Origin of the sequence: Pseudolactococcus reticulitermitis, from assembly GCF_002260845.1 — a bacterium.
In the GTDB taxonomy this organism is placed as follows: Bacteria; Bacillota; Bacilli; order Lactobacillales; family Streptococcaceae; genus Pseudolactococcus; species Pseudolactococcus reticulitermitis.
Genome location: NZ_BEDT01000002.1, coordinates 228,295 through 285,965, shown reverse-complemented (window position 1 = coordinate 285,965; position 57,671 = coordinate 228,295). Strand labels below are relative to the sequence as shown.

Below are 57,671 nucleotides of genomic sequence, written 5' to 3'. Positions count from 1 at the left end.
TTTTGTGGTTCAATTTTGTAAGTGACATCATAAGAACCATAGTCACCTGCAGCTTCATCCTTATAATCTTCTTTCACCAGTTCAGGTATTTTGTTATATAAGGCATCAAGTTTACTGATCTCATTCATATCTTTCAGATCTGTAACCTTAACTTTAAAAGTCTTATCAGTCACGGCTTTTCCTTCTGTCAACAATCTGTCGAGATAGCTTTTGGCGAATTCAAATTTTAATTCATCACCATTTGACAAAGTACCTGATTTATCACTTGAGACTAAATCAAATTTACTCTCATCATAATTGACACTACCATTGCCATTATAACCAGAAAATGTGACTTCCCCTTTCGTTAAAGACTCTCCTGAAACTTTCTTCGTTTTCTTAAGACCTTTAACTTCATAAGTTTTATCGATTGCTTTTAAGGGAACGCCTTTTTGTGGTTTGATTTTTAAGGTTACCTTATCACCATTTTTTAAATGTTCATCAGCATCAAAGCTAATTTCTAACTCATCGGTCCACTTCATTAATTTTTCCGCTTTTGACCGATATTTCGCATTTGTTAAATAATCAGAATCAGAAAGAGAATCCATGGCGATGAGTTTGTGTGATTCAGCTTTAGAAAAGCCAGCTTTAACCGCTAATTTTTCTGCAATCACTTCATGGATTTTATCTGAATTATAATTTGCTTTGCCATAGCCGTCATATCCCGAGAAAGTTACCTTGATGTCTTTGGTCACATCAACAGGTCTTGATTTAATCAAGCCAAAGATGCCTGCAGCTACAAGTAAAACAGCCACAACGGCAATCACTAATTTAGTAGGTACTTTTTTCTTAGCTTGGCTTTCAGTATTTTCAGATGTAAATGCTGGCTGGACAGCATTTTCTGCTTTTTGGACAGGAGCTTCAACGGTCTCATCAGCAACTGGCGCAAGCGTTTCAGGCACAGGTTCAGATACTGTCTCAGTCATTAAACCGGCAATTTTTTTAATTTCTTTTGGATCAAACTCACTTTTTTTAGCCTGTAAAAACTCTTGCGGTGTCAAGTCCCGACCCACGATTGCTTTAAACAGTTTGACGTATTTTTCTTTTTCCATTTCCTACTCCCTTAGATAAGCATTCCCTAAAATTTACAGTGTTTACAAAGTAAAGGCTGACTTAAAGATAAGTGTTATAAAAATCAATGTCAGAATAAATGTAATCACGGACATAATCACACCACTTGTAAACAGAGCCAATAATTTCGCATAAAAATCATCTAACTTTAAGTTATTTTTAGCTGTCAAAACGATATAGTAAGTCGCCATACCAACGATCGATAATGCCAGAACAAAAATAATGTAAGAGAGCATATTCAGACGAATCAAAGACAGAAGAGTAGCAAGCACAATCAAAAATGTTGCTGGCACAAATAGACTGGTATATTTATCCACGACATTTGAAAAAGTGAGGGGCGATTTTAAAATTTTCAAACCGACCCAAGTAGAGAAAACCAAAGTCAAAATAAAGAGTGCAACAGCAAATAGCAAGCCAACAAACGTCCCAAAACCAATCGGATTCGCTGGGCTAATCCCGACAAAGCTACTAAAATCGGAAAAAGTCGAACTAATCACACTTTTTTCGTAAAATGCGTGTAAGTTCAAGGTTGTTGACAATGCTGAAAAAATAACAATAATCGCTAATGTTAAATAAGCGTAAAGCGAATTAAAGCCACTTGCCTTCGTCATCGGACGTTTAACAGTCTCGAGTAGCCAAGTGAGATAACTTGAGGCAACCTGTGCTGTATTCGCAATCGTCTGATTTTCCTTTAATTTTTCAATAACTTCTTTTTCTTTTGCCTTAAAGGTCGCCGTTTTTGTTTCTTCGGGTGTTCCTGTGGTAACGTCTGCTCCAATAGGTGCAGCTGTCTCGACTGGCGTAACAGTTTCAGCTGCTGCTGTATCTTCAACGACCTCAGAACCCTCTGTTTCAGAAAACTCCCCTGCTGCAAGTGCTTGTGCGATTTCTTCTTCGCTCGGTGTCCGCGAATTAACCGCCTCAAAGTATTCTATCCAATCTGCTTTGTTCATAAAAAACCTCCATAAAAGTGTATTTGTCGTAACAAAAAATAAATAATAACAACATAAATCATTCGACTATCTTAATGATAGCCATTTTTTAAGGAAAATTCAAATTCTTTCTGAATGCCATTTTTCATTAACCTTATATGATAAAATTATAACATAAAAAGGCATCGAATGCCTTTTAAAAGTCACGATAAAATCAAAAGTAAATCTCGATTATACTTTATACCATTAAGTGAGATAAATCTTCAAAAAATGTGGGGTAAGAAGTCTGAATTGCTTCTGAACGTTCTAGTATCACTTCGCCATTTGCGACTAATAACGCCGCAACGGCTGCCGTCATCCCAATGCGGTGATCTCCGTGTGTATTAATCGTTGCACCATTCAGATGTGATTTCCCTTTGATAATCATCCCGTCTTCAGTCGGCGTAATCTCAGCACCCATGGCATTGAGCATATCCGCGACAACCTGAATGCGATCCGTTTCCTTAACCTTCAACTCTTCAGCATCTTTAATCACTGTCGTACCATTGGCTTGCGTCGCAAGCAAGGCAATAACCGGTAATTCATCAATCAAACGTGGAATAATATCGCCTGAAATTTCAGTCGGTTTCAGCTCTGACGTTTTCACTGTCAGGGTCGCCGACTTGGCAATTTCATCAACATCAGTGATGGTCAAATCGCCACCCATGGCTTGGATGACTTCGATAATCCCTGTCCGAGTTTCATTGATGCCAACATTTTTCAGCGTAATTTCACTATTTGGCACAATCAAGCCTGCCACCAAGAAAAAGGCGGCACTTGAAATATCACCTGGGACTGTCACGTCTGTCGCTGTAAAAGTTTGCCCACCTTTGACACGGATTTCTTTCCCATTGACCGAAATCTCACCACCGAATTGGACAATCATATCTTCTGTGTGATTTCGCGTGATTTCTTTCTCGGTGATGACAGACTCACCATCAGCCTGTAAAGCCGCAAAGATTAAGGCTGACTTAACCTGAGCTGAAGCAACTGGTAACGTATAATGAATCGGTTTCAAGTGATTAGAACCTGTGATTTTAAGCGGTGGTAAATCGCGGTCTGTTTGCCCAGAAATAGTAACACCCATTTGGCGCAAGGGAATGGTCACACGATCCATGGGTCTCTTTGAGAGCGAATCATCGCCGAACATTTCAGCAGTAAAATTTTGGCCTGCCAAAACACCTGAAATCAGTCGGATAGAGGTGCCTGAGTTGCCCATGTCTAACCGTTCTTGAGGGGCACGTAGCCCATCAAAGCCAACACCATGGACCATGACTTCATCGCCATTATCGGCAATGGTCACACCGAGTTCCCGGAAAACGGCCATGGTTGAGAGGACATCCTCACCACGTAAAATATCATGGATTTTGGTCACGCCTTTGGCGAGTGAGCCGAACATAATCGAGCGGTGGCTGATTGATTTATCGCCAGGTACTTTGAGCTTGCCACTAAGTCCCGCCGCATTTGTCTGCAATTTCACTGTTATCTCCTCATTCTTCTTTTACTGATAAACATCATAGCTGGCATTTTCCCGAATCAAACGTTTGGCAGTCGCTTGGTCATTTTCCGTCTTGAAAGTAATCTGTAAAACACCGTTAAGCTCAACGCGCGTCTCATTGATTTTGATATTGATAATGCTGAGATGATGCCCCGCAAAATAGCCCAAAACCTCGTAAATCACGTCCGATTTGTCCGGCACGCTGATAAAAAGGTCGTAGAAATTTTCCATCGCCCCTTTGTGAATGGGCATCTGAGCTCTAAGCTTGCGTGCCTTGTCGAAAAACTCCCAGATTTCAGTACTCTGTTTTTGTCGCACCAGCTGCTTAACCTCTGCTAGTTTCTGGCTAAATTGCTCAATCTGATAGACGATATTGTCGGGGTTGGACATTAAAATTTCTGTCCACATATCAGGCGAGCTTTCCGCAATCCTCGTCATGTCTCGAAACCCACCTGCCGCAAGATTTTCGGTAAAGGGCATGATTTCAGCAAAGTCATGGGCATTATCGACTAAACTCGCAGCCACAACATGGGGGAAATGACTGGTCACAGCCGTCATCGCATCATGCTCTGCTGCTGTGAGTTCGATAAACTTTGCCCGTGTGTTGACAAGGACTCCTTTAAGTTCTTCGAAATCTGCTGGTTGTGATAAAGCCGACGTCGTTAAAATGTAATAGGCATTTTCAAACAGCAGCTCGTCAGATGCGATAACGCCTGACTTATGCGACCCTGCCATGGGATGCCCACCGATAAATCGAACGGCTTTGCCTTTGAAAATTGCCTCAGCAGCTGTCACAATTTCAAGTTTGGTCGAACCTGAGTCTGAAATCAGGACATTTGCTTTCAAAGGTAAGGTCGCTAAAGTTTTCAAAAACTGAATAGATAACTGAACCGGAAAGTTCAAGATAATCACATCTGCTTTGACAGCGAGTGCCTCAAAATCATCGGATACTTCGTCCACAATCCGCTCTTGAATGGCAAAGTCTCGCGGTGCTTGACTGCGATTATAAGCGGCAAGATGATAATCTGGATGACCAGACTTAATCGTCCGCGCAAGCGAGCCACCGATGAGCCCCAAACCTGCAATTAAAATATTTTTTTCTGGCATCTATTTATCTCCACCATGAATTTTCGTCAATACAGTTACGAGTGCTGTTAGTTGTCGCTCAATATTCTTTTTGTAGCGTGTGACATCTGAGATAAAACTCTCCATATCCCCTATAGTATTATATGGACAATTAATTTTAATCGTTTCCGAATTGCTCATCTTAACCTCAATACCGTAGTATGTTGTTGTACTTCCAGAATCATAGCCACTACTACTAACTGTTGAATAAACTCTTTTTTCGGATAATGACATTTTTTTGATGTCACATAATGGCAGTCTAATAAGTTCAGATTTATTTTCATAGTAACACAAATAGCCGCCCTCAATGAAGACTTCTGTCCAGTTTACTATTTTAATTAAGTAAAACATATACAAACAAAATAAAACACCAACTAGAGTCCCAATTATAGGCATTAGCACTAGCAAAATACAACTGAGAATAAATATAGATGCAGCTGTCAAAAAATAATTGATAATCGGTCGTTTTAATTTTGGCACTTTAAACTCCTAGCAAGATTTCCAACTCTACGGCTATCATGATATTTAATCTAGTTTATTTGATTTCACCCAAGCAGACTCATGCTTCTCAAAGCCAATATGCGGATAATAATCTACCGCTTGTGGGGCAGCAAGTAAAACAATTTTAGCCTGTGGTGCAACTGCTTGTATCTGCTCAATCAATTTTTGACCAATACCCTGACGTTGAAAGTCTGTTCTAACCACTAAATCTGACAGATAAGTCGTATAGGAAAAATCTGTCAAAGCACGAGCGATACCGACTATTTGATTTTCAGACCAAGCACTCATGACGAGATTGCTATTTTTAAACATTTGAGTCATTCTTGCCATATCATCAACTGGCCGACGGCTAGCAAAAAAAGGAGTCTCCTTGTAAACATCAATCACATCAGATATTGGTAAATCATTCTATAAATGATCATACTAAAATCCTTTAATATAGGCGTTATGACGTGCGATATTTTCTTTGAGTTCAGCTAGGTTATCAGAGCCAAATTTTTCTAAAATTTCGGTTGCTAAAACGGTCGCAATAACGTGTTCTGCTACAACTGCAGCTGCTGGCACTGCGGTCGGATCTGAACGTTCAACTTGTGCTTGATAGGGTTCGTGATTTTCTGTATCGACTGACATCAAGGGTTTATAAAGGGTCGGGATAGGTTTCATGACACCCCGAACGACGACCAATTCACCGTTGGTCATGCCGCCTTCAAAACCACCGAGGTTATTTGATTGACGGGTATAGCCGTCTGTTTCTGACCAGACGATTTCATCCATAATCTGGCTGCCTGGTTGATAAGCTGCTTGAAAACCAACGCCAAATTCAACGCCTTTAAAAGCATTGATAGAGACAATCGCTTGGGCGATTTTGGCATCTAATTTTCTATCCCATTGGACATATGAGCCTAGACCGACAGGCAGACCACCCGCAACGACTTCAACAACACCACCGATAGTATCGCCATCTTTTTTAGTTTTGTCCACTAAATCTTTAATGTCTTGTTCACGTTCTGGATTGACGATAGCAACTTCAGATTGGCTAGCACGTTGGCGGATTTCAGCAACCGTTAGATTATCTGGGACAGCGACTTCAATGCCACCAAAAACCGTCACATGGCTGGCAACGTCAATATCAAGTTCAGCCAAGAGACGCTTTGCCACAGCACCGATTGCCACGCGCATCGTTGTTTCACGCGCACTCGAGCGTTCTAAAACATTTCGCAAATCACTAAAACGATACTTCATGCCACCAACTAAATCAGCATGACCTGGACGCGGTTTCGTCAGCTTGCGTTGCGATTTGAATTTGTCCTCGACATCATCAGCACCCATGATATTGGTCCAATTTTTGAAATCTTTGTTGGTCACATTGAGCGTGATTGGACTGCCCATAGTCAGACCGTGGCGCACGCCAGAGCTAATGTCGACTTGATCACTCTCAATCAGCATCCGACCACCGCGACCATAACCACCTTGGCGACGTTTTAACTCAAGGTTAATATCTTCAGAACTCAAAGGCAGCCCCGCAGGTACCCCCTCAATAATCGCCGTTAAACGCGGCCCGTGACTTTCTCCAGCTGTGAAATATCTCATCATCGTTCTCCAATTTTCGCAATATTACTACAATTATAACAAAAAAACGGGTTGAGCGCTAGTTCCTGAGTTAAGATGCCTGATTTTGAGGTCTAAAAAAGACAATCCTAGGATTGTCTCACTCGCCTATCTTATCAGCAACCGTCCATCATTTTCATGTGAAACAGTCTTGCCATGACTTACTGACATCGTCTTGATATCCTCTTGGTCATCTAGCTCATCTTCAAGCTGTTCAATCAGCAGTCAAAGACGCTGAAAGCTCATCAGCAAGTGCAGCTAAAGCATCAACCGTCCCTTCACACACAGCAGATGGGATTTCTACGGGGGTGCCGACTTGGGCGAAACGTTTGTCATCTTCAAAATAGCCTTGCATGGTCTTGAGTGCCAGACCGCCCCATGTCGCGTTTGAGATGAAACTTACTTTTTTATTTTTTAGATTTAGGCGGAGTGCTTCTCGAATCAAGGCATCCATCTTATAAAAAAGATCACCATTATAATTGGGTGCGGCAAAAACGAGATGGCTATATTGCCACATTTCAGCAATCAGATATGACGGATCAGTATCCGAAATATCATAGACTTTAATTTCTCTGACACCCTTTTTAGCTAATTGACTTGCTAAAATATCAACCGCATTTTCAGTATTGCCGTACATTGAGGCATAGAGAATCAAAGCGCTCTTTTTATCAAAATCATAACTTGCCCAATTTTGATAGGCCGCTAAGATTTGTCCAATATGCTCAGGGGTTCTGTAGATCGGGCCGTGTAAGGGCAAAATCGTGGTAATATTGAGGTCGCTAAATTTTTTGAGTGCTTTTAAAACATGGCTGCCAAATTTTCCAACGATATTGACATAATAACGACGTGCTTCATCGATAATCCCTTCCGGAAAATAAATCTCATCTGAAAATAGATTCCCATCAATCGTTGCAAAAGAGCCAAATGCATCCGCAGAAAATAGCAAGCCTTCGCTCACTTCATAAGACATCATGACTTCTGGCCAATGCACATTTGGTGTCATGTAAAATCGCAAGGTTCTTTTGCCAATCGTTAATTCTTCGCCTTCTTTAACGGTTATAAAATGATTAAACGCAAAAGCTGGATAAAATTGTGTTAAAAATTTATAGGTGTTGCGATTGCCAATTAATTGAATATCCGGATAGGCTTGAACAATGGCCTCGATATTGGCACAATGATCAGGCTCCATGTGATGGATAACCAGATAATCCAATTGTCTCCCAGCTAAAGCAGCTTTGACATTTTCCATAAACAAGACACTAATCGAGCGGTCAACCGTATCTGTTAGCACCGTCTTCTCATCTAGTATGACATAGGCATTATAAGACATCCCATGCGTTAAAGGAAATAGATTTTCAAACCGATTGACCCGACGGTCATTACCACCCACCCAAATAATATCAGGTTTAACTTGCACCGTATTTTGCATCAAAGCCTCCTTAAATTAATCTCATCAATTCAATCCATAACAGCCTAAGTAACCGTTTTCATTTCCTTCTTTATTATAGCCCATTTATAGCAAAAATAATAGTCAAAGATGTAGAAATGATTTAAATACTTCACCTTAAAACGCTCTCAATTATAGGATAATCGTTCAGCAAAAGATGTCATATGACGCGATTAAGAAATGAGTTGTTTTAAATAAAAAACAACACTTAAGACTCTCAGCGTCTTGCGTGTTGTCGATAACTCTCGTTTCTCTCTCTTTCAGCTCAACCACTCAGGCACATCTGCCATGGCGATTTCATTAATCAAGGCCTCCCCGACTTTTGGGACGAGGACAGTTTTAACCTTTGCGCCACGTGCTTTTTTATCTAGGGTAATGGCTTTGGCGAGACGCGTCACGTCCCAATCTTCAAAAGTTGTTGGCAAATGGAATTTCTCTACCATTTCCCGAATTTTTTCAGTCAGCCCTACTGCAACCAAGCCTTTCGCCTCAGCAATTTTAGTGATTTGGATCATCCCGATGGCAACGCCTTCGCCGTGCATGACCTGACCATAGCCCGCCGTTGCCTCAACAGCGTGTCCAATGGTATGCCCAAAATTCAGGTAAAGGCGTGTGCCGTTATCTAACTCATCTTCCACGACAACTTTTCGCTTGACATCACAGGAATGATAAATCAAGCTTTCAGCGTTTTCTAATAGATTATCAACTGCACCCGTCATGTCTTGTAACATATCCCAAAGCGCAGCATCCGCAATCAAACCGCATTTGATGACTTCGCCCATGCCCTCGTAGAGTTCACGTTTCCCAAGCGTCGTCAAACAATCCGGATCAATCAAAACCCCATCAGGCTGTGTGAAAGTCCCGACCATATTTTTAGCATAGGCGGTATTGACCCCTGTTTTGCCACCGACTGATGAGTCCACCTGCGCCGTCAAGCTGGTCGGAATTTGCAAGAAATGAATGCCCCGCATGTAAGTTGATGCCACAAAACCTGCCAAATCGCCAACAACACCGCCACCCAGCGCCACAACGCCATCTGAGCGCGTCATGCCAAAGTCTGCCAAGAACTGATAAGCTCTGTCAACTGTTGTCAAGTTTTTAGAGGCTTCGCCTTCTAAGAAAGCAAAAACAGCTACCTCAAAACCTGCCGCCTCAAAAGATAGCTTAACCGTCTCACCGTATAATTCGCCGACATGATTATCTGTGATGATGACCACCTTTTGTGGCTGCCAAAGTTCTGCTGCCCACTGGCCAGATTTTGCCAAACTCCCACGGTCAACGATTAAATCATAGGGATTGTCAGGCAAATTCACATGTAATGTTTTCATAAATAGCGTTTCCTTTCAGATTCAACTTTGAGATAAACGATGATTGTGACTTTTGACTTCACCATCTATTTTTTCTTCCAATTTTTTCAGAATCAACTCTGTTGGCATCTCTTGCCCTGTCCAGAGTTTGAAACTTTCAGCAGCCTGATAGAGGAGCATCCCTAAGCCATTGACCGTTGGATTACCTTGAGCCTTGGCAAGTGTCAATAAGGGCGTCTCAATCGGCTGGTAAATCACATCAGCCACTAGCATGTCCCGAGGGAATGTCATATCAGAGGCAATCGGTAGACTAACACCGTCCATGCCAAGGCTGGTTGTATTGACCAGCAAATCGCCGGTCAATTCCGTTAAATCCGTCAAAGGTTTGAACACAATGTTTCCGGGATAGTCAGCGAAAAGTTCTGGTTGATAAGTTCGATTATAAACGGTAATTTGGCGCGCACCTTGCACCGCTGCCTCCGCAATAATCGAGCGGGCTGCACCACCTGCACCAATGACCGTCATCTCACTGTCTTTGACCTTAAAATTTTTCAGGGACTTAAAAAAGCCTGCGCCATCGGTTGACGTACCGAAAAGCTTGCCATCACGATTGACAATGGTGTTGATGGCGCCTGTTAGTTTTGCTACTTGAGATAGCTCATCTATATAAGGCACGGCTGCTTCTTTGTAGGGCATGGATAAATTCACACCGTACATGTTAAGTGTTTTGATGCTCTCAATGACTGAGCCTAAGTCAGCTTCTGGTGTTTCAAAAGCAAGATAAACGCCGTTTTCACCGACAAGGTCAAAAGCCAAATTATGTATAAAGGGCGACAGTGAGTGCTTGATTGGGGTCGCCACCACCGCCGCGAGTTTCGTATAACCGTTAATCTCCATACAGCTATTCTAGCGTAATTTTCGCAATTTTTCAATAATAACTCAGAAATGTGAAACATTGTGTCAAATCTGCCAAAATAGCTCGTCACAAGAGGCATAAAATGATATACTTCTAGGTATAAACATATATAGTTTTTATACAGAAGGAGAAGATATGAGCAGAACCATCACTTTAGCAAATGGCGTTGAAATGCCACGTGTCGGCATGGGTGTTTTTCAAATGACACCTGAGGAAGCGGAAAATGCAACTAAATGGGCGTTGGAAGCCGGTTATCGCTCGATTGATACCGCCCAAGGCTACAATAATGAGGAAGCTGTTGGGCGTGGACTGATTGCGAGTGGCATACCGCGTGAGGCAGTTTTCATCACGACCAAGGTTCGCGCCAGTCAGCTTGGCTATGACGCCACCAAAGCTGCTTTCTACGAGTCACTTGAGAAACTGCAGCTTGACTACATTGACCTGTTTTTAATTCACTGGCCTAAAACTGGGCTTTACAATGACGCTTGGCGCGTCATGGAGGAGCTTTACGAGGCAGGTAAAATCAAAGCTATCGGTGTCAGTAACTTTCTACCCGAGCATTTGGATCAACTCCTGACAACGGCTAAAATCGTGCCGATGATTAATCAGATTGAAGTGCATCCGATGCTCAATCAAGCTGAGGCACGGAAATATAATGAGTCGCTAGGGATTGTGACTGAAGCCTATTGCCCACTTGGGAGCGGTCGCTTGCTGCGTCATCCTGTTCTCATCGAACTTGCCAAGAAATATAGCAAGACCACTGCCCAGCTCATGATTCGTTGGGAAATTCAAAACGACATCGTGACCATTCCAAAATCTGTCAACAAGGACCGCATCACTGCTAATTTTGATGTCTGGGACTTTGAGATTTCATCTGATGACATTGACATCATTAATGGCTTAAATGAAAATAAACGGGTGGGAACGGATCCGCATCACTTTATGGAGATTTTCTACGGGGATATGGTGCAGCCTGAGTATGTGTTGAGTGATTGGGAGAAGGCTTTGGAAAACTAAGTTCAAGACAAATTGACCTATTCTTCTAAGTAAAAAGTAAACGGAGTTCATTAAAATTTGAACGGGTTTACTTTTTTATTTTGTATTTTATATGATGAATAACCTATAGCTAATACAATTTTTTATTACTGCTCGTACAAAAACTTTTTACTGCTCGTGTAGCTGAGCCAAGTAAAAGTCACAAAAATAAAAAAGGCAGAAATTCGTTTCTTTCAAAACATTTTCTGCGCTTCTCTTTTCCTAGCTACAAGACCAAAATCACAACGGCACTCATCAGTATAAGTGACACAATAATACTCAGTGAGCTTGCTAAACCGCTCACGCCTTCATCGGCCCCAAATTCGGTTGCTTGAATGACGGTTAAATTTGAAATTGGTGCAAACATAATCAGGACTAACACACTTTTAATTAAGTGAGATAGCGGTAAAAAGAAATAGATGAGGACAGCTAAAATCGTTGCCATCGTGTATCTGCCGAGCAACAACTTACGGACATTTCGAATGCCTTCTTTGTGCAGATTGATTTTCATGTAAAGCCCAATCATAAACATCGAAAGAAATGAATTGGCACTGGCTAATAACTTAAACGGTGCCATCCAATCATCAGCAATCTTAAAGCCGATAATGGCTAGCGTAAACATGACAATATAAACCATAAAGGTTGGGGATTTTGATAATTTCTTAATGATGTCTAAAAAGCTGGGCGCATCTTCTTTACTCGCTAGTAAGCGATCCGTTACCGCTGATGTGCCCCCTGCCACCATGAAGGAATTGCCCATATCAAACATGCCTAAATAAGGAATGGAACTAGGGAAAAAGGCCATGACAAAGGGAATGGCGAAGTTGCCAATATTATAACCACCCGTGGTAAACAGGAGCAAGCCCCTGAAATTTCTATCCTTCTCCCTTAGCCCATAAAAGTAAGCAAAGATCATCATCATCCCGTTAGATACGAGGCCTATCCCTGCTAAAATCAAGAACAGTGGCGTGAGTTTAGTCCCATTGACTCCATTGATAATAGTTGCAGGCAATGTGATGTAGACGATCATTTTGGATAGGACTTGACCATCTTCCTGCTTGAAAATACCGACGTGTTTTAAGCCATAAGCAAGGAAAATCGTCGCTAAAAAGCTGAGTGAATTTAAGAGTATGATTCCCATAGTACTGCTAACCCTCTTTTTCTAGGCTATCCTTTAATCATCTACTCCTAAAAATCGGTTACGTTTTCGAGATTGAAAGGCGTAGTCACTTAATAATTTGACGTTTTCATCATAATTTCTTGAGAAAACATATTCGTATAAGACATCTGTCACGTATAGAAAAGCAGTTCGTGAAGCAAATGACCCCATTTTATTTAAGGTTTCATTATTCTCAACATAGATACCAATCTGAGCGCTCTGCCAAGCTTTATTGTTCTGGTTGGAGGTGATGTAAATGGAAGGGATATTGTGCCTGGCCAGTTCCCTCAAATTCACGAGCATCTCGCGACTATCACCGAATTGCGAAATGATAATCCCTATCGGTTGCTTAGCTCGGATTGGCTTAACCAACTGAAAGCCATGTAAAGCTTCTAAATGTGAGTTAAAGCCGATTCTCAAAAGTTTTTGATGCAAGGCTTCAGCCGCAAGGATACTTTCACCTTTGGCGAAAATCGTAATCCAATCAGAATGAAGAATCAAATCACCCGCCATGGTAATATTTTTCAAATCTAAATCCAAATAAACATCAAGCAAGGTCTGTGAATGGAGATTCATCATTGTTTTGGCAATGTCTCTCACCGTCTGCTTGGAAGCGACAGGTAAATCTAATGCAACCAAGGTCGTATCATCTTTCGAAAAATAGGTCAGCTCACTTGCGACTTTCATTTTAAAATCTGAATAGCCGCTCAAGCCGATTTTTTTAGTGAAACGAACGATAGCCGAAGGCGAAATAAACAGTTGGCTGGCGAATTCTCTAACCGAAAGATTGATCACACTTTGCGGATTGTCTAAAACAAACTTAGCAATATCTGCTTCAACTTGATTAAAATTTTCCCGATGTTGTAAAATTTCAACTAGTTTCATACTTTACCTTCCTCTCACTACCTCATGCTACCTCATTTTAAACTTATCATATGTCTATTAAAGCAATAATTTGGACTTTTGACAATGTCTCTGACAGATTGTTAAGCACGAAAAGGGAAATGATTCCCTTTTCTGATGCCGGTATCAAGAGCTTAAAGACTGAAGGATTCTTCATGTGCTTGTTGATTAGCAGCGATAACAAAGGGTGCATAAATCAAAACCGTAACAACGATACAAATTAATTGCACGATAACTGTTTTAAAACTACCCGTTGACACAAAAGCATTGACCAGTGGTGGCAGGGTAAAAGGAACGGTGATAAAGGCACTAGCCGCGAAGCCAACATAGGTCAGGAAGTAGCCAATAATTGAAGAGATAACCGGCGCAAAGATAAAGGGAATGGCTATAATCGGGTTCAGAACCAAGGGCAGACCAAAAATCAAAGGTTCATTGATATTAAAGAGAGCAGGAATGGCTGAGAAACCACCAATCGTGCGATAATCAGCCCGTTTACTAAAGAAGAAAATAGCAATCAAGAGACCAATCGTACAGCCAGAACCCCCAATCGTTGCATAGATATTCCAGAAAGTATAGGTAAAGATATTTGGTAAGGCTTTGCCTGCTTCATGTGCTTCAAGGTTAATAGCAATCGCAGCTAGTCCAATCGGATCTTTAACAATCCCGATTACTTGCGCACCATGAATCCCAATCAGCCAGAAAACTTGACAGAGTAAGGCGAGAACAATGACACCAGCCGGATGTTGCATGATAGCTTCCAAAGGAATTTGGAGAACTTTATAAATGACATCAGAAATATTCATTTCAGTCACTTTTTGGAAGGCAAAGCCAAAGATACCAAAGACGCCTGCGACTGTAATGGATGGAAACAGGACTTCAAATGCCGTTGCGACATTTGGTGGTACACTGTCAGGCATATGAATATTCATTTTCCCGCCATTAAGGAGTTTCGCTAAAAATTCTGTCGCAATAATCCCGACAATCATAGCCAGAAACATCCCGCGTGTATTGGTATAATTCACTGCTAAGGCATTTGGAATGACAAGTTCACCGACGGCTTTACCTGTTAATTTGTAGCTTTCAGTAGCCACATCAAATACTCTCGTGATGGCTGTTGGGACTAAAGAAATGTAGCAAATCAAGCCAACAATTCCTGCAAAAGTCTCATCAATCTTGCGTTCTTTCCCCATGGCCTGTGCAACGAGGAAGACGACGAAGATAGATAAGAAATTCATGGTCGCATAGTTAATCGCTGAAAAAATAGGTGAAAAATCAGTTAGGAACATTAAATTAGGAAACAGGGCAGGCAAGCCATTTGTGGCACTACAAAGTACATTATTCAGTAGTGTCGCAAACGAGCCCAGGATAATAATGGGCATTAATTTGACAAATGCTACTCGGATAACGCTAACATAGGTAAAAGTCGATACTTTCCCACCAATGTACTCCAATTTATTGATAAATTTAGCAAACATTTTGATAACCTCCTTTAAGTTGTGCTACTTTTTATTAAAAGGACTGGTTTCAGTCTCTAATCGTTCAATTTTGCGACGAGGTCATCAAGCGTTGTCCCATTTGTAGCGATAATGTTCTTGTAGGTTTCTAATGAGTCTTTCTTGATCCGTTTCAGGCTACCATTACCCTCGTTATCTTTGTCAACATAGACGAAGCCGTAACGTTTAGACATTTCGCCTGTGCCAACTGAGACGAGGTCAATCGGCCCCCACCACGTATAGCCCATGATATCAACGCCGTCTTTAATCGCTTCCTTCATGGCAGCCACGTGCTGAATGAGATAAGATGAGCGATAATCATCATGAATTTTACCGTCTTCAGTCACCTCGTCAAATTGCCCAAGACCATTTTCCACGCAGAATAATGGAATTTGATAACGATCGTAGAGTTCATTAAAGGTATAGCGGAAGCCGACAGGGTCAATCTGCCAGCCCCAAGGTGTGGTCCCAATATAAGGATTAGGTGTGCCTTGGTCACCGCCTGTATGTCCAGCAAACGGTTCGCCGAAAACGTGCGTTGTCGTCCGATAGTAACTAAAGCCAAGATAATCGCTCAGATAAGTACTGATGATTTCTTCATCACCTGGTTCAAATGTGACCTGGACATTGGCTTTTTCCCAGATGCGGTTGATATAGCTTGGATATTTGCCACGAATCATGACATCTGAGTAGAACAATGACGCACGACGTAATTCCAGTGTTTCAAAGACATCATTCGGGTTACAAGTATTGGGATAGACATTTGACAAGCTCATCATACAGCCGATTTTAGCATCTGGCATGAGTTCCCGCCCAACTTTAATAGCAAGGCTATGGGCGACAAACATATGATGGGTGGTTTGATACATGACTTCAAGTTCATTTTCGCCTGCTTCAAAGAAAATACCACCTGCAGTTGCTGGCATGCGACGCATATTATTAATTTCATTAAAGGTCATCCAATATTTGACACGATCGCCATAACGTTTGAAAATCGTTTCACAGAAATGAACAAAATAATCAATCAGTTTGCGGTTGCGCCAGCTGCCATATTTATCGACCAAATTCAAGGGTGTTTCATAGTGGCTAATCGTAATCACAGGTGCCATATCACGCGCAATAATGGCATCAATCAAGTCATCATAAAATTTCAAACCCGCTTCATTTGGCTCTGTTTCGTCACCATCTGGAAAAATACGGCTCCAGTTGATCGATGTTCTGAAACACTTGAAACCCATTTCTTGAAAGTAATCCAAATCTGCTTCATAGTGATGATAGAAATCGATCGCTTCATGATTGGGGTAGTATTTGCCTTCGATAATCTTACGATCCGCTGGCATGTGGGCGCCATTAGGAAAAATATCAGATAAGTCAGCTTTTTTCCCATCAATGTTCCAAGCACCCTCAACTTGATTGGCGGCGACTGCGCCACCCCAGAGAAAATCCTTAGGAAATTCAGTTTTCAATTTTTCCATTTTAATGCTCCTTATTTTTGAATGATGATTGTGTTCAATCAATCTACCCTGTAAGAATAACATGTCCCGATAGCGCTTACAACATATTTTAAGAAACCGATTACATTGTATCGCATTTTCTTGATAATTTATCTGTTTTTTAGAAACATTGTGTCAAAAAATCAAGCAAAAAAGCCTTCTGCCAAACAAACGGCACAAGGCTTTTAACTATATCTTGCTTTAAAACAAGGATGTCGAATGGGCGTGGCTTAGCTTACCACTATGAATTTTCATCATGATTTGATTGACAGCGTGCGGCCCTTCCTTAAAACCTTCGACAATCAGACCAAGCTTACCGTCATAATTAGCCGTATCACCAATGGCGTAAATATTGTCACAGCTGGTTTGATAATGGCGGTCAACCATAAAATGCTGCCGCTTCATCTCAAGATTCACCGACCAAGCGCGGATATCCTTATTATTGCTGAGGAAACCGTGCTGCACGATTAGGTGGTCGACCTCCAACTCACGGTCGTCAGAAAGCGCGAGACGCAAGCCCTCTTGATGATCAGAAATACTGCGAATGGTCACAGGCGTCACGACGTGGACACTTGATGCCTGCAGTTTATCGACAGATGATTCATGCGCTCTAAAGGCTTCTCGTCTGTGGATGAGGCTCACGGATGCTGCGACTTCGGCGAGCATCAAAGCCAAGTCAATGGCTGAGTCACCACCACCTGCAACAGCAACGGTTTGACCAGCATACTGCTGCTTATCGGTGACACTATAGCTTAGTTTAGTGTCATCAAAATCTGACGGTTCATCAGTTTTCAACGGCTTTGGCGCAAAGGAACCATTGCCCGTCGCAATGATGACAGATTTGGTCAAGTAGCTAGACTTGGTCGTGGTCACTTGGTAAATGCCGTGTTCAGCTGTCGGCGTGATGTCCGTGACTTTCTCAGATAGGCGAATGGGCACACCAAACTGCGCAGTTTGCTTGACGAGGTCAGCCACCAGCGTTTCAGCCTTGACTGCGAAATAGCCCGGCACATCGTGAATCGTCTTTTCTGGATAGAGGGCAGTGAGTTGCCCACCGGGTATTTCAAGCGAATCAATAATTTGAACTTTATTTTTACGCATACCAGCGTAGAAGCCTGCGAATAAGCCGCTCGGTCCTGCCCCGATAATCGTGATGTCATATATATTTTCTGTCATTTTGACCCCTTCAAACTATAATGTCAAATATATTTTACTTTATCATTTTACCACATCACGTAAAAAACTGCCTTGACGACAGCTTAAATTTGCAATTATTATATAGTTTGGCGCGAGCAAATACTATCTCATTTGACTGATCTGATAACGGAAAAGCTTAGTCAGCAGATATTATCCGTAACTGAGGCCACTTCTCCTGCCAATTTTTCTTAGCTTGGCGGTCACGATAGATCGCTAGTTTGTCCGCATTTTCAGCAAAAAAAGGGGTCGGACGCACGACAAAATCCGTGATGTCCGCAAGACCGTAAGGGAGAAAAAGGTCTATCTCGCCAATCGGTGTTAGCCGTGCCCCAATGGCGGTGCATCTTTCTGGAAACCTAGCCATAGCATCACGCGCACTGAGATAGGGGGCAGTATCGGGATTGTGCAGGTGCATATGCGCCTGATTTTTGACTTCCCAAGCATAGGTAGGATGCGCTAATTTTAGTGATTTTTCAATCTCCTGCGTTGCTTCATCAGATATATCGGGGTCAAAAAAGACAACATCAACATCCGTTTTCTCGTCAAAAAGGGGCTGTTCTGACAAATAATTCCAGATAAAATTTCGGATAATACCTGCACACAACCACGTATCGGGCAAGTTGAGCTGATTAATAATCTGCAAAATATCCACGATTTCAGGCGTGTTTGATAACAATGTTTTTAAAGCTTCTTCGTTCATGTTACTCCCTTTATCTAAACGTTTTAATATCAGTATAATCTTAAAAAAATACCCTGTCAAACGAAAAAAACATCTCTTGATAGCGCTAACAATATTACTCAGCTACCAAAAGATGACAAATTATCAACGCGCAAGATGTAGGATTGGAAAAGGTCTGCCTTGCGCATCAACCTCAGACCGACTGACAATGTGAAAGCCCATATGTTGATAAAAGCCTAGACCTTGTTCGTTTTGTTCGTTGACATCGACAGAATTGACCTGCCATTTTTCGATTGCTTCGCTCACAAGACATCTCCCGATTCCATGTTCTCTAGCATTTTCAGCAACAAATAAAAGCGCAATTTTTTGCTTGTCAATGCCGATAAATCCTTGTGGCACGCCATGTTCATCTTCGTAACAGCATAAAATAGCTATCGTTTGCAAGGCCTGATACACTTCTGGTTTGATGTCAGAAATCTCTTTGTCAGAGAGAAAAGTGTGCGTTGCCTTGACACTGCCTTCCCATATCATCAGTAAAGCTGATACCGTCGCAGAATCACGACTGACCAGATGATTGATATTAGTCATGCTTTAATTCCTTTCAAATTAAACTCAATCTGCCTCCTTTATCGGATGTCGAATAATCGTTTTCAATTTTTCAGATGCTGTCCGTCTCGGGTCACTGAGATAAATTTCATGATGCTTTCTTGTGCTAGATATATCGACTGTATAGCCTGACGCCTTGATGAACGCATCTAGGCGCAATATGGTTTCAGGTTCATCATCATAGCTACCGATATGCAGCACCTGCCCACATAAGCCCTCTGAAAATGTTGCCAAATGGGCTTGCGAAGTGTCTAAGTTAGATTTCTTTTGACTCACAACCGAAAGCGCACGTTCAAAAACTTCTGATGTGACAAAATCAGGCTGACGCATCATGGCAGTCCAGTTAAATTGATTCTTATTTATGACATTATCCGTTATTTTTTCGTCATTTTCTAACCACCACAAGCCTTCAAGCGGTGCTACAACGTAATCAAAATACCCCTCTGGCACGTCATCGCGCTTGGGGCTCATCTTAATCGCATAAGACAAGGCATACAGGAGTTCGACCGCCTGTTGGTAGGCAAGGCTTGTATTCGGATTGCCCTTGCCGTCTACCATGATAAAGCGACTAGCCGATAGCTCAATGATTGCCGGTTTCACGGTCGCACGATAGCCTACTTTAGGGTCTTTTTTAAAGTCTATTTTTTGATTTGACATCTCATTTTTCCTCTGAATTTTAACTTTATCGATTTGCCTTAATTTGCTTTCTCAATTTCTTCATCGCCCAATCATAGTGGCTTGAAGTTGCCGACACAAAATAAGCGCCTAGTGAACTTGAGCCAGTCCACGGAAAATATCGCTTGCTGAACAGGGCATCGTTTGAAAAGGTTTCTGCTAAAGCCATCACTTCTGAATGGCTGGTATTTAGCCTCTTTTTCGCGTCATCACGTGATGTTGTTTGATGCTTTTTCCAAAACGCTTGATTCATTTGACCGTAGGTTTTCCAGTTATAGGGCGCGGGTAGAAATGGTTGTGTTTCGCCGTTTTGATTGGCATTGACCCAGTTCAAAAGTAGTTGATGCCATTCATACAGATGAATCAAGACATCTCTTAGATTTTGATCACGTTGCCAGTGCGCCTCTGTCATTTTTTCCGTAACTTCAAAATTAAAGGCTTGATTTTCATCTGGCAAAGCCTGCATCACTTGCGCTAATTTCACATAGCCTGTCTTTCCTGCCTCGATTAAATCTATTTTAACTGTTGGTCTACTCATGATAATTTTCCTCCATTTTTTTGATGATGGTGCTCAATTCCTGTTTCAAGTCAATCGGTGCTAAAATTTTGACCGCTGACCCTAGTGATAAGATGTAGCTGTAGAGCCAGTCTGTTTTGGGGAAGTCACCTTCGACTAATAACTCTTTGTCCGAATCCTTTTGAATGGCATCTATCGGAAAGTCGTCATAAATTCGATAGCCTAGCTGAGATGACACAAGCATTTTCAAATGAATCATCTCGGGCGCTTGCGGTTGATGACTTTTATCAGCTTGAACCTCAGGCTGGCGTTTAGTAAAATGCTGCGCCGTGATGTCGAGTTGACTTATCCGACTGAGCTTAAACATCCGACTGGCTTGTTTGCCTAAACAATGCGCTTTGAGGTACCAACTCATGCCTTTAAAAACGAGCTGCGTCGGCTCTACCTCTCTAAAACTTGTCTCCCCTTTGGCATTATGGTAGTTAAAAGTCACCACTTTTCTGGATAAGATGGCGGTTTTTAGGTGTTCGTAATCAGGCACACTCGGACCATACCACGTGCTAAAATCAATCGCCAACCACGGCTCATCTTGAATGCCAAATAATGCACTCAGTTTGGCTAATATCTCCTCATTGGTAGGGTCTACATTAACGGCATGTATCGTCTGCAAGGCCTGCAAGATATTTTTGCGTTCTTCGGTGTTGAGCAGGGCTTTACTCAGGACAAAATCAGATAAAAGGCTGATGCCACCGCCTTTTCCTCGCTCAGTATAAACGGGAATCCCAGCCTGGCTCATTCGGTCAATATCACGATAAATCGTGCGGACTGACACATTGAATTTCTCGCTCAGCACCTTAGCGGTCACATGTTCGTGGTTTAGGAGCATGTAAGTGATGTCAAATATACGATTGATTGGCATAGATTACGCTTTCAAGCCGATATATACTCATTTAACTATAAAGATGGACTTCGGCATTCTTTTTTCTTATATCATCATCTTATCATAGAATAAGTGACAAGGGATGTCATATTTAAAGATATTTTTGTGTAATCTATGAAAATTGAAATAAAAAAATCAAAGCATGGAGTTTACTTTGATTTTCTAACTTACACCGTCTGGGATTAATGATATTGTTCTATCTAATTTTTTCTAGAATCTTATCAAATAATTGTTCCAATTTTTTAATATCACTATAAACAATACCATCCCTATTCAGTAAACAGCTCAACTTCAGCTTAGTTGCCATCATGAACATGCTACAGTGAAAATTATTTTTATAGCATACAATCAATTCAATTTTCTAAATATTATCTGATACCATAAAGAAAAAATCATCTCTCGACAGTTTTTAACTGGCTTAAACGCTAACTTCCATATCTTTTTTCAACTGTTTCTTAGCCGTCGCCATCATCAGACGAATGCGATTGAGCTGGTTGACAACAGAAACAGACGGATCGTAGTCAATCGGTGCGATATTGGCACGCGGATATTGACGACGGAGTTCTTTGGTCATGCCTTTCCCAACGATATGGTTCGGCAGACAACCAAAGGGTTGGAGACACACGATATTGTCAACACCATCTTGCAGGAGCTCAATCATTTCGCCAGTCAAGAACCAACCTTCGCCGGTATGATTGCCAATCGAAATAATTTTCTCCGTATCAGCCGCTAGTGCATCAATCGAATGAATCCCGTCAAAGCGTTTCGACACTTTCAGCGCTTTATTCATCGGCTTTTCAACCATTTGAATGATATTAATAAAAGCACGCGAGAAATATTTGGCTTTTTTCCCCATGCCCAGATGATCTGACTTCCAAATCTGGTTATAGAGAGAATAGTTCATGAAGCCAATAATATCCAGCACAACAGCCTCTGCACCTTCCGCTTCGATGATACTCACGATATCATTATTAGCCGTTTTCGAGTATTTCACAAGAATTTCACCCACAACCCCGACACGTGGTTTTTGAATGTTCAGTAAAGGCGTTTCGTCAAAGTCACGAATAATCTGCTTCATGTTGCGATTAAACTCGAAAATCGAGCCAGTCTTCATATTATGCTTGGCCTTAGCCAACCACTTAGCGTGTAAGGCATCAACCTGCCCCTTGGTCATTTCGTAAGGTCGCGTCCGATAGACAACACGCTCAAACAAATCGCCATAAAGCGCCCCAATGACAATCCGCACCATCAATGGTACCGTCAACTTGAAACCATCCGACTGTTCAGTTCCCTTATTCCCCATCGACAAGGACACAACAGGCACCTGACCAAAACCAGCGTCCTTCAGCGCCTTGCGCAACAAAGGAATGTAGTTGGTCGCCCGACAGCCGCCACCCGTCTGCGTCATCAAAACTGACGTATTATCGATATCATAGTCGCCAGATTCCAACGCATGCACTAGCTGACCGATGGAAATGATGGCAGGATAACAAGAGTCGTTGTTGACAAACTTGAGACCGGAGCTGATAGATGCCTTGTCTTCTGGCAAGAGCACCACATTGTAGCCAGACTGTCTGAAAGCCTCGTCGATTAGCCCTTCCTGATGAATTGGCGACAACATGGGCATCAAAAGCGTATGGGTCTTTTTCATCTCTTTGGTAAAAGTAGGATGACTGGCCACAATTTCCGTCATCTGGTCTTCAGATACCTCAGGTAATTGACCACGTTTATCGCGTTCATTGACCGCCGCTTTGAGCGAACGCAGGCGGATTCTAACCGCCCCCATATTGGAACCTTCGTCAATTTTTAAAACGGTATAGAGTTTATGGTGGTGCTGCATGATTTCTTCGACTTGGTCAGTCGTGACCGCATCGAGACCACAACCAAAACTATTGAGCTGAACGAGTTCGAGATTTTTATTTTTAGCCACAACACGCGCTGCACCATACAAGCGTGAATGGTAAACCCATTGATTGACCACACGCAAGCCGCCGACATCTGCCAAATGGGCAATGGCATCCTCAGTCAAGACATGAAAGCCTTCTTGCGTAATAATATCAGCAATCCCATGATTAATCTCGGGATCCAAATGGTAAGGCCGACCAGAAAGGACAATCGCTTTCTCATGGTTAAGATTAATCCGCATCATCAAGTCTTCAGCTTGCTGTTGAAGATCTGTTTTAAAGTCGTCCATGACCTCAAAACCATGTTTGACCGCTTTTTGAACAGCTTCTAAAGTCATGTCAAATGCTGATAGGGCTTGATAGAGATTTTTCGCCATATTATCAGGGTCAGCAAGGTTGATAAAGGGATGGATATAGCCCACCTCACCGTTACGAATCTCATCAATATTATTTTTAATGACTTCTGGATAGGACTGGACAATCGGACAGTTATAGTGATTTTGCGCCGTCGCATCTTCCTGACGCTCATATAAAACAGACGGATAGAAAATCGTTGGCACATCTTTTTGGATCAAAGTCATGATGTGACCATGACTGAGCTTAGCCGGGTAACAAACCGTATCAGAGGGGATGGTTTCGATTCCTTTTTCATAGAGTTCTTTATCAGATTTGGGCGATAAAACGACTCGGAACCCTAAATCTGTCAGCATGGTATGCCACAGCGGATAATTTTCATACATGTTTAAAACGCGCGGAATACCGATTTCGCCATGAACCGCTTTTTTCTTGCTGAGTGACTTGAACTTGAAGAGTTTTTTATATTTATAGTCAACGAGATTGACTTTTTTCTCTGCCTTATCAAGTTTAACCTGTGTGGCTTTTTCAGCACCACGTTCACAGCGATTGCCTGAGACAAATTTCGACCCGTCATTAAAGACCGTCAGGGTCATTTGACACATATTTTCGCAGAGCCCGCACGACGTAAACTCTTTTCTCGTACGGAATTTTTCCAAGTCTAACAGGCTTAAAATCGTCGACGGTGTCGCATCATCTGACGCATTTTCCATGGCAATCAGGGCACAACCATAGGCGCCCATCAAGCCTGCGATAGAGGGCCGGACGACCTCGCGACCTGAGATTTTCTCAAAGGCACGCAAGACAGCCTCGTTATAGAAAGTGCCACCTTGGACGACGATTTTTTCGCCGAGATCCTCAGGGCGTTTGACCTTAATCACTTTATAAAGGGCATTTTTGATGACGGAATAAGACAGCCCAGCTGAAATATCGCCGACTGTCGCGCCCTCTTTTTGAACCTGCTTAACCTTCGAGTTCATGAAGACGGTACATTTCGAGCCGAGGTCGACAGGATACTCCGTCAAAAGCGCTGCTTGCGCAAAATCTTTCACATCATAGCGTAGCGATTTAGCAAAGGTTTCGATAAACGAGCCACAGCCTGAACTGCAAGCTTCATTAAGCTGGATACTCGACAGTGCCCCCTCACGAATCGTCATGGCTTTCATGTCCTGTCCGCCAATGTCAATGATGAAATCAACGCCAGGTTGGAAAAACTCAGCTGCCTTGTAATGCGCCATCGTCTCCACTTCGCCGAGGTCAACTTTTAGCGCCGCTTTAATCAGCTGCTCACCGTAGCCCGTCACAGCCGATTTGGCAATATAAACAGCTCTTGGAAGCTCTGCATAAAGCGCCGTCATGACGGCAATCACCGATTCCAGCGGATCGCCATTGTTTGAGCCATAATGCTCGAATAAAATGTTGCCCTCATCGTCAATCAAAACGACTTTTGTCGTCGTTGAGCCCGCATCTATCCCTAAGTAGGCTGCGCCATGGTGGTCAGCTAGCGGTTTATGGTCTGCTGATGCTTGGGCGTGCCGACGGCGAAACTCAGCCAAAGCTGTTTCATCTTCGAAAAGGACTTCTAGCGTATCCTGGGGGATGAGGTTTTCAGATGCATCTTCTTCCAGTTTAGCGATGATTTCTGACGCTGAAAATTCTGTGGCATTTTCTTCATCAAGGGCAGCACCCATGGCGACAAAAAGTTGCGGATGTTCCGGAAACACAACATTTTCAGGCTTAATATCAAGCGTTTCAATAAAGCGTTTGCGGAGTTCGCTCATAAAATAGAGTGGCCCCCCTAGAAAGGCAATGTTCCCCGTGATTTTTCGCCCCGCTGCAAGTCCTGCAACCGTTTGATTGACCACAGCTTGGAAAATACTCGCTGCGATGTCTTCTTTTCGGACACCTTCGTTTAATAAAGGCTGGACATCCGTTTTGGCAAAAACACCGCAACGACTAGCGATTGGATAGAGATTGTCATAGTTCTTGGCTAAGTCATTGACACCCGCTGCGTCCACTTTGAGCAGCTCAGCCATCTGATCGATAAAAGCACCCGTGCCACCCGCACAGGAACCATTCATCCGCTGCTCCATGGCGCCGTCAAAGAAAGTCATCTTGGCATCTTCGCCACCCAATTCAATCATCACATCCGTTTGCGGGATAAATTTCTCAATCGTCAAAGTCGAAGCAATCACTTCTTGGATAAAAGTCGCACCGATGACATCAGACAGCCCCATGCCGCCTGAACCTGTAATCGAAAAAGTAAAGCACACATCGCCCAACTCAGCCATCATCTCGTTTAAAACTTTAATCATCGCTGTTTTCACATCAGAAAAATGTCGCTCATAACGTGAGAAAATCATCTCATAATTGTCATCAAAAACGACCATTTTAACGGTTGTAGACCCAACATCAATACCTGCTTTATACATTTCTTCTTCTTTCTTATCTCGCACATTCGAAAACAACAGACTGTTGCTTATCATATATAATCTCATTTTACAAGGAATTTGACTTGCGCGCAACCGTTAAAATATGCTAAACTGTTGGTAAAGCAACACTAAACAACAAAATGTCGGATAACCTTGAAATCTTTCAGAAAGTAAGAAAAAATAATGAAAAAAGTAGATTTACGTGTCAAACGTACCAATAAGCTCATCACTCAAGCCTTCATCAAATTACTGCGCACCAAAACCTTTGATAAAATTACCATCAACGACATTTCCGATGAAGCCATGATTAACCGTGCGACCTTTTACAGCCACTTTAAAGATAAATTTGATTTATTTGAACAGATTATCGACAAATTTTTAGGCGAATTTGCTGCAGTCCTTGACGAAGAAAATCTCATCGAGAAAAACTCTGTTAATGTCAAAAAAATAGAGGGCTCCCTCACTAAATTTTATGAATTTATTCGAGAAAATCCTGCCTTAGCACAGATTATCGTCACCCATAGCAATGAAGAAATGCTGTCAAAACGCCTACTCACGATCCTTTCCGAACGTTATTCTGATATTTTTAATAGTTTAGAGGTCCGAAATGACAATTTGAAAATTCCGACTGATTTTGTCGTCTCTTACATTACCAGCATTTTCGTTGGCACACTGAAATGGTGGATTGCGCAAAAAAATAACGAGATAACCGCAAGTGAATTTGCTGCCCTCGTCATTAAATTGATTTCAAATGGTCATCTAACCGTGCTTGGGGTTAATATTAATCGAGATTAAAGGGCGTAAAAAGTCACCTCCATTCTAATAAGGGAGGTGACTTTTTGAATATAAGTTTAATCAATCATCAAATCTTTTACTAATTGGACAAAGACTGCTGTCCCAACAGGCAAGCTATTGTCATCAACTTTAAATTGTGGCGAATGGTTGATATGACCATAACCATCTTTGGCCTCACCGCCACCTAGCGCAAAGAAACAACCCGGTTTGACATCTGTATAGGCAGAGAAATCTTCCCCACCCATCATATCAGGCACTTCAAAGACGCCAACTTCACCCACAACCTTGACAGCACTCTGACGCAGCGCGTCCATTTCAGCCGTCGAATTCATGACAGAGCTGTAACCATACAAGAAATCAAAATCATAAGTCGCACCGTACGCGTCACAGATGCCCTTAACCGTCTGCTCAATCATATCACGCATTTGTGTGCGAATCTCAGGATTACGCGTCCGAACGCTGGCTTTAATCAGTGCTGTATCTGGGATGACGTTATTCGCATGACCTGCTGAAAATTGTCCCCAAGAAATCAGGCCTGCAGCCAATGGTGAAATCCGTCTAGCAATAATGTTATTACAGTTTGAAATGATTTCAGCACCGATGGTAATAACATCGACTGACGTTTCAGGTGCCATCGCGTGCGCGCCAACGCCATGAATGGTTAAATTCAGGTCATCAGAAGAAGCAGTCAAGGCACCATATTTATAACCGATTGCGCCCGTTGGAATCATTGGGAAAATGTGTAAACCAAAGACTTGATCCACATCTGCCATCACGCCTGCTTTGACAAATTCAACAGCACCACCGGGTGGTAATTCTTCTGCAGGTTGGAACAAGAATTTAATCGTCCCTGCAATCTCTGCTTGCATTGGCGCAATCATTTTCACGGCGCCCAAGAGAATTGACATATGCGTATCATGGCCACAGGCGTGCATGACGCCATCATTTTGTGACATAAACTCAACATCTGTTTCTTCTTGGATTGGCAAGGCATCAATATCCGCACGTAGGGCGATTGTTTTACCCGGCTTGCCACCTTTCAAAATCGCAACAACACCTGTTTCAGTCGGACGTTGCAATTCCAAATTCGGGAAAGTTTCTAAAATAGAGATAAGATACTCTGTTGTTTTAAATTCTTTGAATGATAATTCTGGGTGCGCATGCAGATAGTGACGCCAAGTCAGGATGTCTTTTACAGGAACTTGCGAGAGTAAAGATTCGGTTGTCATTAAAATTTCTCCTTTATAGTTAGACTGTCAGCCTTTTAAAGCCTTCTGTCATAATTTAAATAGTTGATGCTAAGTGTCCTTAGTCAACACAAGTTTACAGCTCCTGCTGCAATAATTCTTCAGCTTCAGTCATGGCAGGTGCGGCGTCAATCGGCGTATAGTTTTTAGGCACGAAACGAATGGCGACCGCAAAAAGTAAGCCGACAACTAAAAATGAGGTGAAGACACTAGCATAGCCACCCGTTTTTTCAACCAAAAAGCCAATCGAGTAAGGCGCAATGAAGCCACCTAAAATACCCCCCATGGCCACACAGGCATAACTTGGGGCAAACTCAGCAGGTTTGAAACGTTTCAAAGGCAGGCTCAATAATGTCGTAAAAGCGATGGCATAAGATAAATCACCAATCGCAAAACAAATCGTCATTGGCACCATATTAATCGCACCACCATGGGGGATATGGTAGGCAGTAAACAGCGCAACCGAGCCCAAAATGGCAAAAACAGTGATCACATCACGCTCTTTATCTGCGAAATATTTGCCGACAAGATAGCTCCCGCCAAGCGCCCCAATTAAAAAGAAAGCACCCGCAACCGAAGTCATTTTGCCTTGCTGGGTCAAAGTGAAGCCAACTTCATCACTCGTTAGAAACGACGGTGCCCAGTTAATCACGCCATACATGACTGAGTTTACAAACAAGTCACAGATGAGTAAGAGCCAGACAAGTTTGTTAAACAATATCTTACCGAGTGATACCTTATTGGCATTGGCGATTTTTTGGCTTGAAGGATTCGCTTGACCATTTCCGGAATTCGGGATAACCGCCACTAGAATCAAACAAATGATAAGCGCTATAACTGTTAAGATTATATAAGTCTGTTTATAGCCAAGATTTTGAACGGCCGGTGATATAAAAATCGGTCCTAAAATACTGGCAATCCCAGAAGATGACAATAAAATACCATTGGCAAATGTTCTCTGAGAAACAGGTACATTCGCTTGAACTTCTTTACTGACACTCTGAGCATAACCCGAATGGGCAAGCGCACCGGATAAAAAGCGAATCAGGACAAAATAAATCACTGATGTGCCAAAACTAAAGAGCGCTGCAAAGATACCCAAGGCAAAAATACTGGCTGTTAAGATTTTTTTCGACCCAATTTTAGTATTGAGAAAGCCAATCGGCACTTGCATAATCGCATAACCCAAGAAAAAGGCACTCATAATCATCCCTTTTTGAGAGGGAGTAATACCTAAATCTTTTGCCATTGGCACTAAACTGATACTGATGGATAACTTATCAATATAAATCATCGTGTAGCCCAAAAACATCGAGGCAATGAGGACGACTGTTTGTAACGTCGATTGGTTACCAGATGAGGTCGTAACTGAACTTTTTTTGAACATATTTAATATTTCCTTCTATAAGAACAATCGTTTGTTATATTTTGAAGATTTAACATAACTATTATTGTAACATTTTTTATTAGAATTGGAAATATTTATCTTGAAACAAGTGGCAAAACTAATCATTAAATACTTGGGATTTTTACAGACTGCAAAATAAAATAACCTTTTTCCTTGGTGATGATGTCGCAATTACCGAAAACTTCTGTCATTTTATTTTTAGCGCTTGGGGCGCCTTGTTTTTTCTGGATGACGATGGTCAGCGTGCCTTGATCGTTCAAATGGTCATAAGCGCCTGAAATGACACCATGCACCACCTCTTTCCCTGCACGAATTGGCGGATTTGAGACGATATGGTCAAACCTATTCTCGACATTGGCATAGAGATTAGACTGGAAAATGTCTGCTGTCACACCATTTTTCAGGGCATTTTTCTCTGCCAATGCTAGGGCTCGCAAGTTCACATCGATTAAGGTGGCGGTCACGCCCTGTACTTTTGCCAAAGTCAACCCCATTGGCCCGTAGCCGCAGCCAACATCTAAAAGGCTCGAATTTTCTGGAAAATGAACGGCATTCAAGAGGACTTGGCTACCAAAATCAATGGCTTTTTTGCTGAAAACGCCGGCATCTGTCGTGAAAATCATTTTTTCCCCGAGCAAGACGGTATCTAGCTCGTGAAAATCGTGTGCAGCATCAGGATTTTCAGCATAATACATTTTTTGAAATTTTTCAGGCATGAGATTTGGCAAGCTCCCGTGATTTGACGTCAACCGCGATGAGTGATGTGACGAGTTCGTAACCATCTTGTGACAAGTGAACGCCATCTGCACCGACGAATTCATCAGAACCCGGATAGACGATCATGGCATGGTTGAGGTCGACGATTTTAGCGCCTGTTTGCTCGGCGACCGCTTTAGCTGCTGCAACATACTGCGCGACATTGGCGTTGCTGCGACCGGGCATTTCATGCGTTGCGGCAATGGCCACTTCATTCACGTAAGACGGTGTTAAAATCGAGGTTTTGTCAGCACCCAAGGCTGTGACAAATGTGGCTAGGTTAGCGGAAAAATCTGCTACAGAAACAGCATGGTGATCAGCCGCATCGTTGGCGCCAAAGAAAATGTAGTTATAATCTGCTTGAGCTGCGACGACTCGATCCAAACGTTTCAGAGCGTCAGAAGTATCCTCACCAGGCACTGCAAACAGGGCAACTTCTCCTGGAAATCCCATCCGTTTCAAGAAGTTCTCTGTCCAGTTTTTCATCTCAATTTTCGCTGAAATGGAATCGCCAAACACTGCTACTTTCATTTTTTGTCCTCTTTTCATCTGCATTTCTATCCTCTATTTTAACATAGGACGGAGATTTTATGTTTTTTGGATGTCGTGTGTCCATCATGAGAATGAAAAAATCCTAAAAATAGGACTTTTTAAATTGATTATAGACCACCCTAAAAAAGTATTTCAGCTATAAAAGCAAATACCAAAATTAAAGCAGCTTGTTTTCTAGTCCTATCATTTCTCCTTGACTTCTCAACGCTTTTTAATATTTCGTTGTATCTCTCACACGGAGATATATTTGAAATTTAGACGGGTAATCTCTTTCTGCCAGAATTGATTTTCTGACTTCAAACGTTGGCTCATTTAACCAGTCGATAAGTGACGGTACAACACTCTTAGGTAATGTACCGAGTAAAGTCCCATCTTTTAAGACAATATCATATTTTGTTTCATCAGTTGTAGCATCAAACTCTAACCTATCATTTCTGATTAACTGTCTTATCCTTCTATCGGCATCCTCTATTTCGCTATCTAAATAAAGAATACCCTCAAATACTGTCGCCACCAATGATTTTCTCTTTTCCTCTGCAATCTCCTCATTCCATTTTCTGATAAACTCGTGAGTTTCCTGCATTGCTGTGGTCATTTCTCTTTCTGACCTTTTTAACTCTTCTCGCTGCTTTCTCTCCTCTGGCATCTGAGATTTTATCAAGGAGAATATCGCATACACTATCAAATAGATTAGAATACCAATTATTGCAACTAATGTTATCTTAAACGCATACATTAGCCCCAATAAAATGAATAAAAGATATATCATAAATAATAATGCCACGACACTACCCGCTTTCTACTTCTCAAAAATGACAGCATGGCGATATTTTTATCATTTTATTGTTACTAAAGAAACCAAATTCATTTTATATGCTCATTATAACACTTACAAATCTATGTCTCAAGAATATATCAACTTTTCCCACCAAACTCCCTAAATCAAAACATTTGTAAGCGTATTCTGGCAAATCAAATCTTATTGTGGTAAAATGATTTTTATGGAAACTGAACTGATTAATTATGAAAAAATCACACGCCATATTTGGCAAAATCTCTATAAAAAAACACTACCGACATTGACCGAAGCTGAGCTTGAGAATATCAAATCTATCAATGACGAAATCAGCGTTCAGGACGTGAATGACGTCTATCTACCGCTGGTTCAGCTCATTCGCATCTACAAGAAAACGATGAGCGATCTCAGCTTTTCTAAAGGGCTATTTCTTCAGAAAATCGCTGAAAATCAACCCTTTATCATCGGTATTTCTGGCTCGGTTGCCGTCGGCAAATCGACAACTGCTCGCTTGTTGCAGCTGCTTTTGTCGCGGTCGTTTAAGACGTCAACTGTGGCACTTGTGACCACGGATGGTTTTTTATATCCCAATCAAACCTTAACTGAGCAGAACATTCTCGACCGAAAAGGGTTTCCTGAATCCTATGATATGGAAAGCCTCATCAGTTTTCTGTCAGAGATTAAGTCCGGCAAGGACGTTGAAATTCCAGTTTACTCGCATGAAATCTACGACATTTTACCCGAAAAAACCCTGGTTAAATCGCCGGATATCTTGATTGTTGAGGGGATTAACGTCTTTCAAAGTACCCTCAACAAACGCTTGTATATCAATGATTTTTTCGATTTTTCGATCTATGTGGATGCAACGGAAAGCAACATTGAGCGCTGGTATCTGGAACGCTTTAAGACGCTGTTAGAGCTTGCCAAAAAAGACAGCACCAACTACTACCACCAATTTACAAGGCTTTCCGCTGACGAAGTGCTGAAAATGGCGCGCGATACTTGGAAAAAAGTCAACTTGGTCAATCTACGTGAATTTATCGAGCCCACACGGAATCGCGCCGAAGTTATTTTGCACAAGGATAAACGCCATAAAGTCGATAAAATTTATTTGAAGAAATACTAAAAGGTCTGATACAGCGTATCAAACCTTTTTTCTATCTATTCAAAGTAACTCGCGGAACTTGACCATTTCTTCAAGAGTCAGCTGACCCGGCGCACTAGCGCCTGCCACCGAAGCAAAAGTCCAGCTACTCCCAAAACTATCGCTCGCTACGCGTGTGATTTTCCCAAGTTCTCCCATGGCCATGCTCACTAGCGTCACATCTGGATGTGCTTCTGAAAAACGTAAGGTTTCAGTCATCAGCCTTAGGACATCCGATTGCTTTTGGGGCATGGCAGCAAATTTGACAGTTGTTGCCCTTGACTCTACCATTTTTGATAAAATCTCTGGGAGATTTTGCGGGATTTGCGTGAAATCATGGTAGGACACGACAGCATTTTCAGGTAAAATAATGGATGGAAACTTCAAAATTTCAACATCTATATAAGCAAATTCAGTCGAAAATTGCTGGACTAAGGCTGCATAATCGTCTGCTGAAATAAGGGTCTCAGCCTTATCCTCTGTCCGATAGGTGAAGAGAATCTCATGATTTGGAAACTGAGCCTTGATCTCTTGCGCTGCTTGGTTTAAATCAGCCACAGGCATGAAGTCTACCCGCCATTCGATTAAATCAGCAGCAGCGTATTGTGCGACATCAAATTCAACGATTTCTGCCAGACTTTTAGGCATGATTGGCACAACGATTTTCATCTGTTATTTGACCTCCAAAACAAAGACTTTGAGATAATCAGACTGCGGGTCAGCGGGATTGGTCGCAAAGTCTGCTGGTAAATGAAATTCTGCGATAACATCAAATTTCTGAGTGCCGAAGCCTTTTGTCAATTCATCCAGAAAGTCTGCACGGCTAAGTCTGGCATGATTGGTCGAAGCGATGATTTTTCCGTGACGGTTTAAAATCGGGAGCGCATCAGCAATGAGCTGGTGATAATCTTTGGCGACCGAGAAAGTCATTTTTTTATTGCGGGCAAAACTTGGCGGGTCGATGACAATCAGGTCGAAACCGAGTTTTTTTCTAGCCGCATACTTGGCATACTCGAAAACATCCATGACGTGGCATTTATGGGTATCAAGCGCTAGACCATTGGCTTTGAAATGCGCCTCAGATAACGCTCGTGAGCGTTTAGCTAAATCAACTGAAGTGGTTGATTTGGCGCCGCCCATGGCTGCAGCAACTGAAAAAGCTGCTGTATAAGAAAATAAGTTTAAGATGTCTTTCCCGGCTGCCAAGTCTTCGAGTAAAGCACCGCGAACTTCATGCTGATCTAGGAAAATGCCTGTCATCAAGCCGTCATTTAGGAAAACTTGATACTTGACGCCATTTTCTAAAATGATAAATTTATCTGGCGCGGTTTGACCATAGATATGACTCGAAATCGGCAATTTACTGTCAAACCGAACCTTTTCATAGGCACCCAAAATTTCTGGAAAAACGGCTTTAAAAGCAGCCAGAATCTCATCCTTCAGCGTGTAAATAAAAGCATTATACCAGCTAAAAAGGGCATAATCACCATAAATGTCAAGGGTCATACCGCCAAAGCCATCACCATCTTGATTAAAGACACGATAAGCCGTCGTTGCCGTATCTTGCGCATAGGACTGGCGTTTGTTTTTGGCATCAGTCAACAACTGTCTAAAATCAGTTGATGTCACCGTCCAACCAATCCCTTTATTTTGACGTGAAAAATAAGCCTGACTGACCAATTGGTGGTCAAAATAGAGGTCAGCAAAACCTTCAGTGTAAGTATTTCCCGGAAAATCACGCGCATCTAGCACAGCAATCCCTTGGGCAATTTTTTTAGCAGCATATTTGTTTATCGTTAGTTTAGTCATTACTCTAAATTATACACAAAAAACGCTTTTATTGCTATGGTCTGAGGGATAGGTTGCCACATTTCTGGCAATCGACGGCTTATTTTTCAACGGACACGCTTCAATATTTGCGAAAAAGACTAAAAAAGCGTAAAATGAAAGGAGATATTTTAGGGAAAATTTTGTCAGCTACTCAAGTTTTGACTTCTGCGGCTGACTATTAAAAGGAAACTATTAACTTGTTAAAGAAATTTTCAAACATTGTTTCGACACGGCTTGGATTTACAGTCTTTTTAGTCATTTTATTTTGGCTCAAAACACTCTATGCCTACTTCTTCAAATTTGATTTGGACTTTGATAATTCCTTTCAAATCTTGTTAGCGATTATCAATCCGATTTCGAGTGCGCTTTTATTGATTGGCTTGGCGCTTTACGTCAAAAATACCAAGCTTTACTATATCCTGTCCATGGGTATCTACATTGCCTTGACAGTTTTATTATTTGCCAACTCGACTTACTTTGGCGAATTTACTGATTTTATTACCATCAATACGATGATGGCAACCGGTAAAGTCTCTGCTGGACTAGGTGAATCTGCCCTTAATCTCTTTAATCTTGGGGATCTCATTTTCATCATTGACTTTGTCCTAATCGGCATCCTGATGTGGCGGAAAATCATTCGTTTTGACCAAAGAGCCTTTAACAAGCGCGCCAGCTTTGCGATTACCTCACTTTCGATTTTAGCTTTTACAGTCAATCTTTTTATGGCTGAAATCGATCGTCCTGAGCTTTTAAGTCGTGGGTTTTCGAATACTTATGTCGTGCGTTATCTTGGACTTGTACCATTTACAGTTTACGATGGGATTAATACTTACAAAACGAATCAAGTTCGTAAGGAAGCCAAACCGACGGATGTTGATGAAGTCAAAACATACATCACGGCTAATTATGCTAAACCTGACCCTGAAACTTTCGGCATTGCTAAAGGTCGAAATGTCATCTACATTCATCTGGAAAGTTTCCAGCAGTTTTTAATCAACTATAAATTGAAAGTCACAGACCCCGATACTAAGGTCGAGAAAGACTACGAAGTCACACCATTTCTTAATTCACTTTTCAGCTCGAAAGAAACTTTTGCTTTTGATAATTTCTTCCACCAAGTCAAGGCAGGCAAGACTTCAGACGCTGAAACCCTCATGGAAAATTCCTATTTTGGTTCAAGTCAGGGCTCCTTTTTCGTCAGCAATGGTGGTAAAAATACCTTCCAAGCAGCACCGGATATTTTAGGACAGGTTGGCGGCTATACTTCTGCCGTCTTCCATGGCAATGTCGGTTCATTCTGGAATCGAAATGAAACTTATAAACACTTAGGCTATGATTACTTCTTCGATCAAACCTACTTTGACGTTGATAAATCGAATTCTTTCCAGTATGGCCTGCATGACAAATATATGTTTGGTGATTCCATCAATTACCTAGAACATTTACAACAGCCTTTCTATACGAAATTTATCACCGTGTCCAATCACTACCCTTACGTCCAATTTGACGGTGGTGAATCTGGTTTCCCATTAGCTGATACCAAAGATGATACGATTAATGGCTACTTTGCAACAGCCAACTATCTCGACACTTCTGTCAAAGAATTCTTTGATTATCTCAAATCATCTGGTGTCTATAAAAACTCGGTCATTGTCCTTTATGGTGATCACTATGGCATTTCAAACTCTCGTAACCCCGACTTGGCTGAATTGTTAGGCAAAGAAAAAGAAACCTGGTCTAATTATGACAATGCCATGCTCCAACGTGTGCCTTACATGATTGTCGTGCCAGGTATGGATAAAGGGCATGTCGATCACACTTATGGTGGTGAAATTGATAACTTACCAACACTGCTCCATCTTTTAGGCATTGACAACAGCAAGTATCCTGAACTGGGACAAGATTTACTCAGCCCTGATCACCGTAACTTGCTTGCGATGAGATCAACCGATAACTGGGTGTCTCCGACATTGACCAGCTATTCTGGTCGAATCTATAGAACAGATACTGGTGAAGAAATCACTAATCCGGATCCGGCTACCAAAAATGAAATTGATAGTAACAATAAGGCGTCTGAAGCGCAACTCAAAATTTCAGATGCCATCACAACAGGAGATTTGATTCGTTTCTGGCCAAATGATGGCTTAAAAACGATTGATCCCAATGACTATTCCTATGTCAAAGGCTTGAAGAAAGCCAAAGCCATTGAGAAAAAACTGGGAGATAAATCGACCTCTATCTATTCTCAACATGGTAATAAATCGACCAAAGACCTCTGGAAAACGGAGACCTATCAAGAACTACATCCTGAGCTTGAAACCGATAAATCAAGTGAAGCCTCTAGTAGTTCAGGTAAAAAATAACTCAAAAAACAGATTCGCTCAGGAGTGAGCTAATCTGTTTTTTATTGTCCGTAAATCCTATTGTAAGAGCCAGCCACCATCGACTGAAATCAATTGACCTGTGATGTATTTTGCCTCAGAACTAGCCAAAAAGACTGCCTGATGAGCGATGTCATCACCTGTGCCACGTTTTGACAAAGGCAAGCGGTCAACCAAGGCTTGATAAACAGCCGGATCACGATACTTTTCTCGTGTCATATCGGTATCGATGCTACCGGGTAAAATCGCATTGACACGGATGCCTTGTTTGCCTAGACTTTTAGCTAGATTTTTCGTGGCTTTATTAAGGCCTGCCTTACTGACACCATAGATGAGGTTCCGGTCTTCATCAAACTTTGAGGCAATGGAGCTGATATTGATGATACTGCCAAATTCATCCTGTTTTGCTGTAAATTGAGCAGCGAAAGCCTGTGCTAACAAAATAGGCGCAACCAAATTAACCTGAAAGACACGGTGAATATCAGTCAAGTCAATCTCTGACAGACTAGCTGCCACTGAGATGCCAGCGTTATTGACCAATATATCGACTGGCTCATCATCTAATAAGACCCTGACTTGATTAAAAACTGCTGTGGCATCTAGCAGGTCAGCCAAATCTAAAATCAAGCCTTTGACTGTCTGGATACCATCAGCCTGAAACTGTGACAATGCCTGAGCCAATGTTGCCTCACGCGTTGCTGTTATGACAACTCTTGCGCCTTTGCTTGCAAAATGTCTAGCAATGGCAAAACCAATCCCACGCGAACCACCTGTAACGAGAACATTTTTACCTTGAAACGCTTGACTCATGACACTCCTCCTAATATTCTAGCCAAAAATTGTTGCGTGCGTTCTTCCTTTGGAAACTCGAAAATGTCCTCAGGTCGTCCTTGCTCGACAATCACGCCACCGTCCATAAAGACGACTTCGCTTGCCACTTCTTTGGCAAAACCCATTTCGTGTGTGACAACCACCATGGTCTTACCAGCTTTTGCCAGCGACTTCATAATCGCTAAAATATCACCGACAAGCTCTGGGTCTAACGCACTCGTTGGTTCATCAAACAAGAGGACTTTAGGCTCGGCTGCGATAGCGCGTGCAATCCCGACACGTTGTTGCTGACCTCCCGAAAGCTGGCTGGGATAATGGTAGGCAAACTCACGCAAGCCCACCTTTTCCAAAACGTTCTGGGCAATCGTTTTAGCTTCCGTTTTAGAAAGACCAAGCCCATAAATCAGACCTTCCGTGATATTTTGCTCAGCCGTTTTATTGGCAAAGAGGTTATAATTTTGAAAGACAAAGCCAGTTTGCTTGCGAATCGACCGAATCTCTGACTTTGAGGCGGTAGCAATCTCAATTAGCTCACTGTCTAGCTCAATTGTGCCGGTATCCGCTGGCTCTAAAAAATTAATACTGCGCAAAAGGGTCGTCTTGCCCGATCCCGAAGGTCCCAAAATCACGACGACATCCCCTTGGTTGACCGTCAAATCAATCCCTCGCAAAACCTCATGACTGCCAAATTGCTTGCGCAAGCTACGAATGTTCAGCATATAAAACTCCTTTCTTAAGCGCGACTGCTTCAACGCTCGAACTTGCCAACTTTTTTGGGGGCATGCGTCTGTCGAGGGCGACAGCGACGGCTAGCTTTTTGAAAATGACCTGAATCCCAGTACACACCAAAATGTAGATGGCGAAAATCACCAGATAGCTTTCTGCATAGTTATAGCCATAGCTGGCCTGAATTTTGGCAATGGCGGTGATGTCTTTCACGGTCATGACAAACACAAGCGATGTCCCTTTGACAAGCGTAATCGCGAGATTACACAAGTTAGGCAGACTCGAAACCAAGGCCTGCGGTAAAATAATCCGCGCATAAATATGAAAACTTGACAGATTTGCCACCTTTCCCGCTTCGAACTGTCCACCATCAACAGCGAGCAAGGCTGACCGAAAAATTTCAGCGACTGCTGCAATGGCAACCAGTAAAAAGACGGTGCAGGCGTAAAAGAGTGGATTGACCTTAAAAATATCAATGGCAATATCATGCGATTTGAAAAAAGCATTGAGAAAACTTGGGACAAAGCTGTAAAAGAGTAAAATCAGAAGAATCAGCGGCGTCCCTCGAATCACCAAGGTATACAGTCGCGCGAGTTGGCTGAGGACTGGGATTTTTTTGAGCCGTGCGATGGCTAAAAATAAGCCCAAGGGTAGCGCCACAATCAAGGCAAAGAAGGTGATAAACAGTGTCGTTGGGACGCCTTTTAAACTTTCGATAAAGGTTGCGATTAAATACTCTATTGCCATTATGCTTGTCCCTCCATTCTTTTTCCTTTATGTCGACTCAATCCTTTTTCAAGCTGAAGACTGCCGCCTTCTATGATTAGGGCGACTGCCCAATAAACCAAGGTCACTGCTACATAAGTCTCTAAGCCAAAATTGCCCAAATTTCTGGAAATGATGTTCTGCGCCTGCCCCATAATGTCAACATAGCCAATCATATAAGCCAATGAGCCTTCTTTAAGCAAGGTCAATAAATTATTGGCAATATTGGGCAGCGCCACGACTAGAGCCTGAGGTAGTATGATTCTAAAAAACGTTCTGGTCTCAGATAAACCACTCACCAAACCTGCCTCCGTCTGTCCTTTAGGAATCGCCAAGTAGGCTGCTTCAAAAGTCACGGCGATATTGGCAGAAAACAAGAGGACGAGCGCACTCATCACAAACACAGACTTGGGCCAGCCATTGATGTCCACCAAAAAGATGTGCTCAATCAATTTCGGAAAGGCATAGAAGACCAAAAAAATGAGGACAATCGGTGGGGTACAGCGCATGGCCGAAATATAGGACTGCGCTATTTTGCTCTTGACACTACCTGTTTGCAAGTGCCATTTTGCCAAAATAAGCCCTAAAAGTGACCCTAAAATCGCAGTCAAAACAACGATTTCTAGCGTTTTAGGCATTTTTGCGAGAATATCTGGTAAAACTGACCAGACACGTTCTAAATGAAATGGAATCATAGGGTTTACCTCACGGGCAAGCTAGTCCTTTATGTAGGAAAAGACATCCTCACCGAAATACTTATTGGACAGTTTCGTCAACGTCCCATCAGCCTCGAGTTCTTTTATCGCTTTGTCATAAGCTTTGGCAAAAGCCTCATTTGTCGCATTTTTATGGATAATCGGATACGTCGGAATCCCTTTATAAGGCACATAAGACAACTTGTTGGCATAGTCATGATAAGGCCCGTCAGCTGCAAGGACTGAATTATCAAAGCTCAGTTTAATGTCGAAGAACCCATCGTAACGGCCTTCTAACAGCCAAGCGTAGGCATCACTAATCGTAAATTGATCGGCTGCATCTAACTTAATCGGCGTCTTAGGATTGGCAGCGTTGAAATCTTCAATAACCTTATATTGGGCGTTTTGCGGGCTGATTGGAATCAGTTTACCGTTTGCTTTGGCAAAGTCTTCCAGATTGCTATATTTGGCTTTGTCTGCTGTCCGGAAGGTCAGACCGATGACGGATGCTGCGATTTTTTCCTCTGGAATGATGAATTTCTGCTCACGTTCTGGCGTTTTCCAAGCACCTTTGGTGCCGATGTCATACTTGCCAGACTCCAAGCCAATCAGCAAATCTTCATCACTTGTCGGGTTATAGTTGAATTGATAATCCGGCAATTTTTTGTCTACTGCTTTTAAAACTTGGACTTCAAAGCCATCTGATTCGCCTTTGTCATTGACAAAATCGTAAGGCTTGTAACTTTGCGTGTGGGCGACTTGAAGAACTTTCTCAACTTTTGCCTTGGCACCTATGGTGGGTAATTTTTTGCTTTGCACCGTTCTCACGGCGACAATCGCACCGGCGACGATGACGACTGCTGCGCCGATTAGGACTTTTTTATTTTGATAGAATTGGCTCATGGTCTTACTCCTTTTGATAAAACTTACCGTCTCATTAAACGGTAATCGGTTGTCTGACTGCGGCTTTTCTCGCAGCTTCCAGATGTTTTAGGTCAATATCGCGTGGCACGGTGCAATCCGCACCGATTAAGAAACGGGTATCATCACCGAAATCAGTGATAATTGCTTGGGTTGCTGCTGCAATATCAGCTGTTGTGCCGCGATAAAGGACATCTTTTGTCGTGTTACCAAAACCACCAAGCAGAACTTGTGTTGGGAAAATCGCTCGGCCTTGCGCTAAGCTAACGCCTTCAACAGCAGTCGCCCAATTGACAATGTCTGCAGGATAGTCTGAGAAATCCGTCAGGCGATTGCTGGCGCCCTCATAGCCACAAATATGTAAAATGTTAGTCCCACCCGCTGCTTTGGCTGCTTTTAAGACGGTAACATCACTCGGTTTGATCAAGTGATTGAAGATTATTTCCTCGCTTGTGCTTTGGATGTTTTGTGTACTATAATAAATCCCGTCAGCACCCCCCTGTTTGATAATCGCTGCTGCTAAAGTTGCGATGTCATGGCTGACGATGTCAAAAATATGTCCGACCGCTTGTTCACTGTGACCATTGACAAAATGAACCAACTGATCATCTCCGCCCAAGGCAATTTTGAGGTAGGTCGCGGGTGCAAAGAGATTATAAAAAGAGAAAATAGCTTCACTAAATTGCGCGTGCTGGGCTTTGACGAGGGCGACTTGCTCTGTTAGCCAGACATGGTCCTGACCGATCGTGGTGACTGCTAGCAACTCTGTATCGCTTGCCGTGCGCCAGTTTGAGGCATTCGGATAGCGAAAATAGCCATCGCTCATGAGTTTGATAAAATCTGGCGCAAAGGCTGAGATGAACTTTTGATGCCCGCTGACATTATCAGCGATTAAATCAGCTTGACCGGTCGCCTCAACCAGCTCATCTTTGAAAAAATGGTACCAAAAACCGGTTGGTATGCGATCAACTGCTTGACCGTCTAAAACGGCTTGAAATCTTGCTCTCTTTTCTGACATTGTCAAATCCTCCTAAAAATTGATGTTGTTAGCTATTGCTTGTTATTATTTTAACCGCCAAATCACATCTCAGACTTTCTTTTTTTTAATTTCGGTATTCAGTTTTTTTAATGCCCTTTATTTTCTTGACCATCGCTTATCCTAAATTTGGCTACTGCTAATACAAAAATTTGCTATCGCTAATCCAAAAAATTGCTATCGCTAATACAAAAAATCGCTATCGCTAATACAAAAATTTGCTATCGCTAATACAAAAATTTGCTATCGCTAATACAACAATTTGCTATCGCTAGTACAACAATTTGCTACTGCTAATACAACAATTTGCTACTGCTCGTGCAAATCACCAAAAAACGCCCGACCTAAGTCAGACGCCGAGATGATGTATCAATAGACCGCAAACGATTAATTAATTCAGCAAGCCAAAAGCCAATCACAATAGCGCCAGCAATAATCACCAGCAGTTCAAAATTTTGTCTGGCGACTTCACGATTGCCAGCCACTAAATTTCTAACCACCTGATAGGCTTGCGCCCCGGGTACTAAAGGAAAAATCCCCGGAATATTATAAATCAAAACAGGCACTTTTTGCGCACGGCTCATGGTTAAACTCATGACACCAATCACAAGGCTGGCGAGCAAAGTCCCTAGCACAATCCGCCAATTCTTATCCAGAAGCTTCTGGGTCAAGACAAGGACAAGCTCATAAACCAGCCAAGCGCTCCCGCCGACAAGTCCTGCACGATTTAAGGTTCTTCTAGGGATATTAAGCATGATGCCAAAAGCAAACACACTGATATAAGCCAAAATCGTTTGACCGATCAGATTAAGAAAAATGACCATGACGCCCCCTCTTTAATAGAAAAATGACAGCAGGGCAATGCCTAGCCCAACTGATGCTGCGGACAAAAGCGCTTCAATCATCCGCCCCTGTCCTGAAATCAAATTTCCAGCCATGATTTCTCGGACAGCATTGGTCAAGGCAACGCCCGGCACAAACGGCATGACAGCCCCGACAATGACAATATCTGGATTAAAAGGTGCTTTAAGAAGGTGCGAACAGACGAGCATCATCAAAGAAATCATCACGCTCGCGACAAATAAAGCAAAATACCGCATATTAAAGCGAGTTCGAATTCCCAGATAAATCGTGTAGGCGATACAAGAAGTCACAGCAGTCAAAAAGAGATTAATCGGCGCTGCCGTTTTCGTCAGCATCACCATCAAAGGCACTGACACCGACGTTGCTGCTAAAATTTGTAGCCAAACTGGAAAGGTCGGAATGGTCTCATCAATCTTTTCAAGACAAGCATGCAAATCAGCTAAGGCGATTTTTTCAGCGGTGAACTGACGGGTCAAGTCATTCACCGCGACAATTTTCTCCATGTCCATGGTCTGAATTCTAGGTGGAATGGCACGCATTTGCGTCAAGCCTTGGTCTGGAAAACTAACCGTAATGGCATTCAAAAGGGCGTAAACCTGTATTTTTTCAATACCAGCTGCACGACCAAGCCGCAAAATGACATCTTCCACTCGCGTGATTTCAGAACCATTAGCCATGAGAATTTCTCCTGCTAAAAGACAAGCATCCATGAGCAGATGGGCTTCCGACATCTGTGGTGCTAGCGCTGTATCCGCTAGTTTCGTTCTTACAATATCCATAATAGGCAGTCTATCCTCAGTCAAATTTCAAGAAAAAACACGTTAAAAACGTGCTCGAGTCACGACCTAGATATGTCGTTGACAGTTAAATCGCTAAATCAAATGTTAATTGTGGTTTGACGGGTTCATAATCGACCAATTCAAAATCTTCAGGCTTGATGTCAAAGAAATCCGTCCCGTCTGGTACATTCAGTTTGAGGATTGGATTTTTCTCAGACGGTGTCCGCGATAAGAGTTCTCTTGCATTATCAAATTGATTATCATAAATGTGTAAATTATTGACAAAGTAGAAAAACTTGCCGATTTTCCAGCCGAAGTGTTTGGCAATCATCATTTGTAGCGCCACATATTGCATGGCATTGATATGATGAGCCACCAACATATCGTTACTACGCTGTGTCAAGGTCGCGTCCAAAAAGAGATCGTCACCAACACGACGGACATCGAACATGGTCATGAAGGCACACGGCAACAGACCTTCCGATGCTTCAAAGTCAGCATATTGCCACAAATTGATGATGTTGCGACGGTTCCAGGGATTTTTAGCCAGACCGTCTAGCAATTTACCCATAATATCGTGTTTTTTCACCGTTGCGCCATAGCGCAAACCGATATTCCCAGAATCGCCAACTTCCCACTCGCTCCAGTACTTGACACCATACTTGTTTTCGAGAACATCGAGGTCGCTCGTCTGCTCCTGATAAATCCAGAGTAGCTCCTTGATGGCTGATTTGATGGCAATGGGGCGGAGCGTCGTAATCGGAAACTCGCCCTTGCTCAAATCATACTCGGCAAAAGCACCCGTGATATACTTGGAATTCGCGGTCACGCCACTCTTATATTTGGGACGCGCATTCTCGCTCCAGACACCATGTTCAAGAATGTTGTTGATGTTGTCAATAAAAATCTTATCTGCTTTTCTCATAGACTTATTTTATCATTTCTGACTGCTGATTGCGAATTTCTAGTTTCTTATCCTTTAATGCAAAGGTTAGGATAAATAGGATGGACTGGGTCAAGTTTAACAAATTTCCCAATAAAACAAGCCATTCTCCCCACCTAATAAAAGAAATTAGCAAACCAAATGCTGCGCCACATGCCCAAATAATCCCCATGACAAGCAAAAATATTTTCCAGCCTTTTTCAGATGGCTTGCCAATTTTAACATAGGCTATCCAAGTGAAGACATGCGCCACAATCAAAATGGCACCACCTATCAATTGCCCAATGACAAAAGGTGTGCTAATATAAGCTCCTTCATAAATCATTTCCGTCAAAATAATATCTTGTAAGGCAATCAACAGCGTGATGATGGCAGCAATCGTGCCCAAAATATTGCCCCATAGTGCTAATTGTTTCGTTCTCATTTCTCTCTCCTAATTTTTAGTTACGTGCGACATTTTTATCCTTCAAAGCAAAAGTCAGGATAAAGAAAATAGACTGAATAATGTGTAATAGATTCCCTAATAGAGCAGACAAAAAACCAGCCGTCAGCACAGTTAGCATCAAGCCAAATAGTGCCTCTATGATTAGAAGAATACCGATAATCAACAAAAAAAGTTGCCAACGTCTTTCAGTTGACTTGCCAATCTTAGTATACGCTATCCAAGTCAGCACCTGAACAACAGTCAAAACCAGCATCCCTATGATAAGCCCTGTCATATAAATCAGCAAAAAAGATTTTTCTGTATAGCCTTCAGCAACAAGACTCTTGGCTGCGATTAAGTTAGCAATACTATCCCTTAGTAAAAATATCCCACCTATCGTGCCGAAGATATTCCCCCTTAAAGCCAGTTGTTTCGCTGTCATTTCTCTCTCCTAATTTTTGCTAGCGACCAACCTCGCGCCAGCTCATCGACGACCTTATCCAGCAGCCGAATCTGCTTCATAAGCGGATCCTGAATCTCTTGAACCTTAACCCCACAGATATTGCCGGTAATGGTGTCAGACTTAGGATTCATCGTGCAGGCTTGAAAAAACTCCGGGAATGTTGCCTCTGACACGATGAATTTTGCCAAGGCTTCTTGGTCAAGCCCCGTCAACCATAAAATGACTTGGTCAAGCTCAGTTTTCGTGCGATTTTTCTTCTCAACTTTCGCTAAATACAAGGGATAGACCGAAGAAAATGTCATTTTTAAAATTCTAGGATTAGGTGTCATTTAAAACTCCGATAAATACTCATAACGTTCATACTTAGCTAATAAGTCAGCGTTTTGCTCATCTAGGCTTGCTTGCAATTCACCTAGTTTTGTGAAGTCTGCACCATTTTCAGCCATTTCGGTTTCGATGCTTGCGATAGTCTCTTCTAGCTCAGAGATATCGTCTTCAATGGTCGCCCATTCTTGCTTTTCAGCATAGGACATCCGGCGTTTTTCGACGACTTTTTCTCTGACGACTGGTTTCGTTTCAGCCTTGGCAACAACTTTTTCATCGCTTAGCTTATCGGCCAAATAATCCGAGTAAAGTTTGTGAACTTCCGTAATCGCGCCCTGATCGAAAACCAGTAATTTCTTAGCCACTTTATCTAGAAAATAGCGGTCATGGCTGACCGTAATCACAACGCCCTGATAATGCTGGATGAAATTTTCAAGGACTGTCAAGGTCGCGATATCGAGGTCATTTGTCGGCTCATCTAAGAGCAAAACGTTAGGCTGTTGGAGCAAAATCTTCAAGAGATAAAGGCGTTTCTTCTCCCCACCCGATAATTTTTCAATCAGCGTCCCATGCGTCGTCCTTGGGAAAAGAAATTGTTCCAGTAGATTGACGACTGAAATCGACTCCCCAGAAGCGGTTTGGGCATTATCTGCGACTTCCTGTAAGAAATTAATGACCCGTTTCGATTCATCAAGACCTCGAATTTGTTGAGAAAAGTAACCAATTTTAATCGTTTCACCAATCTCAACGACACCTAAATCAGGTGTCAAATTACCACTGATGAGATTGAGCAAGGTTGATTTACCTGTGCCGTTATTGCCGACAATGCCGATTCTATCTGTGTTTTGAACGATAAGATTAAAGTCATTCAAAATCTGTTTTTCCGCATCATAAGCAAAAGTAACATGATCAAAATTAATCACTTTTTTACCGATGCGTGAGGTAGCGACATTGATCGACAAATCATCTGATGTCGTGATGCTCTGAACGTCTTTTTTAATATCTTCAAAGCGGTCAATTCTCGCTTGTTGCTTGGTAGCACGCGCTTGTGGTGACTTACGAATCCAAGCCAACTCTTGCTTGTAGAGCTGTTTATTTTTATGCTGTTGGGCGCTTTCACGTTCATCATTTTCAGCTTTTTGCTGCAAATAATCCTGATAATTCCCTTGATACTCAATCAAATTGCCATTATCCAGCTCAAAAATACGCGTCGCCAGATTATCCAAGAAATAACGGTCATGGGTAATGAACAAGACGGTTTGCCGTGAATTTTTGATATAGTTTTCCAGCCAAGCAATGGTAGCAACATCCAGATGGTTAGTCGGCTCATCTAGCAATAATAAATCTGCTGGATTGAGTAAGGCCTGCGCCAACTGCACCCGACGTTTTTGACCACCCGACAGATTTTTAATCTGCGCTGTCAAATCAGGCAACTTCAATTTTGACAAAACGGTTTTGACTTGATTTTCAACTTCCCAAGCCTCAATCGCAGTCATCTGCGCTTCGATTTGGCTGAGCTGTTCTTGCAGTTTAGCATTAGTCGCATCTTGTGTCAGATTAAGCAAAGCCTGTTCATAACGCTTAATGGCTTGCATTTGTGGCAGGTCATCAGACAGAATGGCATCCATGATAGATAACTCACCATCAAATTGCGGATCCTGTGTCAGATACTCAATTTTAAAATCATTGCGACCAAAAAAGGGCGAGTTATCGCCGTCAAAGCCGAGTTTTCCTGAAATGACATCCAGTAAGGTTGTCTTACCTGTGCCATTGACACCAATCAGACCAATCCGATCTAAGGGGTGAATGATAAAATTCAGCTGTGAGAAAACTGTCTTATCACCAACAGATTTAGTTAAATTTTCGACACGAAAATCAGTCATTGTCGCCATGTTTAGTCCTTTCATCGATTTCACTTCGTGAAATCTTGAAACTTGACCTACGCTAGCGCTCTGGCCAAGCAGGGTCATTCGCGAACTATGTCCGCTCAAAGTTCCTTTTTACGTAATTGAAAATCTCTTGAGGGGTATTTTTCAGCTGTCCTTTAACGATTTCTAGCTCGATCTGATGGTAGAGTTGTCCGATTTGTGGGCCTGGTTGAATACCAAATGCTGTCATGATTTGACCTGCTGATACGGCAATCGCTTGTCTACTTCTGATTTGTAGCTGGCTATCAAGTACTGAGATATGCTCAAAATTCGTCTCTAAGTTTTGCGCAGCAAACAGCTCCTCGACCAAAGTCAGACTTGATTTCCCAAGTTTGTAGAGGTCTTCGGGGCTGAAATCGCCTTGCTGGCGTTTGTGGTAGGCTGTCAGGAAATCGCTCACGGCTGATGAAAACTCTCGTGAAACTTTCCATTTTTTGAGTAAAAATTTACCGTCGGTAGCCCCAAGTTGGTGTGCTAGGTAGCCCCAAGCTTGAACTGAATTGGTAAATTTGAAGTCTGAGGGTAGGGCTAATAAACGAGCTAAGGCAGTTTGATCGGAAAAATCAGGGAGATAGGGATAGGCCTCTATGGCTAATAGGTCACGAAAGCCTTTATGCCAATAATCTGCGGTCAATAACTTATCGAGTTCGATGAAAATACGCTCAATCGAAATTTTAGCCAGCAAATGCGCATGGTCTTTCATCGAGGCAAAAGTCTTGCTTTCCAAATCGAAATTCAAAACTGCGGCAAATCTCAAGCCACGCATGATTCGTAAGGCATCCTCGTTAAAACGTTCAGCAGGATTGCCGACTGCACGCAAAATCTCAGCCTCTAAATCGGCTATCCCGCCATGAAGATCAATGACTTGACCATCATCAGCGAGGGCAAAGGCGTTAATCGTGAAGTCACGGCGCAATAAATCCTCAGATAATTGGCGCACAAAATTCACGTGTGAGGGTCTGCGGTAATCGACATAGACGTCTTCCGTCCGAAACGTCGTGACTTCATATTCGTCACCATCTGCCAGCACCAAAACAGTCCCATGCGCAATCCCAATATCAATCGTATGCTCAAAAATTTGTTTGGTTTCAGCCGGATAGGCGCTGGTCGCAATATCGACATCGTGAATTTGACGGTGCAACAAAACGTCTCGCACGCTCCCCCCAACAAAGTAAGCCTCATAGCCAGAATTTCTGATTTTTTGCAAAATCGGCAGAGCTTTGACAAACTCCGCCGGCATTTTTTCTACTCTCATAAAAGATGTTCTAATCCATAAACTAAGGTATCAAGGTTGATAACTTTCTTGATACCGAGCTTGACGCCGCCCATAAAGGAGACACGGTCATAAGAATCATGACGCAGCGTCAAGCCTTCACCATTGGCACCAAAAATCACTTCTTGGTGCGCCACAAGACCCGGCAAGCGCACTGAGTGAATGCGCATACCGTCAAATTCAGCACCGCGTGCCCCTGGCATAGTCTCAACTTCATCAGCTGCCCCTTGTTTCTTGTAAGTTCGAGTTGTTTTGATGAGTTCAGCCGTTTTCACAGCTGTCCCTGATGGGGCATCTTTTTTCTGATCATGGTGCAACTCGATAATTTCAACATCTGGGAAATATTGCGCTGCTTTTTGGGCAAATTCCATGACTAAAATCGCACCAATCGCAAAGTTAGGGGCGATTAAACCGCCAACTTTTTTTACTTTTGACAGCGCGATGAGTTCTGTAATTTGCGCTTCCGTAAAGCCCGTTGTCCCAACAACTGGGCAGAGATTGTTTTCAATCGCAAACTTCGTATTGTCATAGGCGACATCAGGAATGGTAAAATCCACCCAAACATCTGCTGCTACACTTAAAACATCTGCTTTATCATTGAAAACAGGGATACCAGCGACTTCTTTTTCCGTTGCAAATGGATCAATCAGAGCTGCTAGTTCAAGTTCTGGGTCATTGTTGACCATCTCGACAGCGGTTGACCCCATGCGACCTTTAAAACCAGAAATGATGACTTTAATCATTATTTTAACTTCGGACTCATACCAAATCCGAGTGCTCCTTCCCCTAGATGCGTGCCAATGACAGCACCGAACGTCGCAACAGAAACATCAAACCCTTTACTGGTCAGCTCTTCTGCGATTTCGTGTGCCTTTTCAGGTATATTTGAATGGATCACGTAAACTTTGTAAGCTCTATCTTTGGTGTTTTCAGCCAAGATTTTATAGAGCCGTTTGAAGGCTTTTTTACTCGTCCGAATTTTCTCGTAGACAACGATTTTTCCTGCTTCATCAAAGCGTAGAATCGGTTTAATATTTAAGAGATTACCTATCATGGCAGCACCATTTGACAAGCGCCCGCCTTTAACCAAATGATCCAAATCATCGACGATAATAAAGGCTCTTGTTTGGGCAATGATGTCGGTTAATTCAGAGGTGATAAACTCAAACGGTGCGTTGGTTTTGATCATGTTATAGGTCATCTCGACCATGTAGCCTAATGGTGCAGAGGTGATTTTAGTGTCTGGAAAAAACAGTATCAAATCCGGAAATTCGTCTTTCAGATACTGAATGTTTTGCCAAAAACCTGAGATGCCTGATGATAAAAAGAGGCCAATGACATGTGTATAACCGTCAGCCTGTAATTTTTCAAGCAACTCTACTAAATCACTGATACTGGGCTGACTCGTTTTTGGGAGTTCTTCAGTTGCTGCCATTTTGTCGTAAAAGGCTTGGACAGTCAAATTCTTGCCCTCAATGTACGTCTCTCCAGCGATAAAAACCGGAATATCCAACACAAAAATGTTGGCTTTCTCCTTGATTTTATCACTAAGATAAGCTGAACTATCTGTAATAATTGCGGTTTTCATAGGACCTCAAAATTCCAAATTAATGCCCGGTTGATCCAAGGCAATTTCTGTTACCTCATAAGTCAAGCGTTTGAGCAAATCAAACAAAGGTGCTGCCAATTCTTGCATCTTTTCTTGATCGAGTTGCTCTCTATTTTCAATGACTAAATCACGAATATAGTTGAGCTGACTGATATGACCTGAAATCACGAGATTTTCAAGTACGATGATAAATGTCAAAGCACCAGTAATCGCCGTATCAGTTTCACTAACGCCTTCAATCTGCTCAACTAACTGAAACTGAACATTCAAGTTCGTTTCAGGTGTGCCATTTTCTTTTTCCCACTCCAAGTTTCTCGCATCATAGTGAAACTGGTGGACTACTTCTTGTTCGCGTTCAATTTTCATTTTTTCTTCCTTTCTGCGATTTCACTTTGTGAAATCTTGAAGCCTGACCTGCGCTATCGTGCCAGCCAAGCAGAGTCATTTGCGAACTTTCGTCCGCTCAAAGTCTTCCCATGTGTGGATCAATACATCTGCTTTGACTGCATTGTCCCCAAAAATGCCTGCTTCATCAAACAAAATCGTTTTAACACCTGCATTTTGACCAGCCAGTATATCCAAGGGTCGGTCGCCAACCATTGCTGTTTGACTTGGCTCGAGGTAATATTTGTCAATCAGATAGGTTAAGGCTTCCGGATCAGGTTTTCTGGCGAAGTGGTTATCACTTGTAATAATTTCAGTAAATAAAGGTGCTAAGTCCCCCAAATACGTATAAGTCTGATCATCTCGATGGCTGACAACAAAATTCTGACCACCTTGTGCCACAATACCAGCTAAAATAGCAGGAATTTGAGGATAAAACTTGACATCCGTCTGGAGCTTGGCTTCAAGCACATGATAGTCATCAATAAAGTCTGGTGTGGCATAATCCGATGCGAATTTGCGAATCGAATACTTTTTGATAAAATAAGCCAAATCGCCCTCATAGTCAATGCCATGCTTAGCAATAATTTGCTCTAGCGCCTCTAGCATAACAGGGTAGGTATCAAACAAAGTGCCATCAAAATCCCAGATATAATTTTTAATCTTCATTTTTCAACCCTTTGAGTAGCTCAGTCTCCTCAGCGTTCAGCTCATATTTTTCAAGCAAATCAGGTCGTAGACGCTGGGTTTTCGCTAGACTTTCGCGCAAGCGCCATTTTCGAATGTTTTCATGATGACCACTCATGAGCACCTCTGGCACTTTGAGCCCTCGAAAATCCTCGGGTCGCGTGTACTGGGGATATTCTAGGAGCCCTGATGAAAAGCTGTCATCTTCATGGCTCGCTTTTTTGCCAAGGACGTTTGGCATTAAGCGAACGGTGGCATCAATCATGACAGCAGCAGCAACCTCACCCCCTGTTAAGACATAATCGCCAAGGGAAACTTCATCTGTTACCAAGGTTTTTATCCGCTCGTCAAAGCCCTCATAATGTCCACATAGAAAGACAACTTGGTCTTCTGTCGCCAACTCTTCTGCAAAGGCTTGGTCAAATTTGCAACCCGCAGGATCCATCATCAGAACACGCGCATTTTCATGGGGAAATGACGCCATGGTGTCAAAAATCGGTTGTGGCATGAGGAGCATGCCCTGACCACCACCATAGGGCATATCGTCGACATGTTTTTGTGTGTTGGTTGCGAAATCTCTAAAATTATGGAAATTAACCTCAATTTTCTCAGATTTCCGCGCACGTCCAACAATTGAATGTTCCAGACTGGAAAACATCTCTGGAAAGAGTGTTAAAATATCAATTCGCATCTTTTAATCGTCCAATCCTTCTGGTACTTCGACCATGACTTGGTTTTCAGCAAGATTGACAGACAAAATCACGTCTTCGATAAAGGGCAGTAACAAGTCTTTTTTACCCTGACGCTTAATGACCCAGACGTCGTTCGCCCCTGGTTGCAGAATTTCTGACACAGTACCAATTTTTGTTTCCTGTTCAAAAACATCCAAACCGATGATATCATCATAGTAAAACTCATCGTCACTATCAAGCGCCGCACGATTTTCTGCCGCTACTTTGAGTGAAAAATCGCGAAACTTCTCGACATCATTGATGCTATAAAGTCCGTCAAATTTGACAATATCAAAATTCTTTTGTTTACGGTGCGTTTTAACTTTTAAGGTTCTAACGAAGTTGTCAGCCTTATCAAATAGAGCCAACTCAGCATTCTTTTGATAACGTTCCTCAGTGAAATCCGTCACCGAAATAATGCGTACTTCGCCTTGCAACCCCTGTGTATTGACAATCGTTCCTACTTTGTAATAATCCATTCTTATATTATACCACAGACCGCCTAGCAGTCCAAGGATCGAGCATGTAAAAACGTAGGCAATTCATCAAAAATGATGATTTCAGCAATAGCTAGAAGAAAATAACAAGTATGTGAAATCAAAGAACAAAATAATTCGAAACTGCTTTCTTTTTGGGCATTTAAAAATGTTGTATAATAGAGTTAGAAATAAGACGCCTGAATATAAAAAATAGTTAGCAATGCGCTAGCTATTTTTATTCATTTGCTCACTTATTTTAAAACCTAACATCAACATTTCTAAATAAATGTTGATAGAATGAACTGCTACCACTAATAGACATATTAAGGATTCCAGATCCTCCCACACCAACACTTCCACCACCTGATACTGTTATAGTACCATTATGATGTAAATCTCCATTTAACGTATAGTGTATACGATTAGGGTCTGGTAAAGCATATTGTAACGTTCCTACAAATGATTTATCGCCAGCATTAAAACCGGCATAGACTATTTGTTCTATTCCTCTAAAACCACCACTTTCACTAGTTCTACAATAAAAGTAAACTTGTCTTCCATCGCCAAAGTTATCGTATAGTGTACGATCTTGCCATGAAAAACTAACCACCGCGTAATTATCCTCTTCTGTTTGTCTTTTCAACCTTGTACTCATGGAGTGAGGAAAAAGTATATCTTCTGCCTCTTTCTTTGTAATACTAGAATTAGAAGATAACTCCAGTGTTAATTCTTCCTTGGTTAGATTCTCACTAATTGTCACCCCATTTCCAATATCGTATCCCGTTTTTGATTATTCAGCACTGGCTCTTTGTCCAAAATTCGTAAAAGAAGTTACACCTAGAATTAATGATGCAACAAACAAAATAATTTTACTTTTTTTCATCATGATTATTCCCCCCCTTGAAAATTCAGAATTAAATCACTTTACCAATTACATTACATCATGAAACCGCTTACTTTTCAATGGTATGATATTTAAAAATGGTGTATAATAAAGTTAGAAAGACCCATCTTTAAATCCTTATCTTATAGGCAATTTAAACATCATATTACTTAACAAATGGGGGTGTTTGTCATGCGAATAAAAAGAATGATATTCTTTGGTTTCTCTTTACTATTTTTATCTTTATTGTATGCTTGTAAAAAAAATGATTTTGAGGTGATAAACAATCAAACAATTGACAAAATTGAAATATCTGTAGTCAATAGAAAATTTAAGGATGAAAATGAACGATTTTCTAAAATCAATGATCCACTAGAGCAAGAAAAAATCATATCAGATTTAAATGTGCTACTAAATCATGAAAAAGTAAAAGTTTTAGATGCAAACAAACTTACGCCTGACAATGACTATGTCATTAAATTATACAAAAATGATAAATTAGTTCAGAAATATACTATTTCGAAGAATGTATTATCTGAAGGAATTAATACTATAAAAAAATATGAAGTACCCAAAAAGGATAAAGATAAGTTGAATAATTTAAAAAAACATTTAGAAAAAATAACTAATTGATTTTTGATTATTAAACGAACATAATAAATACTATATTTGATGTATAAAATAAAGCCCTCCCATTCTGAATCCAAAACGGGAGGGCTTTTGATTTTTTCTAATCTAGATTTGAATCTGAAACGCTGATTTCAGCGCTTGATTATTTTTCGACGAGTAGACGAATTTTTTTACCTGCAACAGGTACAGAATAAACAATCGTTCTGATGGCTTGAATAATCCGACCTTGCTTGCCGATAATCCGACCCATATCGTGTTCTGCAACATGGAGGTGAAATTCGACAAATTCATCGCCGTCTACAACATCAATATGAACAAGGTCAGGTTCAGTCGTCAGTGGCTTAACAATTGTCAATACCAACTCTTGTACTTCTAAATCCATAGTAGTCTCTTTCGTTTAGTCAAAAATTTCAAAAAAGCGACCAAAAATAGTCGCTTCTCACAAATAGAATACTTGCTTATTTTGAAGCGTATTTTGCTTCGTGGAATTTTTTCATAACGCCAGCTTTTGACAAGATATTTTTAACCGTGTCAGAAGGTTGTGCGCCATTGCCAAGCCACTCAAGAATGCGTTCTTCTTTTAAAGTTACTTGATTTTCATCAGCGATTAATGGGTTGTATGTCCCAACTGTCTCGATGAAACGACCATCACGTGGTGCACGTGAATCAGCAACGTTAATACGGTAGTAAGGTTTTTTCTTTGAACCCATGCGAGTCAAACGAATTTTTACAGACATGATATTTCTCTTTTCTTTTTTGTTTACATTTATTATTATAGCAGATTATTTTGGCGTGTCAAGTTTTTTTCTTGACAGATATTTTTCCACATCAAATCGACGACAACAACTATAGCAGCCTATTTCAAACGTTTCATGATAGATTTGATTAATAGACATAACAACACTGCTGATATGAGTATGATAAAAATATTGATATTAACAGAAAACATATAATCAAGGAAGACTAGCAGTAAGAAAATAGCAATCATAAAGAAATAGTTAGCGTTCATTATTTAGCTCCTTGTTCAATATTTCGTTTACATTTTCAGTCTATCACAATTTTAGCGCCTAAAAATCAAAGTATCATAAACGACCTAAAATATGCCAAATACGACCTAAAATCAGAGCAAAAAAGACCCCGAATCAATTTTTTGAGGTCTCTCTCGTTATCTCGTCGCAATAATTTGCTTAATCTTTTACCTTAAATACTATCGCCATTCCAAATAGAATTTTTAACAATCACGTAATCGACTTTGGTCAGGCTTGCTAAATCACGACCGCCGGCATAAGAAATTGAGCTTTGCAAGTCTTGCTGCATTTCAGTCAAAGTATCTTGAAGCGCCCCTTTATGCGGCACGAGAATTTTCTTGCCTTCAACATTTTTCTTTTCGCCTTTTTGGTATTCAGAAGCTGATCCGAAATATTCTTTATAAAGTTCACCATCTTTGGTAATCGTTTGACCTGGACTTTCTTCGTGTCCGGCAAATAATGACCCAATCATGACAAAACTTGCGCCAAAACGGATTGATTTGGCAATATCACCGTGCGTCCGAATGCCACCATCCGCAATAATCGGTTTACGCGCAGCTTTAGCACACCAACGGAGGGCAGCCAGTTGCCAGCCGCCTGTACCAAATCCTGTTTTAACTTTGGTAATGCAAACTTTCCCCGGCCCAATGCCAACCTTTGTCGCATCAGCTCCAGCATTTTCAAGCTCACGAACCGCTTCAGGTGTGCCGACATTACCTGCGATGAGAAAGGTTTCTGGAATGACCTCTTTGATGTAGCGAATCATGCGAATGACGCTGTCAGAATGCCCATGGGCGATGTCAATCGTGATGAATTCTGGCACAGCGTTTTCTGCTTTTAAGGCATCAATAAAGGCATATTCATAGTCTTTAACACCGACTGAAATCGATGCAATCAAGCCTTGCGCCTGCATTTTTTTCACGAATGGCATGCGAGCAGCTTCATCAAAACGATGCATGACATAGAAATAGCCATTTTTAGCCAGATATTCCGCAACCTCTTCATCAATAATCGTCTGCATATTAGCAGGAACGACAGGAATTTTAAAGGTGTGTTGTCCAAGTTTAACAGATGTGTCAGCTTCGCTTCGGCTATTGATGATACATTTGTTAGGGATAAGTTGGATGTCTTCATAGTCGAAAACGGGTAAATTATTCATTTTAAGTTCTCCAAATAGGGTTAGTATTTGCAGATACCGACCGAGTTGATCAGATAATCTGCTCAACTTCGCTATTGTGACAGAAGATATTGGGATATCTAATCCTCAAAACATATCTCTCTGCTCGTCACAACTTCCATTCTTCATTATAAAACACTTTGGAAAACTCTTCCAAAGTGTTGGTGTGTTTTGAGAAATATTCTGCTGTAATGTTCGGATTTTATAACATTGGCCCGATGAGTCTGGCAATGCCTTCTTTAAATCTGATGAAGAATGACCGTTCTTCATAACGCTCTAAAGTCAGTTGTTGACTGACTTTCAAATCTTCAAAAAAGTCATGACGGAGGCGTTGTGAAAAATCATAATCATAGATAATCATATTGCCTTCAAAATCTAGGCTAAAGCTGCGATAGTCAAAGTTAGCAGAGCCTACTGAGGCAAAATTGCCATCAATAATAATCGTTTTCGCATGCACAAAACCATTTTCATAAGTATAGACTTCTGCACCGTAACGCACAAGACTAGCACTATAATAGTAAGTCGCCCAGTAAACAAAGGGGTGGTCAGGTTTATTTGGAATCAGCAGTTTAACCTTGACACCACTTAATAGGGCAAGCTTCAGGGCGTCATGAATGGCGTCATCCGGGATATAGTAAGGCGTTTGGATGATGATTTCATCTTCTGCGCCATTAATCATCTTCAGATAAGCCATCTTAATCTGCTCACGTTTGGTATCTGGGCCACTGGAGACAAACTGGGCTGTGATATGACCAGAAGCAGCAGTTTCTGGAAAATAAGGCACAGAATTTTTTATTTCGTGCTGGTGTTGGCTATTCCAGTCCATGATAAAGCGATTTTGCAAAGAATAGACGACATCGCCTGTCAGACGCAAGTGGTTATCCCGCCAGTAACCAAATTTTTTAGTGATACTGACATATTCATCTCCGACATTAAAGCCACCAGTATAGCCGATTTTGCCATCAATAACGACAATCTTGCGGTGCAAGCGGTAATTCGTCCGCGGATTAATCATAGGCAAAATCAGTGGGAAGAAATAAACGACTTCTCCGCCTACAGCTGTCAACTCTTTAAAATGCCGCATTTTCGTGCCGTTTGAGCCCCAAGCATCAATCAGCACCCGGACTTCAACCCCTCGCTTTCTCGCTGCGATGAGGGCCTGTGTCAATTCCTTGCCTAAGTTATCCATGCGGAAAATGTAGTATTCGACATGGACATGATGCTGAGCTTTTTCAATGTCAGCAATCAGGGCATCAAATTTTTTACGACCATCCGTGAAAAGCTGGACGTCTGTATTCATGGAAACAATCGA

At 41.8% G+C, this 57,671-nt stretch carries 58 protein-coding genes (2 of these 58 only partly in view); 5 read left to right on the top strand and 53 right to left on the bottom strand.

The window, feature by feature from the left end; genetic code table 11:
• The 10 genes from RsY01_RS05285 to aroE form a co-directional block, all read right to left on the bottom strand.
• Positions 1 to 1,091 carry the 5' portion of a hypothetical protein gene (locus RsY01_RS05285; protein ID WP_094784508.1) on the bottom strand. The gene continues 316 nt to the left of window position 1, outside the view, so only the first 1,091 of its 1,407 coding nucleotides appear in the window; it begins with the start codon at positions 1,089 to 1,091; its stop codon lies off the left edge, out of view.
• A 42-nt stretch (positions 1,092 to 1,133) separates the two neighbouring features.
• Positions 1,134 to 2,063, bottom strand: a complete 930-nt coding sequence (locus tag RsY01_RS05280) for a DUF6574 domain-containing protein (protein WP_094784507.1) — start codon at positions 2,061 to 2,063, stop codon at positions 1,134 to 1,136.
• Between the two features lie 217 nt (positions 2,064 to 2,280).
• Positions 2,281 to 3,561: a 3-phosphoshikimate 1-carboxyvinyltransferase gene (gene aroA, locus RsY01_RS05275; RefSeq protein ID WP_094784506.1), complete on the bottom strand. Its 1,281-nt coding sequence runs from the start codon at positions 3,559 to 3,561 to the stop codon at positions 2,281 to 2,283.
• Positions 3,562 to 3,582: 21 nt separating this feature from the next.
• The gene (locus RsY01_RS05270) at positions 3,583 to 4,686 is read right to left on the bottom strand and encodes a prephenate dehydrogenase (RefSeq protein ID WP_094784505.1); all 1,104 of its coding nucleotides are present in this window, start codon (positions 4,684 to 4,686) and stop codon (positions 3,583 to 3,585) included.
• The gene (locus RsY01_RS05265; RefSeq protein WP_094784504.1) at positions 4,687 to 5,184 is read right to left on the bottom strand and encodes a hypothetical protein; all 498 of its coding nucleotides are present in this window, start codon (positions 5,182 to 5,184) and stop codon (positions 4,687 to 4,689) included.
• Positions 5,185 to 5,229: 45 nt separating this feature from the next.
• Complete coding sequence (locus tag RsY01_RS05260) at positions 5,230 to 5,592, bottom strand: GNAT family N-acetyltransferase (protein WP_202971654.1); 363 nt, start codon at positions 5,590 to 5,592, stop codon at positions 5,230 to 5,232.
• Between the two features lie 36 nt (positions 5,593 to 5,628).
• Entirely contained in the window at positions 5,629 to 6,795 is a 1,167-nt protein-coding gene (gene aroC, locus RsY01_RS05255) for a chorismate synthase (RefSeq protein ID WP_094784502.1), read from the bottom strand.
• Positions 6,796 to 7,027: 232 nt separating this feature from the next.
• Positions 7,028 to 8,242, bottom strand: a complete 1,215-nt coding sequence (locus RsY01_RS05250; RefSeq protein WP_094784501.1) for an FprA family A-type flavoprotein — start codon at positions 8,240 to 8,242, stop codon at positions 7,028 to 7,030.
• A 278-nt stretch (positions 8,243 to 8,520) separates the two neighbouring features.
• Positions 8,521 to 9,588, bottom strand: coding sequence for a 3-dehydroquinate synthase (gene aroB / locus RsY01_RS05245; protein ID WP_094784500.1), 1,068 nt, complete (start codon positions 9,586 to 9,588; stop codon positions 8,521 to 8,523).
• Between the two features lie 21 nt (positions 9,589 to 9,609).
• Entirely contained in the window at positions 9,610 to 10,464 is an 855-nt protein-coding gene (aroE, locus tag RsY01_RS05240; protein ID WP_094784499.1) for a shikimate dehydrogenase, read from the bottom strand.
• A gap of 154 nt (positions 10,465 to 10,618) precedes the next feature.
• Between aroE and RsY01_RS05235 the strand changes: the two genes are divergently transcribed.
• Positions 10,619 to 11,500 (top strand): aldo/keto reductase, encoded by an 882-nt coding sequence (locus RsY01_RS05235; protein WP_094784498.1) that lies wholly within the window; start codon positions 10,619 to 10,621, stop codon positions 11,498 to 11,500.
• A 244-nt stretch (positions 11,501 to 11,744) separates the two neighbouring features.
• Here RsY01_RS05235 and RsY01_RS05230 read toward each other — a convergent pair whose 3' ends face one another.
• The 11 genes from RsY01_RS05230 to RsY01_RS05180 all read right to left on the bottom strand — a co-directional run bounded on the left by RsY01_RS05230 (position 11,745) and on the right by RsY01_RS05180 (position 25,870).
• Positions 11,745 to 12,659, bottom strand: a complete 915-nt coding sequence (locus tag RsY01_RS05230) for an AEC family transporter (RefSeq protein ID WP_094784497.1) — start codon at positions 12,657 to 12,659, stop codon at positions 11,745 to 11,747.
• A 33-nt stretch (positions 12,660 to 12,692) separates the two neighbouring features.
• A complete protein-coding gene (locus RsY01_RS05225) occupies positions 12,693 to 13,562 on the bottom strand; it encodes a MurR/RpiR family transcriptional regulator (protein WP_094784496.1) in 870 nt (289 codons plus the stop codon).
• 152 nt (positions 13,563 to 13,714) lie between these two features.
• Positions 13,715 to 15,055 (bottom strand): PTS sugar transporter subunit IIC, encoded by a 1,341-nt coding sequence (locus tag RsY01_RS05220; RefSeq protein ID WP_094784495.1) that lies wholly within the window; start codon positions 15,053 to 15,055, stop codon positions 13,715 to 13,717.
• A gap of 56 nt (positions 15,056 to 15,111) precedes the next feature.
• Positions 15,112 to 16,548, bottom strand: coding sequence for a glycoside hydrolase family 1 protein (locus tag RsY01_RS05215; RefSeq protein ID WP_094784494.1), 1,437 nt, complete (start codon positions 16,546 to 16,548; stop codon positions 15,112 to 15,114).
• Positions 16,549 to 16,767: 219 nt separating this feature from the next.
• Positions 16,768 to 17,742 (bottom strand): NAD(P)/FAD-dependent oxidoreductase, encoded by a 975-nt coding sequence (locus RsY01_RS05210; RefSeq protein WP_094784493.1) that lies wholly within the window; start codon positions 17,740 to 17,742, stop codon positions 16,768 to 16,770.
• 157 nt (positions 17,743 to 17,899) lie between these two features.
• Positions 17,900 to 18,463 (bottom strand): nucleotidyltransferase family protein, encoded by a 564-nt coding sequence (locus RsY01_RS05205; RefSeq protein ID WP_094784492.1) that lies wholly within the window; start codon positions 18,461 to 18,463, stop codon positions 17,900 to 17,902.
• A gap of 123 nt (positions 18,464 to 18,586) precedes the next feature.
• Positions 18,587 to 19,030, bottom strand: coding sequence for a GNAT family N-acetyltransferase (locus RsY01_RS05200; RefSeq protein ID WP_094784491.1), 444 nt, complete (start codon positions 19,028 to 19,030; stop codon positions 18,587 to 18,589).
• A 24-nt stretch (positions 19,031 to 19,054) separates the two neighbouring features.
• The gene (locus RsY01_RS05195) at positions 19,055 to 19,705 is read right to left on the bottom strand and encodes a GyrI-like domain-containing protein (protein ID WP_094784490.1); all 651 of its coding nucleotides are present in this window, start codon (positions 19,703 to 19,705) and stop codon (positions 19,055 to 19,057) included.
• A gap of 25 nt (positions 19,706 to 19,730) precedes the next feature.
• Positions 19,731 to 20,261: a ClbS/DfsB family four-helix bundle protein gene (locus RsY01_RS05190; protein ID WP_094784489.1), complete on the bottom strand. Its 531-nt coding sequence runs from the start codon at positions 20,259 to 20,261 to the stop codon at positions 19,731 to 19,733.
• The gene (locus RsY01_RS05185; protein ID WP_094784488.1) at positions 20,254 to 21,159 is read right to left on the bottom strand and encodes a helix-turn-helix transcriptional regulator; all 906 of its coding nucleotides are present in this window, start codon (positions 21,157 to 21,159) and stop codon (positions 20,254 to 20,256) included. The genes RsY01_RS05190 and RsY01_RS05185 overlap by 8 nt, the downstream gene beginning before the upstream one ends.
• Positions 21,160 to 21,598: 439 nt before the next feature.
• Positions 21,599 to 25,870 carry a 2-hydroxyacyl-CoA dehydratase gene (locus tag RsY01_RS05180; protein ID WP_167373233.1) on the bottom strand — a complete coding sequence of 1,424 codons (4,272 nt, stop codon included), beginning with the start codon at positions 25,868 to 25,870 and terminating at the stop codon, positions 21,599 to 21,601.
• Positions 25,871 to 26,053: 183 nt separating this feature from the next.
• Between RsY01_RS05180 and RsY01_RS05175 the strand changes: the two genes are divergently transcribed.
• On the top strand, positions 26,054 to 26,665 hold the full coding sequence (locus RsY01_RS05175; protein WP_094784486.1) for a TetR/AcrR family transcriptional regulator: 612 nt from the start codon (positions 26,054 to 26,056) through the stop codon (positions 26,663 to 26,665).
• A gap of 56 nt (positions 26,666 to 26,721) precedes the next feature.
• On the opposite strand, the gene RsY01_RS05170 is transcribed toward RsY01_RS05175, so the two are convergent.
• From RsY01_RS05170 to RsY01_RS05150, 5 genes are all read right to left on the bottom strand, one after another.
• The gene (locus tag RsY01_RS05170; RefSeq protein WP_094784485.1) at positions 26,722 to 27,894 is read right to left on the bottom strand and encodes a M20 metallopeptidase family protein; all 1,173 of its coding nucleotides are present in this window, start codon (positions 27,892 to 27,894) and stop codon (positions 26,722 to 26,724) included.
• Positions 27,895 to 27,988: 94 nt separating this feature from the next.
• Positions 27,989 to 29,299 carry an MFS transporter gene (locus tag RsY01_RS05165; protein WP_094784484.1) on the bottom strand — a complete coding sequence of 437 codons (1,311 nt, stop codon included), beginning with the start codon at positions 29,297 to 29,299 and terminating at the stop codon, positions 27,989 to 27,991.
• A gap of 125 nt (positions 29,300 to 29,424) precedes the next feature.
• A complete protein-coding gene (locus tag RsY01_RS05160; protein ID WP_094784483.1) occupies positions 29,425 to 30,036 on the bottom strand; it encodes a class I SAM-dependent methyltransferase in 612 nt (203 codons plus the stop codon).
• Positions 30,029 to 30,607, bottom strand: a complete 579-nt coding sequence (locus tag RsY01_RS05155; RefSeq protein WP_167373226.1) for a GDSL-type esterase/lipase family protein — start codon at positions 30,605 to 30,607, stop codon at positions 30,029 to 30,031. The genes RsY01_RS05160 and RsY01_RS05155 overlap by 8 nt, the downstream gene beginning before the upstream one ends.
• Before the next feature lie 232 nt (positions 30,608 to 30,839).
• Positions 30,840 to 31,412, bottom strand: a complete 573-nt coding sequence (locus tag RsY01_RS05150) for a hypothetical protein (RefSeq protein ID WP_133063189.1) — start codon at positions 31,410 to 31,412, stop codon at positions 30,840 to 30,842.
• A 217-nt stretch (positions 31,413 to 31,629) separates the two neighbouring features.
• Between RsY01_RS05150 and coaA the strand changes: the two genes are divergently transcribed.
• Positions 31,630 to 32,550 carry a type I pantothenate kinase gene (coaA, locus tag RsY01_RS05145; protein WP_094784480.1) on the top strand — a complete coding sequence of 307 codons (921 nt, stop codon included), beginning with the start codon at positions 31,630 to 31,632 and terminating at the stop codon, positions 32,548 to 32,550.
• Positions 32,551 to 32,589: 39 nt separating this feature from the next.
• On the opposite strand, the gene RsY01_RS05140 is transcribed toward coaA, so the two are convergent.
• Both RsY01_RS05140 and RsY01_RS05135 read right to left on the bottom strand, forming a co-directional pair.
• Positions 32,590 to 33,237, bottom strand: a complete 648-nt coding sequence (locus RsY01_RS05140; RefSeq protein WP_094784479.1) for a type I 3-dehydroquinate dehydratase — start codon at positions 33,235 to 33,237, stop codon at positions 32,590 to 32,592.
• A gap of 3 nt (positions 33,238 to 33,240) precedes the next feature.
• Positions 33,241 to 34,377, bottom strand: a complete 1,137-nt coding sequence (locus tag RsY01_RS05135) for a class I SAM-dependent rRNA methyltransferase (protein ID WP_094784478.1) — start codon at positions 34,375 to 34,377, stop codon at positions 33,241 to 33,243.
• Positions 34,378 to 34,595: 218 nt separating this feature from the next.
• On the opposite strand from RsY01_RS05135, the gene RsY01_RS05130 reads away from it, so the two are divergent.
• On the top strand, positions 34,596 to 36,761 hold the full coding sequence (locus tag RsY01_RS05130; protein WP_094784477.1) for an LTA synthase family protein: 2,166 nt from the start codon (positions 34,596 to 34,598) through the stop codon (positions 36,759 to 36,761).
• A 57-nt stretch (positions 36,762 to 36,818) separates the two neighbouring features.
• Here the strand turns inward: RsY01_RS05130 and RsY01_RS05125 are convergent, their stop codons facing one another.
• From RsY01_RS05125 to RsY01_RS05025, 21 genes are all read right to left on the bottom strand, one after another.
• Positions 36,819 to 37,589 (bottom strand): SDR family NAD(P)-dependent oxidoreductase, encoded by a 771-nt coding sequence (locus tag RsY01_RS05125; RefSeq protein ID WP_094784476.1) that lies wholly within the window; start codon positions 37,587 to 37,589, stop codon positions 36,819 to 36,821.
• Positions 37,586 to 38,329 carry an amino acid ABC transporter ATP-binding protein gene (locus tag RsY01_RS05120; RefSeq protein ID WP_094784475.1) on the bottom strand — a complete coding sequence of 248 codons (744 nt, stop codon included), beginning with the start codon at positions 38,327 to 38,329 and terminating at the stop codon, positions 37,586 to 37,588. The genes RsY01_RS05125 and RsY01_RS05120 overlap by 4 nt, the downstream gene beginning before the upstream one ends.
• Positions 38,313 to 39,083: an amino acid ABC transporter permease gene (locus RsY01_RS05115; RefSeq protein WP_094784474.1), complete on the bottom strand. Its 771-nt coding sequence runs from the start codon at positions 39,081 to 39,083 to the stop codon at positions 38,313 to 38,315. The genes RsY01_RS05120 and RsY01_RS05115 overlap by 17 nt, the downstream gene beginning before the upstream one ends.
• Entirely contained in the window at positions 39,083 to 39,796 is a 714-nt protein-coding gene (locus RsY01_RS05110) for an amino acid ABC transporter permease (RefSeq protein WP_094784473.1), read from the bottom strand. The genes RsY01_RS05115 and RsY01_RS05110 overlap by 1 nt, the downstream gene beginning before the upstream one ends.
• A 21-nt stretch (positions 39,797 to 39,817) precedes the next feature.
• Complete coding sequence (locus RsY01_RS05105; protein WP_094784472.1) at positions 39,818 to 40,699, bottom strand: transporter substrate-binding domain-containing protein; 882 nt, start codon at positions 40,697 to 40,699, stop codon at positions 39,818 to 39,820.
• Positions 40,700 to 40,733: 34 nt separating this feature from the next.
• The gene (locus RsY01_RS05100) at positions 40,734 to 41,735 is read right to left on the bottom strand and encodes a uroporphyrinogen decarboxylase family protein (RefSeq protein ID WP_094784471.1); all 1,002 of its coding nucleotides are present in this window, start codon (positions 41,733 to 41,735) and stop codon (positions 40,734 to 40,736) included.
• Positions 41,736 to 42,097: 362 nt separating this feature from the next.
• Positions 42,098 to 42,577: a threonine/serine exporter family protein gene (locus RsY01_RS05095; protein WP_094784470.1), complete on the bottom strand. Its 480-nt coding sequence runs from the start codon at positions 42,575 to 42,577 to the stop codon at positions 42,098 to 42,100.
• A gap of 12 nt (positions 42,578 to 42,589) precedes the next feature.
• Positions 42,590 to 43,396: a threonine/serine exporter family protein gene (locus RsY01_RS05090; protein WP_094784469.1), complete on the bottom strand. Its 807-nt coding sequence runs from the start codon at positions 43,394 to 43,396 to the stop codon at positions 42,590 to 42,592.
• Between the two features lie 85 nt (positions 43,397 to 43,481).
• Complete coding sequence (locus RsY01_RS05085; protein ID WP_094784468.1) at positions 43,482 to 44,321, bottom strand: thymidylate synthase; 840 nt, start codon at positions 44,319 to 44,321, stop codon at positions 43,482 to 43,484.
• Between the two features lie 4 nt (positions 44,322 to 44,325).
• Positions 44,326 to 44,763 (bottom strand): hypothetical protein, encoded by a 438-nt coding sequence (locus RsY01_RS05080; RefSeq protein ID WP_094784467.1) that lies wholly within the window; start codon positions 44,761 to 44,763, stop codon positions 44,326 to 44,328.
• 16 nt (positions 44,764 to 44,779) lie between these two features.
• Positions 44,780 to 45,205 (bottom strand): hypothetical protein, encoded by a 426-nt coding sequence (locus RsY01_RS05075; protein WP_094784466.1) that lies wholly within the window; start codon positions 45,203 to 45,205, stop codon positions 44,780 to 44,782.
• A complete protein-coding gene (locus RsY01_RS05070) occupies positions 45,202 to 45,555 on the bottom strand; it encodes a DUF2200 domain-containing protein (protein WP_094784465.1) in 354 nt (117 codons plus the stop codon). Before RsY01_RS05070 ends, RsY01_RS05075 begins: the two co-directional genes overlap by 4 nt.
• Entirely contained in the window at positions 45,556 to 47,433 is a 1,878-nt protein-coding gene (locus RsY01_RS05065; RefSeq protein ID WP_094784675.1) for an ABC-F family ATP-binding cassette domain-containing protein, read from the bottom strand.
• A 94-nt stretch (positions 47,434 to 47,527) separates the two neighbouring features.
• Entirely contained in the window at positions 47,528 to 48,733 is a 1,206-nt protein-coding gene (locus tag RsY01_RS05060; protein WP_167373225.1) for a CCA tRNA nucleotidyltransferase, read from the bottom strand.
• Positions 48,730 to 49,497, bottom strand: coding sequence for a 4-hydroxy-tetrahydrodipicolinate reductase (dapB, locus tag RsY01_RS05055; protein WP_094784463.1), 768 nt, complete (start codon positions 49,495 to 49,497; stop codon positions 48,730 to 48,732). The genes RsY01_RS05060 and dapB overlap by 4 nt, the downstream gene beginning before the upstream one ends.
• Positions 49,494 to 50,339 carry a DegV family protein gene (locus RsY01_RS05050; RefSeq protein WP_094784462.1) on the bottom strand — a complete coding sequence of 282 codons (846 nt, stop codon included), beginning with the start codon at positions 50,337 to 50,339 and terminating at the stop codon, positions 49,494 to 49,496. The genes dapB and RsY01_RS05050 overlap by 4 nt, the downstream gene beginning before the upstream one ends.
• A gap of 6 nt (positions 50,340 to 50,345) precedes the next feature.
• Positions 50,346 to 50,726: a DUF1149 family protein gene (locus RsY01_RS05045; RefSeq protein ID WP_094784461.1), complete on the bottom strand. Its 381-nt coding sequence runs from the start codon at positions 50,724 to 50,726 to the stop codon at positions 50,346 to 50,348.
• A 75-nt stretch (positions 50,727 to 50,801) separates the two neighbouring features.
• Positions 50,802 to 51,413 (bottom strand): HAD-IA family hydrolase, encoded by a 612-nt coding sequence (locus RsY01_RS05040; RefSeq protein WP_094784460.1) that lies wholly within the window; start codon positions 51,411 to 51,413, stop codon positions 50,802 to 50,804.
• Positions 51,403 to 52,122, bottom strand: a complete 720-nt coding sequence (trmD, locus tag RsY01_RS05035; RefSeq protein WP_094784459.1) for a tRNA (guanosine(37)-N1)-methyltransferase TrmD — start codon at positions 52,120 to 52,122, stop codon at positions 51,403 to 51,405. Before trmD ends, RsY01_RS05040 begins: the two co-directional genes overlap by 11 nt.
• 3 nt (positions 52,123 to 52,125) lie before the next feature.
• Positions 52,126 to 52,641, bottom strand: coding sequence for a ribosome maturation factor RimM (rimM, locus tag RsY01_RS05030; RefSeq protein ID WP_094784458.1), 516 nt, complete (start codon positions 52,639 to 52,641; stop codon positions 52,126 to 52,128).
• Between the two features lie 256 nt (positions 52,642 to 52,897).
• Complete coding sequence (locus tag RsY01_RS05025; protein WP_238594949.1) at positions 52,898 to 53,401, bottom strand: hypothetical protein; 504 nt, start codon at positions 53,399 to 53,401, stop codon at positions 52,898 to 52,900.
• 315 nt (positions 53,402 to 53,716) lie between these two features.
• On the opposite strand from RsY01_RS05025, the gene RsY01_RS05020 reads away from it, so the two are divergent.
• The gene (locus tag RsY01_RS05020) at positions 53,717 to 54,157 is read left to right on the top strand and encodes a hypothetical protein (RefSeq protein WP_094784457.1); all 441 of its coding nucleotides are present in this window, start codon (positions 53,717 to 53,719) and stop codon (positions 54,155 to 54,157) included.
• A gap of 139 nt (positions 54,158 to 54,296) precedes the next feature.
• Here RsY01_RS05020 and RsY01_RS05015 read toward each other — a convergent pair whose 3' ends face one another.
• The 4 genes from RsY01_RS05015 to cls form a co-directional block, all read right to left on the bottom strand.
• Positions 54,297 to 54,536 carry a KH domain-containing protein gene (locus RsY01_RS05015; RefSeq protein WP_094784456.1) on the bottom strand — a complete coding sequence of 80 codons (240 nt, stop codon included), beginning with the start codon at positions 54,534 to 54,536 and terminating at the stop codon, positions 54,297 to 54,299.
• 76 nt (positions 54,537 to 54,612) lie between these two features.
• Positions 54,613 to 54,891 (bottom strand): 30S ribosomal protein S16, encoded by a 279-nt coding sequence (gene rpsP / locus RsY01_RS05010; protein WP_003137168.1) that lies wholly within the window; start codon positions 54,889 to 54,891, stop codon positions 54,613 to 54,615.
• Positions 54,892 to 55,354: 463 nt separating this feature from the next.
• Positions 55,355 to 56,341, bottom strand: a complete 987-nt coding sequence (gene guaC, locus RsY01_RS05005) for a GMP reductase (RefSeq protein WP_094784455.1) — start codon at positions 56,339 to 56,341, stop codon at positions 55,355 to 55,357.
• Between the two features lie 220 nt (positions 56,342 to 56,561).
• Positions 56,562 to 57,671, bottom strand: the 3' portion of a protein-coding gene (cls, locus tag RsY01_RS05000; protein ID WP_094784454.1) for a cardiolipin synthase. It continues 363 nt past the right edge of the window; the window shows 1,110 of its 1,473 coding nt (coding positions 364-1,473); the start codon falls outside the window, past its right edge — the gene reads right to left on this strand; the stop codon is at positions 56,562 to 56,564.

Bases quoted from the DNA above. Each gene is read 5' to 3' on its own strand.
- RsY01_RS05100 (WP_094784471.1), bottom strand. From the start codon at position 41,735: ATGTCAGAAAAGAGAGCAAGATTTCAAGCCGTTTTAGACGGTCAAGCA.
- RsY01_RS05095 (WP_094784470.1), bottom strand. From the start codon at position 42,577: ATGGTCATTTTTCTTAATCTGATCGGTCAAACGATTTTGGCTTATATC.
- RsY01_RS05230 (WP_094784497.1), bottom strand. From the start codon at position 12,659: ATGGGAATCATACTCTTAAATTCACTCAGCTTTTTAGCGACGATTTTC.
- guaC (WP_094784455.1), bottom strand. From the start codon at position 56,341: ATGAATAATTTACCCGTTTTCGACTATGAAGACATCCAACTTATCCCT.
- RsY01_RS05160 (WP_094784483.1), bottom strand. From the start codon at position 30,036: ATGCCTGAAAAATTTCAAAAAATGTATTATGCTGAAAATCCTGATGCT.
- RsY01_RS05115 (WP_094784474.1), bottom strand. From the start codon at position 39,083: ATGGCAATAGAGTATTTAATCGCAACCTTTATCGAAAGTTTAAAAGGC.
- RsY01_RS05045 (WP_094784461.1), bottom strand. From the start codon at position 50,726: ATGAAAATTGAACGCGAACAAGAAGTAGTCCACCAGTTTCACTATGAT.
- RsY01_RS05080 (WP_094784467.1), bottom strand. From the start codon at position 44,763: ATGAGAACGAAACAATTAGCACTATGGGGCAATATTTTGGGCACGATT.
- RsY01_RS05200 (WP_094784491.1), bottom strand. From the start codon at position 19,030: ATGACTAATATCAATCATCTGGTCAGTCGTGATTCTGCGACGGTATCA.
- RsY01_RS05175 (WP_094784486.1), top strand. From the start codon at position 26,054: ATGAAAAAAGTAGATTTACGTGTCAAACGTACCAATAAGCTCATCACT.
- RsY01_RS05235 (WP_094784498.1), top strand. From the start codon at position 10,619: ATGAGCAGAACCATCACTTTAGCAAATGGCGTTGAAATGCCACGTGTC.
- RsY01_RS05085 (WP_094784468.1), bottom strand. From the start codon at position 44,321: ATGAGAAAAGCAGATAAGATTTTTATTGACAACATCAACAACATTCTT.
- RsY01_RS05225 (WP_094784496.1), bottom strand. From the start codon at position 13,562: ATGAAACTAGTTGAAATTTTACAACATCGGGAAAATTTTAATCAAGTT.
- aroE (WP_094784499.1), bottom strand. From the start codon at position 10,464: ATGGAGATTAACGGTTATACGAAACTCGCGGCGGTGGTGGCGACCCCA.
- RsY01_RS05140 (WP_094784479.1), bottom strand. From the start codon at position 33,237: ATGAAAATCGTTGTGCCAATCATGCCTAAAAGTCTGGCAGAAATCGTT.
- RsY01_RS05170 (WP_094784485.1), bottom strand. From the start codon at position 27,894: ATGACAACCGAATCTTTACTCTCGCAAGTTCCTGTAAAAGACATCCTG.
- RsY01_RS05075 (WP_094784466.1), bottom strand. From the start codon at position 45,205: ATGACAGCGAAACAACTGGCTTTAAGGGGGAATATCTTCGGCACGATA.
- RsY01_RS05090 (WP_094784469.1), bottom strand. From the start codon at position 43,396: ATGGATATTGTAAGAACGAAACTAGCGGATACAGCGCTAGCACCACAG.
- RsY01_RS05165 (WP_094784484.1), bottom strand. From the start codon at position 29,299: ATGTTCAAAAAAAGTTCAGTTACGACCTCATCTGGTAACCAATCGACG.
- RsY01_RS05050 (WP_094784462.1), bottom strand. From the start codon at position 50,339: ATGAAAACCGCAATTATTACAGATAGTTCAGCTTATCTTAGTGATAAA.
- RsY01_RS05065 (WP_094784675.1), bottom strand. From the start codon at position 47,433: ATGACTGATTTTCGTGTCGAAAATTTAACTAAATCTGTTGGTGATAAG.
- rpsP (WP_003137168.1), bottom strand. From the start codon at position 54,891: ATGTCTGTAAAAATTCGTTTGACTCGCATGGGTTCAAAGAAAAAACCT.
- RsY01_RS05135 (WP_094784478.1), bottom strand. From the start codon at position 34,377: ATGACTAAACTAACGATAAACAAATATGCTGCTAAAAAAATTGCCCAA.
- aroC (WP_094784502.1), bottom strand. From the start codon at position 6,795: ATGAGATATTTCACAGCTGGAGAAAGTCACGGGCCGCGTTTAACGGCG.
- RsY01_RS05020 (WP_094784457.1), top strand. From the start codon at position 53,717: ATGCGAATAAAAAGAATGATATTCTTTGGTTTCTCTTTACTATTTTTA.
- RsY01_RS05210 (WP_094784493.1), bottom strand. From the start codon at position 17,742: ATGACAGAAAATATATATGACATCACGATTATCGGGGCAGGACCGAGC.
- RsY01_RS05105 (WP_094784472.1), bottom strand. From the start codon at position 40,699: ATGAGCCAATTCTATCAAAATAAAAAAGTCCTAATCGGCGCAGCAGTC.
- RsY01_RS05270 (WP_094784505.1), bottom strand. From the start codon at position 4,686: ATGCCAGAAAAAAATATTTTAATTGCAGGTTTGGGGCTCATCGGTGGC.
- RsY01_RS05280 (WP_094784507.1), bottom strand. From the start codon at position 2,063: ATGAACAAAGCAGATTGGATAGAATACTTTGAGGCGGTTAATTCGCGG.
- RsY01_RS05220 (WP_094784495.1), bottom strand. From the start codon at position 15,055: ATGTTTGCTAAATTTATCAATAAATTGGAGTACATTGGTGGGAAAGTA.
- rimM (WP_094784458.1), bottom strand. From the start codon at position 52,641: ATGGATTATTACAAAGTAGGAACGATTGTCAATACACAGGGGTTGCAA.
- RsY01_RS05215 (WP_094784494.1), bottom strand. From the start codon at position 16,548: ATGGAAAAATTGAAAACTGAATTTCCTAAGGATTTTCTCTGGGGTGGC.
- aroB (WP_094784500.1), bottom strand. From the start codon at position 9,588: ATGAAAACATTACATGTGAATTTGCCTGACAATCCCTATGATTTAATC.
- RsY01_RS05015 (WP_094784456.1), bottom strand. From the start codon at position 54,536: ATGGATTTAGAAGTACAAGAGTTGGTATTGACAATTGTTAAGCCACTG.
- RsY01_RS05110 (WP_094784473.1), bottom strand. From the start codon at position 39,796: ATGATTCCATTTCATTTAGAACGTGTCTGGTCAGTTTTACCAGATATT.
- RsY01_RS05155 (WP_167373226.1), bottom strand. From the start codon at position 30,607: ATGAAAGTAGCAGTGTTTGGCGATTCCATTTCAGCGAAAATTGAGATG.
- RsY01_RS05195 (WP_094784490.1), bottom strand. From the start codon at position 19,705: ATGTCAAATCAAAAAATAGACTTTAAAAAAGACCCTAAAGTAGGCTAT.
- trmD (WP_094784459.1), bottom strand. From the start codon at position 52,122: ATGCGAATTGATATTTTAACACTCTTTCCAGAGATGTTTTCCAGTCTG.
- RsY01_RS05070 (WP_094784465.1), bottom strand. From the start codon at position 45,555: ATGACACCTAATCCTAGAATTTTAAAAATGACATTTTCTTCGGTCTAT.
- coaA (WP_094784480.1), top strand. From the start codon at position 31,630: ATGGAAACTGAACTGATTAATTATGAAAAAATCACACGCCATATTTGG.
- RsY01_RS05180 (WP_167373233.1), bottom strand. From the start codon at position 25,870: ATGTATAAAGCAGGTATTGATGTTGGGTCTACAACCGTTAAAATGGTC.
- RsY01_RS05205 (WP_094784492.1), bottom strand. From the start codon at position 18,463: ATGAACGAAGAAGCTTTAAAAACATTGTTATCAAACACGCCTGAAATC.
- RsY01_RS05120 (WP_094784475.1), bottom strand. From the start codon at position 38,329: ATGCTGAACATTCGTAGCTTGCGCAAGCAATTTGGCAGTCATGAGGTT.
- RsY01_RS05250 (WP_094784501.1), bottom strand. From the start codon at position 8,242: ATGCAAAATACGGTGCAAGTTAAACCTGATATTATTTGGGTGGGTGGT.
- RsY01_RS05190 (WP_094784489.1), bottom strand. From the start codon at position 20,261: ATGAGTAGACCAACAGTTAAAATAGATTTAATCGAGGCAGGAAAGACA.
- RsY01_RS05060 (WP_167373225.1), bottom strand. From the start codon at position 48,733: ATGAGAGTAGAAAAAATGCCGGCGGAGTTTGTCAAAGCTCTGCCGATT.
- RsY01_RS05125 (WP_094784476.1), bottom strand. From the start codon at position 37,589: ATGAGTCAAGCGTTTCAAGGTAAAAATGTTCTCGTTACAGGTGGTTCG.
- RsY01_RS05185 (WP_094784488.1), bottom strand. From the start codon at position 21,159: ATGCCAATCAATCGTATATTTGACATCACTTACATGCTCCTAAACCAC.
- RsY01_RS05040 (WP_094784460.1), bottom strand. From the start codon at position 51,413: ATGAAGATTAAAAATTATATCTGGGATTTTGATGGCACTTTGTTTGAT.